At 71.7% G+C, this 55271-nt stretch carries 56 protein-coding genes (1 of these 56 running past the window's edge); 24 read left to right on the forward strand and 32 right to left on the reverse strand.

Going from position 1 to position 55271, the window contains the following annotated elements:
- Window positions 1-124 precede the first annotated feature (124 nt).
- Both nagB and AC07C1_RS25090 read right to left on the reverse strand, forming a co-directional pair.
- The gene (gene nagB, locus AC07C1_RS25085; RefSeq protein ID WP_478942409.1) at window positions 125-910 is read right to left on the reverse strand and encodes a glucosamine-6-phosphate deaminase; all 786 of its coding nucleotides are present in this window, start codon (window positions 908-910) and stop codon (window positions 125-127) included.
- Window positions 911-1082: 172 nt separating this feature from the next.
- Window positions 1083-1835 carry an SDR family oxidoreductase gene (locus AC07C1_RS25090; RefSeq protein WP_478942410.1) on the reverse strand — a complete coding sequence of 251 codons (753 nt, stop codon included), beginning with the start codon at window positions 1833-1835 and terminating at the stop codon, window positions 1083-1085.
- A 92-nt stretch (window positions 1836-1927) separates the two neighbouring features.
- On the opposite strand from AC07C1_RS25090, the gene AC07C1_RS25095 reads away from it, so the two are divergent.
- Both AC07C1_RS25095 and AC07C1_RS25100 read left to right on the forward strand, forming a co-directional pair.
- Window positions 1928-2563 (forward strand): TetR/AcrR family transcriptional regulator, encoded by a 636-nt coding sequence (locus tag AC07C1_RS25095; protein ID WP_478942412.1) that lies wholly within the window; start codon window positions 1928-1930, stop codon window positions 2561-2563.
- 326 nt (window positions 2564-2889) lie between these two features.
- Window positions 2890-4356: a sensor histidine kinase gene (locus AC07C1_RS25100; protein WP_478942700.1), complete on the forward strand. Its 1467-nt coding sequence runs from the start codon at window positions 2890-2892 to the stop codon at window positions 4354-4356.
- A gap of 174 nt (window positions 4357-4530) precedes the next feature.
- On the opposite strand, the gene AC07C1_RS25105 is transcribed toward AC07C1_RS25100, so the two are convergent.
- Window positions 4531-4788 (reverse strand): WhiB family transcriptional regulator, encoded by a 258-nt coding sequence (locus AC07C1_RS25105; RefSeq protein ID WP_003992873.1) that lies wholly within the window; start codon window positions 4786-4788, stop codon window positions 4531-4533.
- Window positions 4789-5108: 320 nt separating this feature from the next.
- Window positions 5109-6077, reverse strand: a complete 969-nt coding sequence (locus AC07C1_RS25110) for a diacylglycerol/lipid kinase family protein (RefSeq protein WP_478942414.1) — start codon at window positions 6075-6077, stop codon at window positions 5109-5111.
- Between the two features lie 136 nt (window positions 6078-6213).
- Here AC07C1_RS25110 and AC07C1_RS25115 point away from each other — a divergent pair, with 136 nt between their 5' ends.
- On the forward strand, window positions 6214-6657 hold the full coding sequence (locus tag AC07C1_RS25115) for a hypothetical protein (RefSeq protein WP_478942415.1): 444 nt from the start codon (window positions 6214-6216) through the stop codon (window positions 6655-6657).
- A gap of 39 nt (window positions 6658-6696) precedes the next feature.
- Here AC07C1_RS25115 and AC07C1_RS25120 read toward each other — a convergent pair whose 3' ends face one another.
- The 3 genes from AC07C1_RS25120 to AC07C1_RS25130 all read right to left on the reverse strand — a co-directional run bounded on the left by AC07C1_RS25120 (window position 6697) and on the right by AC07C1_RS25130 (window position 8847).
- Complete coding sequence (locus AC07C1_RS25120) at window positions 6697-7866, reverse strand: RNA polymerase sigma factor SigF (RefSeq protein ID WP_478942416.1); 1170 nt, start codon at window positions 7864-7866, stop codon at window positions 6697-6699.
- Window positions 7863-8279, reverse strand: coding sequence for an ATP-binding protein (locus tag AC07C1_RS25125; RefSeq protein ID WP_478942417.1), 417 nt, complete (start codon window positions 8277-8279; stop codon window positions 7863-7865). Before AC07C1_RS25125 ends, AC07C1_RS25120 begins: the two co-directional genes overlap by 4 nt.
- Window positions 8280-8586: 307 nt before the next feature.
- A complete protein-coding gene (locus AC07C1_RS25130; protein WP_478942419.1) occupies window positions 8587-8847 on the reverse strand; it encodes a UBP-type zinc finger domain-containing protein in 261 nt (86 codons plus the stop codon).
- A gap of 58 nt (window positions 8848-8905) precedes the next feature.
- Between AC07C1_RS25130 and AC07C1_RS25135 the strand changes: the two genes are divergently transcribed.
- On the forward strand, window positions 8906-10501 hold the full coding sequence (locus tag AC07C1_RS25135; protein ID WP_478942421.1) for a Na+/H+ antiporter: 1596 nt from the start codon (window positions 8906-8908) through the stop codon (window positions 10499-10501).
- 189 nt (window positions 10502-10690) lie between these two features.
- On the opposite strand, the gene AC07C1_RS25140 is transcribed toward AC07C1_RS25135, so the two are convergent.
- A complete protein-coding gene (locus AC07C1_RS25140) occupies window positions 10691-11572 on the reverse strand; it encodes a 1-aminocyclopropane-1-carboxylate deaminase/D-cysteine desulfhydrase (protein WP_478942422.1) in 882 nt (293 codons plus the stop codon).
- A gap of 395 nt (window positions 11573-11967) precedes the next feature.
- Window positions 11968-12561 (reverse strand): N-acetylmuramoyl-L-alanine amidase, encoded by a 594-nt coding sequence (locus tag AC07C1_RS25145; protein WP_478942424.1) that lies wholly within the window; start codon window positions 12559-12561, stop codon window positions 11968-11970.
- Window positions 12562-12850: 289 nt separating this feature from the next.
- Between AC07C1_RS25145 and AC07C1_RS25150 the strand changes: the two genes are divergently transcribed.
- The 6 genes from AC07C1_RS25150 (at window position 12851) to AC07C1_RS25175 (ending at window position 17298) form a co-directional block, all read left to right on the forward strand.
- Complete coding sequence (locus tag AC07C1_RS25150) at window positions 12851-14257, forward strand: family 2B encapsulin nanocompartment shell protein (RefSeq protein WP_478942426.1); 1407 nt, start codon at window positions 12851-12853, stop codon at window positions 14255-14257.
- Between the two features lie 124 nt (window positions 14258-14381).
- On the forward strand, window positions 14382-15518 hold the full coding sequence (locus tag AC07C1_RS25155) for a family 2 encapsulin nanocompartment cargo protein polyprenyl transferase (protein WP_478942428.1): 1137 nt from the start codon (window positions 14382-14384) through the stop codon (window positions 15516-15518).
- Window positions 15519-15758: 240 nt separating this feature from the next.
- Complete coding sequence (locus AC07C1_RS25160; RefSeq protein WP_478942429.1) at window positions 15759-16343, forward strand: dihydrofolate reductase family protein; 585 nt, start codon at window positions 15759-15761, stop codon at window positions 16341-16343.
- A 55-nt stretch (window positions 16344-16398) separates the two neighbouring features.
- Window positions 16399-16602 carry a hypothetical protein gene (locus AC07C1_RS25165; protein WP_478942431.1) on the forward strand — a complete coding sequence of 68 codons (204 nt, stop codon included), beginning with the start codon at window positions 16399-16401 and terminating at the stop codon, window positions 16600-16602.
- Window positions 16603-16681: 79 nt separating this feature from the next.
- Window positions 16682-17014 carry a DUF952 domain-containing protein gene (locus tag AC07C1_RS25170; RefSeq protein ID WP_478942432.1) on the forward strand — a complete coding sequence of 111 codons (333 nt, stop codon included), beginning with the start codon at window positions 16682-16684 and terminating at the stop codon, window positions 17012-17014.
- A gap of 41 nt (window positions 17015-17055) precedes the next feature.
- Window positions 17056-17298 (forward strand): hypothetical protein, encoded by a 243-nt coding sequence (locus AC07C1_RS25175; protein WP_478942434.1) that lies wholly within the window; start codon window positions 17056-17058, stop codon window positions 17296-17298.
- On the opposite strand, the gene AC07C1_RS25180 is transcribed toward AC07C1_RS25175, so the two are convergent.
- The 8 genes from AC07C1_RS25180 to AC07C1_RS25215 all read right to left on the reverse strand — a co-directional run bounded on the left by AC07C1_RS25180 (window position 17277) and on the right by AC07C1_RS25215 (window position 21683).
- Window positions 17277-18041, reverse strand: a complete 765-nt coding sequence (locus tag AC07C1_RS25180) for a VOC family protein (RefSeq protein WP_478942436.1) — start codon at window positions 18039-18041, stop codon at window positions 17277-17279. The two genes, AC07C1_RS25175 and AC07C1_RS25180, sit on opposite strands and share 22 nt — an antisense overlap.
- A 43-nt stretch (window positions 18042-18084) precedes the next feature.
- On the reverse strand, window positions 18085-18501 hold the full coding sequence (locus AC07C1_RS25185) for a VOC family protein (RefSeq protein ID WP_478942437.1): 417 nt from the start codon (window positions 18499-18501) through the stop codon (window positions 18085-18087).
- Window positions 18502-18542: 41 nt separating this feature from the next.
- A complete protein-coding gene (locus AC07C1_RS25190; protein WP_478942439.1) occupies window positions 18543-18944 on the reverse strand; it encodes a helix-turn-helix transcriptional regulator in 402 nt (133 codons plus the stop codon).
- A gap of 214 nt (window positions 18945-19158) precedes the next feature.
- Window positions 19159-19767: an alkaline shock response membrane anchor protein AmaP gene (locus AC07C1_RS25195; protein ID WP_478942441.1), complete on the reverse strand. Its 609-nt coding sequence runs from the start codon at window positions 19765-19767 to the stop codon at window positions 19159-19161.
- Between the two features lie 43 nt (window positions 19768-19810).
- On the reverse strand, window positions 19811-20497 hold the full coding sequence (locus tag AC07C1_RS25200) for a DUF6286 domain-containing protein (RefSeq protein ID WP_478942442.1): 687 nt from the start codon (window positions 20495-20497) through the stop codon (window positions 19811-19813).
- A gap of 52 nt (window positions 20498-20549) precedes the next feature.
- Window positions 20550-20957 (reverse strand): Asp23/Gls24 family envelope stress response protein, encoded by a 408-nt coding sequence (locus tag AC07C1_RS25205; protein WP_478942444.1) that lies wholly within the window; start codon window positions 20955-20957, stop codon window positions 20550-20552.
- Window positions 20954-21121 carry a hypothetical protein gene (locus AC07C1_RS25210; protein ID WP_478942446.1) on the reverse strand — a complete coding sequence of 56 codons (168 nt, stop codon included), beginning with the start codon at window positions 21119-21121 and terminating at the stop codon, window positions 20954-20956. The genes AC07C1_RS25205 and AC07C1_RS25210 overlap by 4 nt, the downstream gene beginning before the upstream one ends.
- A 76-nt stretch (window positions 21122-21197) precedes the next feature.
- A complete protein-coding gene (locus AC07C1_RS25215; protein ID WP_478942702.1) occupies window positions 21198-21683 on the reverse strand; it encodes an Asp23/Gls24 family envelope stress response protein in 486 nt (161 codons plus the stop codon).
- A gap of 157 nt (window positions 21684-21840) precedes the next feature.
- Between AC07C1_RS25215 and AC07C1_RS25220 the strand changes: the two genes are divergently transcribed.
- From AC07C1_RS25220 to AC07C1_RS25230, 3 genes are read left to right on the forward strand one after another with little or no spacing between them, the layout of a single operon-like run.
- Window positions 21841-22425, forward strand: coding sequence for an RNA polymerase sigma factor (locus tag AC07C1_RS25220; RefSeq protein ID WP_478942448.1), 585 nt, complete (start codon window positions 21841-21843; stop codon window positions 22423-22425).
- Entirely contained in the window at window positions 22416-23084 is a 669-nt protein-coding gene (locus AC07C1_RS25225) for a hypothetical protein (protein ID WP_478942450.1), read from the forward strand. The genes AC07C1_RS25220 and AC07C1_RS25225 overlap by 10 nt, the downstream gene beginning before the upstream one ends.
- Entirely contained in the window at window positions 23084-23461 is a 378-nt protein-coding gene (locus AC07C1_RS25230; protein WP_478942452.1) for an Asp23/Gls24 family envelope stress response protein, read from the forward strand. Before AC07C1_RS25225 ends, AC07C1_RS25230 begins: the two co-directional genes overlap by 1 nt.
- Window positions 23462-23637: 176 nt before the next feature.
- Here the strand turns inward: AC07C1_RS25230 and sodN are convergent, their stop codons facing one another.
- Complete coding sequence (gene sodN / locus AC07C1_RS25235) at window positions 23638-24033, reverse strand: superoxide dismutase, Ni (protein WP_004983535.1); 396 nt, start codon at window positions 24031-24033, stop codon at window positions 23638-23640.
- Between the two features lie 144 nt (window positions 24034-24177).
- Between sodN and sodX the strand changes: the two genes are divergently transcribed.
- Window positions 24178-24612, forward strand: coding sequence for a nickel-type superoxide dismutase maturation protease (gene sodX, locus AC07C1_RS25240; protein WP_478942454.1), 435 nt, complete (start codon window positions 24178-24180; stop codon window positions 24610-24612).
- Here the strand turns inward: sodX and AC07C1_RS25245 are convergent.
- Entirely contained in the window at window positions 24516-25145 is a 630-nt protein-coding gene (locus AC07C1_RS25245) for a CGNR zinc finger domain-containing protein (protein WP_478942456.1), read from the reverse strand. The two genes, sodX and AC07C1_RS25245, sit on opposite strands and share 97 nt — an antisense overlap.
- Window positions 25146-25245: 100 nt before the next feature.
- Between AC07C1_RS25245 and AC07C1_RS25250 the strand changes: the two genes are divergently transcribed.
- Complete coding sequence (locus AC07C1_RS25250) at window positions 25246-26004, forward strand: class I SAM-dependent methyltransferase (protein ID WP_478942458.1); 759 nt, start codon at window positions 25246-25248, stop codon at window positions 26002-26004.
- 126 nt (window positions 26005-26130) lie between these two features.
- Here AC07C1_RS25250 and AC07C1_RS25255 read toward each other — a convergent pair whose 3' ends face one another.
- The 3 genes from AC07C1_RS25255 to AC07C1_RS25265 are packed head-to-tail and all read right to left on the reverse strand — an operon-like array spanning window position 26131 to window position 28869.
- Entirely contained in the window at window positions 26131-26937 is an 807-nt protein-coding gene (locus AC07C1_RS25255) for an amino acid ABC transporter ATP-binding protein (RefSeq protein WP_478942460.1), read from the reverse strand.
- On the reverse strand, window positions 26934-27872 hold the full coding sequence (locus tag AC07C1_RS25260; RefSeq protein ID WP_478942462.1) for an amino acid ABC transporter permease: 939 nt from the start codon (window positions 27870-27872) through the stop codon (window positions 26934-26936). The genes AC07C1_RS25255 and AC07C1_RS25260 overlap by 4 nt, the downstream gene beginning before the upstream one ends.
- Before the next feature lie 37 nt (window positions 27873-27909).
- Complete coding sequence (locus AC07C1_RS25265) at window positions 27910-28869, reverse strand: ABC transporter substrate-binding protein (protein ID WP_478942464.1); 960 nt, start codon at window positions 28867-28869, stop codon at window positions 27910-27912.
- Window positions 28870-29473: 604 nt separating this feature from the next.
- Here AC07C1_RS25265 and AC07C1_RS25270 point away from each other — a divergent pair.
- On the forward strand, window positions 29474-30694 hold the full coding sequence (locus tag AC07C1_RS25270) for an NAD(P)-dependent malic enzyme (RefSeq protein ID WP_478942465.1): 1221 nt from the start codon (window positions 29474-29476) through the stop codon (window positions 30692-30694).
- 236 nt (window positions 30695-30930) lie between these two features.
- Window positions 30931-31896: a zinc-binding dehydrogenase gene (locus AC07C1_RS25275; RefSeq protein ID WP_478942467.1), complete on the forward strand. Its 966-nt coding sequence runs from the start codon at window positions 30931-30933 to the stop codon at window positions 31894-31896.
- A gap of 166 nt (window positions 31897-32062) precedes the next feature.
- Here AC07C1_RS25275 and AC07C1_RS25280 read toward each other — a convergent pair whose 3' ends face one another.
- The 7 genes from AC07C1_RS25280 to AC07C1_RS25310 form a co-directional block, all read right to left on the reverse strand.
- The gene (locus AC07C1_RS25280; protein WP_478942469.1) at window positions 32063-33115 is read right to left on the reverse strand and encodes a PadR family transcriptional regulator; all 1053 of its coding nucleotides are present in this window, start codon (window positions 33113-33115) and stop codon (window positions 32063-32065) included.
- 1 nt (window position 33116) lies between these two features.
- Window positions 33117-34025 carry a DUF4097 family beta strand repeat-containing protein gene (locus AC07C1_RS25285; protein WP_478942470.1) on the reverse strand — a complete coding sequence of 303 codons (909 nt, stop codon included), beginning with the start codon at window positions 34023-34025 and terminating at the stop codon, window positions 33117-33119.
- Window positions 34026-34214: 189 nt separating this feature from the next.
- On the reverse strand, window positions 34215-34394 hold the full coding sequence (locus tag AC07C1_RS25290; protein WP_478942472.1) for a DUF6104 family protein: 180 nt from the start codon (window positions 34392-34394) through the stop codon (window positions 34215-34217).
- 125 nt (window positions 34395-34519) lie between these two features.
- Complete coding sequence (locus tag AC07C1_RS25295; RefSeq protein ID WP_478942474.1) at window positions 34520-38350, reverse strand: multifunctional oxoglutarate decarboxylase/oxoglutarate dehydrogenase thiamine pyrophosphate-binding subunit/dihydrolipoyllysine-residue succinyltransferase subunit; 3831 nt, start codon at window positions 38348-38350, stop codon at window positions 34520-34522.
- Between the two features lie 303 nt (window positions 38351-38653).
- Window positions 38654-39769 (reverse strand): HAMP domain-containing sensor histidine kinase, encoded by a 1116-nt coding sequence (locus AC07C1_RS25300; protein ID WP_478942476.1) that lies wholly within the window; start codon window positions 39767-39769, stop codon window positions 38654-38656.
- Window positions 39766-40506 (reverse strand): response regulator transcription factor, encoded by a 741-nt coding sequence (locus AC07C1_RS25305; protein WP_478942478.1) that lies wholly within the window; start codon window positions 40504-40506, stop codon window positions 39766-39768. The genes AC07C1_RS25300 and AC07C1_RS25305 overlap by 4 nt, the downstream gene beginning before the upstream one ends.
- 112 nt (window positions 40507-40618) lie before the next feature.
- The gene (locus AC07C1_RS25310) at window positions 40619-41296 is read right to left on the reverse strand and encodes a spermine/spermidine synthase domain-containing protein (RefSeq protein ID WP_478942480.1); all 678 of its coding nucleotides are present in this window, start codon (window positions 41294-41296) and stop codon (window positions 40619-40621) included.
- A 292-nt stretch (window positions 41297-41588) separates the two neighbouring features.
- Between AC07C1_RS25310 and AC07C1_RS25315 the strand changes: the two genes are divergently transcribed.
- The 3 genes from AC07C1_RS25315 to AC07C1_RS25325 all read left to right on the forward strand — a co-directional run bounded on the left by AC07C1_RS25315 (window position 41589) and on the right by AC07C1_RS25325 (window position 45703).
- Window positions 41589-42410: a rhomboid-like protein gene (locus tag AC07C1_RS25315; RefSeq protein ID WP_478942481.1), complete on the forward strand. Its 822-nt coding sequence runs from the start codon at window positions 41589-41591 to the stop codon at window positions 42408-42410.
- Between the two features lie 193 nt (window positions 42411-42603).
- Window positions 42604-45024 (forward strand): endopeptidase La, encoded by a 2421-nt coding sequence (gene lon / locus AC07C1_RS25320; protein ID WP_478942483.1) that lies wholly within the window; start codon window positions 42604-42606, stop codon window positions 45022-45024.
- 109 nt (window positions 45025-45133) lie between these two features.
- Window positions 45134-45703 (forward strand): hypothetical protein, encoded by a 570-nt coding sequence (locus AC07C1_RS25325; protein ID WP_478942484.1) that lies wholly within the window; start codon window positions 45134-45136, stop codon window positions 45701-45703.
- Window positions 45704-46157: 454 nt separating this feature from the next.
- Here AC07C1_RS25325 and AC07C1_RS25330 read toward each other — a convergent pair whose 3' ends face one another.
- Window positions 46158-48518, reverse strand: a complete 2361-nt coding sequence (locus AC07C1_RS25330; RefSeq protein ID WP_478942486.1) for a SpoIIE family protein phosphatase — start codon at window positions 48516-48518, stop codon at window positions 46158-46160.
- A 245-nt stretch (window positions 48519-48763) separates the two neighbouring features.
- On the reverse strand, window positions 48764-49588 hold the full coding sequence (locus AC07C1_RS25335) for a lysozyme (RefSeq protein ID WP_478942488.1): 825 nt from the start codon (window positions 49586-49588) through the stop codon (window positions 48764-48766).
- Between the two features lie 240 nt (window positions 49589-49828).
- Between AC07C1_RS25335 and AC07C1_RS25340 the strand changes: the two genes are divergently transcribed.
- The gene (locus AC07C1_RS25340; RefSeq protein WP_478942490.1) at window positions 49829-50320 is read left to right on the forward strand and encodes a MarR family winged helix-turn-helix transcriptional regulator; all 492 of its coding nucleotides are present in this window, start codon (window positions 49829-49831) and stop codon (window positions 50318-50320) included.
- 17 nt (window positions 50321-50337) lie between these two features.
- Here the strand turns inward: AC07C1_RS25340 and AC07C1_RS25345 are convergent, their stop codons facing one another.
- Window positions 50338-51126, reverse strand: coding sequence for a protein phosphatase 2C domain-containing protein (locus AC07C1_RS25345; RefSeq protein WP_478942492.1), 789 nt, complete (start codon window positions 51124-51126; stop codon window positions 50338-50340).
- 428 nt (window positions 51127-51554) lie between these two features.
- On the opposite strand from AC07C1_RS25345, the gene AC07C1_RS25350 reads away from it, so the two are divergent.
- The 3 genes in view from AC07C1_RS25350 to AC07C1_RS25360 are tightly spaced (each overlapping or abutting the next) and all read left to right on the forward strand, a layout consistent with a single transcriptional unit that may run on beyond the window.
- A complete protein-coding gene (locus AC07C1_RS25350) occupies window positions 51555-54539 on the forward strand; it encodes a sensor histidine kinase (RefSeq protein WP_478942494.1) in 2985 nt (994 codons plus the stop codon).
- Window positions 54536-55039 (forward strand): roadblock/LC7 domain-containing protein, encoded by a 504-nt coding sequence (locus AC07C1_RS25355; protein WP_478942496.1) that lies wholly within the window; start codon window positions 54536-54538, stop codon window positions 55037-55039. The genes AC07C1_RS25350 and AC07C1_RS25355 overlap by 4 nt, the downstream gene beginning before the upstream one ends.
- On the forward strand, window positions 55036-55271 hold the 5' portion of the coding sequence (locus AC07C1_RS25360; RefSeq protein ID WP_478942498.1) for a DUF742 domain-containing protein. 172 nt of this gene lie beyond the right edge of the window; the window shows 236 of its 408 coding nt (coding positions 1-236); the start codon lies at window positions 55036-55038; the stop codon falls past the right edge of the window. Before AC07C1_RS25355 ends, AC07C1_RS25360 begins: the two co-directional genes overlap by 4 nt.

Consider the following 55271-nt stretch of genomic DNA (forward strand, 5'->3'; position numbering starts at 1 on the left):
AACGCTCGGCTGGGAAACCCCAGCCGAGCGCCTGCATAAACTGCTCGCCGTCTGACACAACCGACCACGTGTTGCGACGATCCCTAGAAACCGCCGAGCGGCGTCCGGGGCCCCAACGCCCGGCCTAGATCCCCTGCCAGTCCGGCTTGTCGGCGTAGGTGTGCCGGAAGTAGTCCGCCAGCTTGAGCTTGGACGCCGCCGCCTCGTCGACGACGACCGTGGCATGCGGGTGGAGCTGGAGCGCGGAGGCCGGGCAGACCGCGGCGACCGGGCCCTCGACAGTCGCGGCGACCGCGTCCGCCTTGCCCTCGCCGGTCGCCAGCAGCACCAGGTGGCGGGCCTCCAGGATGGTGCCGATGCCCTGGGTGATGACGTGATGGGGGACCTGCTCGATGTCTCCGTCGAAGAAGCGGGCGTTGTCGATCCGGGTCTGCTCGGTCAGGGTCTTGATCCGGGTGCGCGAGGCGAGCGAGGAGCACGGCTCGTTGAACCCGATGTGCCCGTCGGTCCCGATGCCGAGCAGCTGCAGGTCGACCCCACCGGCCCCGGCGAGCGCGCGGTCGTACGCCTCGCATGCCGCCGGTACGTCCTCGGCCGTGCCGTCCGGGCCCATGAACGCGTCCATGTCTATGCCGAGCGGCTCCAGCACTTCCCGGCGCAGCACCGAGCGGTAGGACTCGGGGTGGTCGGCGGGCAGCCCCACGTACTCGTCGAGCTGTGCTATCCGCGCTCGCGAGGCGTCCACGGCGCCGGAGCGCACCTTGGTGGTCAGCGCCTGGTAGATGGGCAGCGGGGTGGAGCCGGTGGCCACGCCGAGCAGGGCGTCGGGCTTGCGTCGCAGCAGCTGGGCCATGGCCTCGGCGATCAGCTCGCCGCCTGCGGCGGCGTCCGGAACGATGACAACTTCCACGCTGGGCCTGCCGTTCTGGAGAGGGCTCTGTGCGTCTATGTGGTTTAGACCAATCTAACAGAATCGGCGTTCGCGGGCGCGGAGACAAGGGGTGGGAACAGGGGGGCGACAGGAGCGTGGGACGGGGGTGGGGATGTGCCGTCCGGGCCCCTGCCGGCGGCCGCGCCGGCTGCTAGCCGAGTGAGCCTCCCGTCGCGTCCAGCCAGTGACCGGTCACCCAACGGCCGTCATCCGAGACCAGGAACGCCACCACGTCGGCGATGTCCGCCGGTGTGCCCACCCGGCCCAGCGCCGAGTACGCGGCGGCACCCTGCCAGGCCTCGTCGCTGGCGCGCAGCCACGCGGCGTTGACGTCGGTGTCCACGATGCCGGGCGCCACGGAGTTCACGGTGATCCCGCGGGGGCCCAGCAGCTTGGACAGGTCCCGGGTGAAGACGTCCAGCGCGGCCTTCGTCATGGCGTAGGCGATGGCCTGGGGCATCGCGGCGGTCCGCGCCAGCCCGGACGATATGTTCACCACCCGCCCGCCGTCCCGGAGTCGCTCCGTCCCGAGCCGGGTGAGGAAGAACGGCGCCTTCACGTTCACCGCGAAGAGCCGGTCGTACTCCTCCTCCCCGATCTCGGGGAACGGAGGCGCGCTGCCGATGCCCGCGTTGTGCACGAGGATGTCGAGCCCGTCCGCGTGTCGGTCGAACTCCTTCCACAGGCGTCCGGCGTCCCCCGGTGACCCCAGCTCCACCCCGATCGGGAACGCCGAGCCGCCGGCCGCCTCGATCACCGCCACCGTCTCCTTCGCGGCGGCCTCGTTGCTGCCGTAGTGCACCGCGACCCGTGCCCCGTCCCGCCCCAGCCGCTCGGCGATCGCCCGCCCGATGCCCCGGCTGGCCCCCGTGACCAGCGCCGTCTTCCCCGTGAGCACGCCCATCTCGGCCCCTCCAGACTTGTCTAACGATCGATACAAAAAGACCGTACACCAGCCCGGTGACAATTTTCTAGGGGGCGCTATAAAATGCTCCCATGACGACGGGTCAGGAAGCGCAGACGCAGGTGCGGGGCGGCACGGGCAGGACGCGGGGCCGGCCGCGCTCCTTCGACCGGGCCACCGCGCTGGAGAAGGCGCTGATGGCCTTCTGGGAACGCGGCTTCGAGGCCACCTCGGTCTCCGACCTCACCCACATCATGGGCATCGGAGCCCCCAGCCTGTACGCGGCCTTCGGTGACAAGCGGACCCTGTTCGAGGAGGTCGTCCAGGTCTACGCCGGCACGCACGGCGCCTTCGCCGAGCGCGCCCTCGCCGAGGAGCCCACCGCCCGTGCGGCCGTCGCCCGCACCCTGCGCGAGGCCGCCGCCGAGTACACCGACCCTGCCCACCCGTACGGCTGCCTGGTCGTCCACGCCGCCACCAACTGCACCAGCCCCGAGGTGGAGGAGCTGCTGCGCGACCGCCGCAACGCGAACATCGCCGGGCTCGAATCCCGGATCCGGGCGGACATCGCGGCCGGGTGCCTCCCGGCCGGCACCGACGCCGCCGCCCTCGCCCGACACGCCGGCGCGATGATCCAGGGCATGTCCCAGCAGGCCCGCGACGGAGCGAGCCGGGAGGACCTGGAAGCGCTCGCGGAAATTGCCATGACCATCTGGCCCCACGACTGACCGGGGCGGGCTAGGCTTCGTGGCATCGCGTGCCATTCTTCGGTGCGTGCTCGCGCACCGATGGACACGCCTTCGTGGTCTAGTCCACAATCCAAGTGAACAAGCCTCCGTCTTCCCCGCACAGGAAGGCGGATCGAGGATCCGGAGCTCTCTGCCCTGACTGCCCCGGCTCCTCGACCTTCGGCCGACCGGGACCGCACACCCCGCGGCCGATGATGCTCCGGGCTGCGGTGCCGGGAGGGTTGAGGGTCCCTTCCAGGCGCCGCGGCCCGCGGGTGTTTTCCGGCCACCCGCGAAGCCCCGGTACGCTCGCACACGTGCCCTCCATGAACGAACTCGTACGCCAGCACACGGCCCTCGACGACTCCGATCTCGAGTGGCTCCACCTGCTGGTCTCGGAGTGGCAGCTGCTCTCCGACCTCTCCTTCGCCGACCTGGTCCTGTGGGTCCCCACCCATGACGGCACCCGGTACGTGTCGGTCGCCCAGATGCGCCCCAACACCGGCCCGACCTCGTACCAGGACGACATGGTCGGCCACCTCGTCCCGCGCGGCCGCCGGCCCATGCTGGACGTGGCGCTGGACGAGGGCCGGATCGTGCGCGAGGGCGACCCGGAGTGGCGCGAAGAGGTCCCCGTGCGGGTCGAGTCCATCCCCGTACGGCGTGAGGGCCGCGTCCTCGGTGTGATCGCCCGCAACACCAACCTGCTCACCGTCCGCACACCGAGCCGTCTGGAGCTGACGTACCTCCAGAGCGCCTCGGACCTCGCGCAGATGATCGCGGCCGGTTCCTTCCCCTTCCCCGACCAGCAGGTCGACATGGACGCCTCCCCGCGCGTCGGCGACGGCCTGATCCGGCTGGACGCGGACGGCGTCGTCCAGTACGCCTCCCCGAACGCCCTGTCCGCCTACCACCGCCTCGGCCTCGCCGCGGACCTGGTCGGCCAGCACCTCGGGCAGACCACCGCCGAACTCGCCCCGACCCGGGGCCCGGTGGACGAGGCCCTTGCCAAGGTGGCCAGCGGCTGGGCGCCGCGCGAGTTCGAGATCGAGACCAACGACGGGGTCATCCAGTTCCGGGCGATCCCGCTCAAGCCGAAGGGCACCCGCATCGGTTCGCTGGTGCTGTGCCGGGACGTCACCGAACTCCGGCGCCGTGAACGCGAGTTGATCACCAAGGACGCGACCATCCGGGAGATCCACCACCGGGTGAAGAACAACCTGCAGACGGTCGCCGCCCTGCTGCGCCTCCAGGCCCGGCGCATCGACTCCGAGAGCGGCCGGGAGGCCCTGGAGGAGGCCGTACGGCGGGTCGGCTCCATCGCGATCGTGCATGAGACGCTGTCTCAGAACCTGGACGAGCGTGTGGAGTTCGACGACATCGCCGACCGGGTGCTGACGATGGTCGCCGAGATCTCGCCGGGCAAGGTGACCGGCCGGCGCACCGGACGGTTCGGGATACTCGACGCCGAGGTCGCCACCCCGCTGTCGATGGTCCTCACCGAGGTGCTGCAGAACGCGCTGGAACACGGCTTCCGCCAGGGCGACACCGGCACGGTCGAGGTCTCCGCGGTCCGCGGCGGCACCACCAAGGAGCCCCGCCTCCTGGTCACCGTCCAGGACGACGGCGTCGGGCTGCCCGAGGGCTTCGACCCGCACCGCTCGGGGAACCTCGGCCTGCAGATCGTGCGGACGCTGGTGGAGGGGGAGTTGGGCGGCACCTTCGACATGGTCCCGGCGCCGGAGCGGGGGACGCGGGTGATCCTGGACATCCCGGTGCAGGCGCAGAAATGACCGGCTGAGGCGGGAACGCGGCCCGGACAGCATTGAGCCCCGGACCACTTGGTGATCCGGGGCTTAAGCTCGAAGCTATGCGCATCGGGGGTACTGCGCGCTGCGGCTCGGGGGCGGGAGATGCGTACTCGCTGCACGCGCCGCCGGCTCAGGCTGTCAGCAGGGGTGGGAGTGTCAGGCGGAGGCCTGACGAGCCCGGTTGCGGGCGGCACGGCGCTTCATCGCGCGGCGCTCGTCCTCGCTGAGACCACCCCAGACGCCGGAGTCCTGACCGGACTCGAGCGCCCACTGCAGACACTGCTCGATCACCGGGCAGCGACGGCAGACGGCCTTGGCTTCCTCGATCTGCAGCAGCGCAGGACCGGTGTTGCCGATGGGGAAGAAGAGCTCGGGGTCTTCCTCGCGGCAAACGGCGTTGTGACGCCAGTCCATGGCTGCTACCTCTCCTTGGTATTACATGCAGGGTGCTTGTGAATGTGAACGCTTTCACGAATCCCTCAACAAGTGAAGGGCCGACCGCCGAGTCTTCCCCGGCGTGGTCCTGTGTTTGAAGAGGGGTTCCGGTGATCAGTGGAGGCCGGTGTTGCGGGCCGTCCCGATCGCCACGTAGAGACTCGCAAACCTCAGCGGCGGATACAACCCCTTCCGAAAAGTTTTTTTTGATTCCTCGGTGTCGACTAGGTCACAGCCGTACTTCCATGGGGTGGATCCTGGCCTAAACGTTCGAGTGAAAGGACTTTCGCCCCTTCCGCTCACACAATCACACGCAGTGCACGGCGTACGCCTGTGAACGTCACGCTGGTTCGGAGCCCCAGGTGGTCACCGTCCATCTGAAGGGGCAGGGGCGCCTTCGAATGCAAGGTGAACTGGTCCATGTCGTGCAGTGAGAGGGCGTGCTTGCCATGGGGTCCCCGCTCGGGGGACGAAGTGAGCAACTGGGTGCCATACCGGGCAACCGCGGCCGTAGACAGACGGCTGAGACCGAGCACGTCGATGCCGGTATCGAACGAGGCCTTAGGTGATGTGTACATGGGGCGATTGCCGAGATACGTCCAAGGGGACGTGTTCGAGACTATGGCGACGACAAGATCCTCGACCGGGTCCGCGCCGGGCCGTTCGAGGGTGATCGTGCCGTGCCGGCGGTTCGGCTCACCGAGGAACTGCCGGATCACCTGACGTACATACAGCGCGTGAGTCGACTTCTTGCCGCGCTCGCGCTGCTGCTCGACCCGGCCGACCACGCCCGCGTCGAAGCCGAGCCCGGCGTTGAAGGTGAACCAGCGGTCCGGGACCGCCTCGTCCTCGGTGCCGGGCGTACCGGAGGTCAGCCCGAGGCCGACGACCCGCTCCCGGCCCTCGCGCAGGGCGTCCAGCAGAGCGCCGGTGGCCTCGACGGGATCGTTGGGCAGCCCCAGGGCCCGGGCGAAGACGTTCGTGGAGCCGCCGGGAACGACGGCCAGGCCGGGCAGCCGCTCCGGGGCGGGGCCGCCGTGCAGGAGGCCGTTGACCACCTCGTTGACGGTGCCGTCACCGCCGAGGGCCACCACCATGTCGATGTCGTCGCTCTCCGCCGCCTGCCGGCCGAGATCGCGCGCGTGGCCGCGGTACTCGGTGGTGACCGCCTCCAGCTTCATCTCGCTCGCCAGTGCGTGGATCAGGACGTCACGCCTGCGTGCGCTTGTGGTGGTTGCCGCCGGATTGACCACGAGGAGTGCACGCATGCATGGCAGCGTACCTACTGGGTGGTACCCGGCCCAGCCCGAGGTAGGGATCCGGTAAGAGGAGGGCGCGTGAGCCTGGACACCCGCGGGCGGGACGCGGGCGGGCGCCCCGGAGGGCGAGGGCTACCCTGCTGTGGTGAGCAGCGAGCAGAACCACGCCCAGGACGCCGCGGACACCGCCGGGCCGCGCCCGCGCCGGCTGACGTACGCGGCAACGCTGACCGCGCTCGAGGGGATCGCCCTGGTGGCAGGCGGCCTCTGGGTGCTCGTCCTCGGGCTCACCAGCGACCCGGACGACCGGCAGCAGGCCGTCACTCTGGGGATCACGCTGGTCGTTCTCGCGCTGCTGCCGCTGTTCGCCGCGCGCGGGCTGCTGCTGCGCCGCGGCTGGAGCCGTGGTCCCGCGGTGATCACCCAGGTCATGGCCCTTCCGGTGGCATACAGCCTGCTCCAGGCCGACAGCGTGGCCATCCCGGCCGGTATCGCCCTCGCGGTGGTCGCCGTGGCGACACTGGTGCTCCTGGTCAACGGCGAGACGACCCGGGCCCTCGGCATCAAGGGACCGGGCCGGGCCGAGTAGCCGGAGCAGGCAGCCGCCCTGCCGCTCCACCAGCGGTTTCTACTCCTCCACCAGCAGCTTCTCGCGCAGCTGGGCCAGCGTGCGGGCGAGCAGCCGGGAGACGTGCATCTGGGAGATGCCGACCTCCTGCGCGATCTGCGACTGGGTCATGTTCCCGAAGAAGCGCAGCAGCAGGATCCGCTTCTCGCGCGGCGGCAGGTCCTCCAGCAGCGGTTTGAGGGACTCGCGGTACTCCACGCCCTCCAGCGCCTCGTCCTCGGCGCCCAGGGTGTCGGCGACCGCCGGGGACTCGTCGTCGGTGTCGGGGACGTCCAGGGACAGCGTGGAGTACGCGTTCGCGGACTCCAGGCCCTCCAGGACCTCCTCCTCGGAGATGGCGAGCTTCTCGGCCAACTCGTGGACCGTGGGGGAGCGGCCGTGCAGCTGGGACAGCTCGGCCGTCGCCGTGGTCAGCGCCAGCCGCAGCTCCTGCAGCCGGCGTGGCACGCGGACAGCCCAGCCCTTGTCGCGGAAGTGCCGCTTGATCTCGCCGACGACGGTCGGGGTGGCGTACGTGGAGAACTCCACGCCGCGCTCCGGGTCGAACCGGTCGACCGACTTGATCAGGCCGATCGTGGCGACCTGGGTGAGGTCGTCCAGCGGCTCGCCGCGGTTGCGGAACCGGCGCGCCAGGTGCTCAACGAGCGGCAGATGCATCCGGACCAGCTTGTTGCGCAGTTCCGCGTACCCCGCGCTGCTCGCATCCAGCTTGCGCAGCTCGACGAACATCGCCCGCGCCCCGCTGCGGTCGTGGGGGTCGTGCGGCGCGGCCTGCACGGCCTCCGTGCCCGGCGCGTTCTCCCCGGCGTCTCGCTCGTGCTCGCTCATCGTCCCGCCCGTAGCCCTTCCCCGAGCCCCCGCCTTCGCGCGGCCGGCGGGACCGGCCCCACCGCGTCCCCGCGAAGGCGCGCCCTGCACGGCACCGTCACCGCCGCCCCGCGCGGAGTCGTCCTCCGGATGTGGCCTGGCCTGCTCGGGGATGCCGTCGATGCCGTCCGTCATGCGCCGGGAACCGTCCCGGGGGGCCTCCCCGGACGTCTCGGCTCCTCCCCCGCTCCCGATCTCGCTCGAGCGGGGGGACCCCCATGTGCCGGGGACTCCCCCGTCCCCGGTCGGCAGCTCGCGTGTGCCGCGCTCTTCGTTCCGCACCGGACCGTCCCCGTTCCTCACGCCGGCCCGGGGCCGGCGCCGCGCTGTTTGTAGAGGCTGATCGACACGGTCTTGTCCTCGTCGACGGCGGACGAGACCTTGCCCGCGAGGGCCGACAGCACGGTCCAGGCGAAGGTGTCCCGCGCGGGGGCATGGCCGTCCGTGGTCGGCGCCGAGACCGTGACCTCCAGCGAGTCGTCGACGAGCCGGAAGACGCAGCTGAGCACGGAGCCGGGCACGGCCTGCTGGAGCAGGATGGCGCAGGCTTCGTCCACGGCGATGCGCAGGTCCTCGATCTCGTCCAGGGTGAAGTCCAAGCGGGCCGCCAGACCGGCCGTGGCCGTCCGCAGCACCGACAGGTAGGCACCCGCAGCCGGAAGCCGGACTTCCACGAAGTCCTGGTTCGCCACGGGCTCGCCTGCGATCTGGGACACCCTCACCTCCATGGTGGTACAAGCTCTACGGGGCCGAGGGTCGCCCCCCGGGGTAACGCGTACGTGGTTCCGCGGTGACGCTATCGCGCTCCGAACGGTCCTGTCCCCGGGACCCCGACCCCTTGGCGTCACTCACAGTAAAGCTGTGGATACGCTCCGTGTCTAGAGGGTCGGCGGGCCCAAATGGGAAGAGCGCGCGCCGGGTTGACGTACCCAGACGTCAGACGCTCGAACCGTCGTGCGGCAGCGGCCGCAAGCAGTGTCACACGAAAACGCGGCCGGGCGGGAACGCGGGACGGCGGCGCACTCAGACGAGGACGTGGTCGACGAAGCACCACCGCCAGTCCTCGCCCGGCTCGAAGGTCCGCATCACCGGATGACCGGACTTCTCATGGTGCTCCGTCGCGTGCCGCCCCGGCGAGGAGTCGCAGCAGCCGATGTGGCCACAGGTCAGACAGAGACGCAGCTGCACCGGGTGCGTGCCGTCCCGCAGGCACTCCGGGCAGGTCTCGTTCAGCGCCTTCGGTTCGGGGTGCGGCAGCGCGTCGGCATGCGTGCACTGTTTCATGATTGCCAGATTACGACGGGTGTGCGGGTGACCGCGCGGAAAGAGGGCGGGCGAGGACATGGATGTGTTGCCGCTGCTGTTGCTGGTGGCCGGGAGCGTGGCCGTGGCGGGGGCCGCGCGGTTCACGCCGGTGCCCGCGCCGCTGTTGCTGGTCGCGGCCGGACTCGCGGTCTCGTACGTCCCCGGGGTCCCCCACTACGCGCTGGACCCCGAGATCGTCCTGCCCCTGGTGCTGCCGCCGCTCCTGTACAAGGAGGGCACCGAGAGTTCGTACCTCGACCTGCGGGCCCAGGCGCGGCCCGTGGGACTGCTGTCGATCGGGTACGTGCTCTTCGCGACCTTCGCCGTCGGCTGGGTCGCCTACCTCGTCGTCCCGGGGCTGCCGCTGCCCGCGGCTCTGGTGCTGGGCGCGGTGGTGGCTCCGACGGACGCGGTCGCGGCCGCCGCGATCGCGCGCCGGGTGGGGCTGCCGTCCCGGATCACCACCATCCTGCAGGGCGAGTCCCTGCTCAACGACGCCACCGCCATCACCGCCTACAAGGTGGCCCTCACCGCCGCTGTCGGTGAGGGAGCCACCTGGGCCGGCGGGATCGGCGAGTTCCTGCGGGCCGCGGTCGGCGGTGTCGTCGTCGGACTGGTGCTCATGGTGCCGATCCACTGGCTGCGCACGCGTCTCAAGGAGGCGCTGCTGCAGAACACCCTCTCCCTGCTGATCCCGTTCGTCGCCTACGGTGTGGCCGAGCAGTTCCACGGCTCCGGCGTCCTCGCGGTCGTGGTGGTCGCGGTCTATCTCGGGCACCACGCGTGGGAGGTCGACTTCGCCACCCGGCTCCAGGAGGAGGCGGTGTGGCGCATGGTGACCTTCCTGCTGGAGTCGGCGGTCTTCGCGCTGATCGGCCTCCAGCTGCCGCTGGTGCTCCGGGGCATCCGGGAGTACCAGGGCGTCGACGCCCTCTGGTACGCGGTCGCGGTCTTCGGCGTGGTCGTCGTGGCCCGGTTCGTGTGGGTGTACCCGGCGACCTTCCTTCCGCGCCTGTTCTCCCGCCGCGTCCGCGAGCGCGAGGACAATCCCACCTGGCGGGCACCGATCGTGACCTCGTGGGCCGCGATGCGGGGTGTGGTGTCGCTGGCCATCGCCTTCTCGATCCCGCTCACGGTGAGCGACGGCAGCCCCTTCCCGCAGCGGAACCTGATCCTCTTCCTGACCTTCGCCACGGTCATCGGCACGCTGGTCGCGCAGGGCCTGACGCTCGCGCCGCTGATCCGCCTGCTGAAGTTCCCCGGCCGTGACCGGCAGGCCGAGACGCTCGCCGAGGCCAACGCCCAGGCACAGGCCTCCCGGGTCGCCGAGACCCGCCTCGACGAACTCCTCGCCGACGAGCGCAACGCCCTGCCCCCACCGCTCGCCGACCGGCTGCGCCAGGTCCTGGAGCGACGCCGCAACGCCGTCTGGGAGCGCCTCGGCCAGACCAACCCGGTCACCGGCGAGTCCGTGGACGACACCTACCGCCGGCTGTCCCGCGAGATGATCAGCTCCGAACGCGAGGTCTTCGTCAAGCTCCGCGACCACCGCTACATCGACGACGAGATGCTGCGGGCGCTGCTGCGCCGGCTGGACCTGGAGGAGGCCGCGGCCTACCGCGAGACGGCGTGAGAGGCAATCGTCTCCGGTGGCACCGCTGACGGGGGATCCGGAACAGGCCGGGCTCACGAAGACACGCGTGTCCGTCGCCGCCGGGTGCTCGGCGGCGACGATCCCGCCACTCTCAGGTCGGCATGCAACCTTGCGATCACGATGCACACGCAGCGTGCCCATGCGGGAGCGGCACAACTTCAGCGTCAGTCAGGCGGTCAGCACAGCCGCCACGGTCGTCCCGCCCGCGAACGCCCCTTCCCCCACAAGACTGACCAGCGCATACAGCAATTTGGCGACATACAACCGCTCCACCACCACGCCATGCCGCTGCTCGAAGTCCTCGGCGAAGACCTCGAGTTCGGGGGCCGTGCGCGCGTACCCGCCGAAGTGGAACCGCTCCTCGAGCGACCACTCGCCCCGCCGGCCACCGAAGGCACCCTCCTGCAGCCTCTGTATCCCGGCCTCCAGGAAGCCTCCCTTGAGCACAGGCACCCCCAGTGCCCGCTGCCCGGTCCCCAGCCCAGCCGCCAGCCCGGCCAGCGTGCCCCCCGTGCCGCAGGCGATCGCCACCACGTCGGCCCGCCCCCGCAGCTCCTCGCCGAGGGCACGGCAGCCTCGTACGGCCGCCGTGTTGCTGCCGCCCTCGGGTACGACGTACGCGTCCCCGGCGCCGGCCGCCCGCAGGATGCCGGCCAGCGTCTCCGGCTCGGTCTTGCCCCGGTACGTGGCCCGGTCCACGAAGTGCAACCGCATACCGTCGGCCACGCACCGGGTCAGGGACGGATTGAGGGGGCGGTCGGCCAGCTCCTGGCCGCGGACCACGCCGACCGTGGGAAAGCCGAGCAGGCGGCCGGCGGCGGCTGTGGCCCGCAGGTGGTTGGAGTAGGCCCCGCCGAAGGTGACCAGCGCCCGGCCCTCGGCCGCCTCGATGTTCGGCACCAGTTTGCGCCACTTGTTGCCGATCAGCTCCGGGTGGATCAGATCGTCCCGCTTGAGGAGCAGACGCAGACCACGACGGTCGAAACGGTCGTCGCGTATCTCCTGGAGGGGGGAGGGGAGGCGAGGGAGAAGCGGGGCGGTGCTGGTCACCCCGCCATTGTCGCCCGGTGCCGGCGGGGTGCCACCGCGCGCGCCCGGAAGGGGCGGAGAGCCGTGCGACCAGCCGCGACGGACCGCACGCCGCGACGGACCGCACGCCGCGACGGACCGCACGCCGCGACGGACCGCACGCCGCGACGGACCCGCACGCCGCGACGGACCCGCACGCCGCGACGGACCCGCACGCCGCGACGGACCCGCACGCCGCGACGGACCCGCACGCCGCGACGGACCGCACGCCGCGACGGACCGCACGCCGCGACGGACCGCACGCCGCGACGGACCGCACGCCGCGACGGACCGCACGCCGCGACGGACCCGCACGCCGCGACGGACCGCACGCCGCGACGGACCCGCACCCGGCGAGGGCCCGCAACCCGACGGCGCTACCCCTTCAGGCGCTCGGCGATCCGCTCCCGCAGCCATGCCATCGTGAACCCCCGCGGATCCACCTTCCCCGGTTGCCACTCCAGGTGACCGATGACCGACCGTTCCGTCCAGCCGTGCCGCCGGCACACCGCGGCCGCGGCCCGCTCGATCGCGTCCAGCTGCGCCTCGGGCCAGGGGTCCTCGCCGTCGCCCAGGTTCTCGCACTCGAAGCCGTAGAAGTGCCGGTTGCCGTCGGTGTTGGCCTCGTTGTCCGGCGGCAGCCCCTTCTCGGCGATGACCGCGCGCAGGACCTCGTCGTCGCCGAGGCCCGCGTGGTTGGCGCGGCCGTAGCCGACCAGGTGGACCGTGCCGTCCTTGGTGATCACACCGTGGCACAGAGGGCCGGGCAGCGCCGGGTGGCCGGCGCGGCAGATCTCCACCGTGTGCGCGCTGCCCCGGGTCACCGTGTGGTGGATCATCACGCCGTGTACGGGGCCCCAGGGGCCCTTGTGGTTGCGGTTGTGGTGCCGCCAGTCGCCGACCTCGACAACCGTGACGCCCTCCGCCCGGAGCGCGTCGAGAAATCCGCTCGCGGACATGGGTGGGGCCATGACCGACTCCTTCGTGCCGTGCCCGACGGCCGCCGGTCGCGGCCCTCTCGTACCGCTGCTTCTACCGAAACCGGACGTGTCGGGCCACATCGTTCGCATACTGTGCGAGCCGATCCGGACAGGTCGGGCATCGGGTGCGGTGCTGGGCAAGATCCCTCTTTCTGCCCACTAGTGCGATGATCCATTCCCGCTCTTTCGGGTAATGGCACGTGTGCGCTCCGTGAGGAACGCTTGGTGGTGAGACCGGTGTGCGATGCGGCATCGGGCAAACATGAGAGGGCATTTCCTTATGTCGGTAGGCGAAGAGGTCCGCACGGAACAGGGCAAGCCGCAGCAGTCCCTCGGGACGGCGGCCGCGCGGAACCTGGCCACCACCACCAAGTCCGTTCCGCAGATGCAGGAGATCAGCTCTCGCTGGCTGCTGCGCACGCTTCCCTGGGTGGACGTCCAGGGCGGCACGTACCGGGTGAACAGGCGCCTGACGTACACCGTCGGCGACGGCCGTATCACCTTCGTGAAGACCGGGGACCAGGTGGAGGTGATCCCCGCCGAACTGGGCGAGCTGCCGGCTCTGCGGTCGTACGAGGACGAGGAGGTGCTGACGGAGCTGGCCCGGCGCTGCCGCCAGCGCGAGTTCGCGCCCGGCGAAGTGATCGCCGACTTCGGCAACCAGACCGATGAGGTGTACCTGCTCGCTCACGGAAGGGTCGAGAAGGTCGGCACGGGCCCGTACGGCGACGACGCCGTCCTCGGGGTCTTCGCCGACGGCGCCTACTTCGGCGACCAGGCGCTGCTCGACCCGGACGCCATCTGGGAGTACACCGTCCGCGCGGACACCGCGACCACGGTGCTGACCCTCAGCCGCCAGGACTTCGAGCAGGTGGCGGAGCGCTCCGACTCGCTGCGGGAGCACCTCGAGCAGCTCCGCGCGATCCCCGAGCAGCGGACCAACAAGTACGGCGAGAAGGAGGTCGAGCTGGCGGCCGGTCACTCCGGCGAGCCCGACATCCCGCACACCTTCGTCGACTACGAGTCCCGGCCCCGCGAGTACGAACTGAGCATCGCCCAGACCGTGCTGCGCATCCACTCGCGCGTGGCCGACCTGTACAACCAGCCGATGAACCAGACCGAGCAGCAGCTGCGGCTCACGGTCGAGGCGTTGAAGGAGCGCCAGGAGCACGAGCTGATCAACAACCGGGAGTTCGGTCTCCTCAACAACTGCGAGTACGACCAGCGGATCCAGCCGCACGACGGCGTGCCCAGCCCGGACGACCTGGACGAGCTGCTCAGTCGCCGCCGGGGCACCAAACTGCTCCTGGCCCACCCGCGCGCCATCGCCGCGATCGGGCGCGAGCTGAACAAGCGGGGCCTGGTCCCGGAGACGATCGACATCGCCGGCAACCGCATCCCCACCTGGCGCGGCGTGCCGATCTACCCGTGCAACAAGATCCCGGTCAGCCAGGCCCGTACGACATCCATCATCGCCATGCGTACCGGTGAGGCGGAGCAGGGTGTCATCGGCCTCAGGCAGTCCGGGATCCCGGACGAGATCGAGCCGAGCCTGTCCGTGCGGTTCATGGGCATCAACGAACAGGCCATCATCAAGTACCTGGTGACGGCCTACTACTCGGCCGCCGTCCTGGTGCCCGACGCGCTCGGTGTGCTGGAGAACGTCGAGACCGGCCGGTGGAGGTGACGTTTCCGCACGTCGCGGCGGTGTCCCCGCCCAGCGGGGCGGCACATCCCCGGGGTACGCGTCCGGCCGGACCGGCGACGCCGGCGTCCGCGGATCTGGCGAGGGGGAGGCAGTGGCCGAGTTCATGACGGACACAGAACAACGGGTCCCCGGCGTACCACGCCCCGGCACGCCGGAGGAGCGGCGGGGGGCCACCGGCGACGGCGCCGCCGGTCCGCCCGACGGGCAGGAGGCGGCGGCGCTGCTGGAACGCACCCGTGCCCTGGTCGACCCGGCGCTGCGCTCGGCCGTCGAGTCGCTGCCCGGCTCCATGCGCCGGATCGCGCTCCACCACTTCGGCTGGCAGCGCGCGGACGGCACCCCGGCGGCGGGCGGCGCCGGCAAGGCGATGCGGCCCGCGCTCGTCCTCACCGCGGCCGCCGCGCTCGGTGGCGCCGCGGCCCGGGCGGCGGCCGTCCGCGCGGCAGCGGCGGTCGAACTGGTCCACAACTTCACGCTGTTGCACGACGACGTGATGGACCGCGACACCTCCCGGCGGCACCGGCCCACGGCCTGGACCGTCTTCGGCGACGCCGCCGCGATCCTCGCCGGGAACGCCTTGCAGGCACTCGCCTTCCGGCTGCTCGCCGAAGACCCGCATCCGGCCGCCGTCCCGGCCGCGGCCCGGCTCGCGGCGTGTGTCGTGGAGCTGTGCGCCGGCCAGCACACGGACACCGACCTGGAGCGCCGTGCCCCGGACGAGGTCGCCCTCGATGAAGTGCTCGCCATGGCCGAGGCGAAGACCGGCGCGCTGCTGGGCTGCGCCTGCGCTCTCGGCGCGCTGTACGCGGGTGCCGGGGAGGAGGCGGCGGCCGCGCTGGACGGCTTCGGCCGGCAGGCCGGGCTCGCCTTCCAGCTGATCGACGACGTCATCGGCATATGGGGGGACTCGCGGCACACCGGCAAGCCGGTCGGCGCGGATCTCGCTGCCCGCAAGAAGTCCCTGCCGGTGGTGGCGGCGCTCACCTCCGGCACCCCGGCGGCGGCCGAACTCGCCGCGCTGTACGGGAAGCCCTACGTCAGGGACGAGGCGGAGGCGGCCGGGGCACTCGCTCGCACGGCGAGGTTCGTGGAGCGGGCCGGGGGCAGGGACTGGGCGCAGGCCGAGGCCGCCGACCGGATGGCCCGCGCCATGCAGGAACTGGCCCGCGCGGTCCCCGATCCGGAGGCGGCGGGCGGACTGCTGGCGCTCGCCGAGTTCGTGACCCGGCGCAGCGGCTGAGGGCTGCCGTCCCGGCGGCCGGGAAGGACCCCGGAGTCCCCGGGCCCGCGCGGCTCCTGACCCCGCACGGGCACCGGGGACTTCGGTCAGGCGGGCCCCGCGCACCCCCACGGTGCGCGGGGCCCGCCGTTGCGTTCCCCGAAAACACCTTTGCGCTCACCCAGTCGGAGTACTACAAATGAAGCACTACGAACGGAGTGGTCAATCGATCGCGCCGACCTTCTGCGCATAGGGATCAGCTTGCGAAAGCTCACGTACTTCATCGCCTGCTCGCTCGACGGTTTCATCGGCGACGAGAACGGCGACGCCTCGGCGATGCTCCGCTTCCTGGACGAGGAGTACCTCGACTTCCTCAAGGCGGAGTTCCCCGAGACCCTCCCCACCCACGGCCGCGCACAGTTCGGCGTCGACGGCCTGGAGAACAAGCGGTTCGACACGATCGTCCAGGGCCGGGCCAGCTATGAGACAGCCCTCAAGGAGGGCATCACCAGCCCCTACGGCCACCTGCGCGAATACGTCGCCTCCCGCGGCCTCGGCGCGTCGCCCGACCCGAACGTCGAGATCATCGCCGACGACCTGTCCGGCCGGGTCAGGGCGCTCAAGGCCGAGGAAGGCGGGCTGGGCATCTACCTGTGCGGCGGCTCGCGCGTCGCCGGAGAACTGCTCGACGAGATCGACGAACTCGTCATCAAGTCCTACCCGATCGTCTACGGCACGGGCATGCCGATGTTCGGCACCGGACTCGACATCAAGGAGTTCACCCTCGACGGGGTGCGCACCTTCGCGAACGGCGTCGTCGTGCGGACGTACGCGAGGAAGCGCTGAGCATGCCGCCGTACGCCGGGGAGCGCTGAGTCCCCGGCCGCTCTACCCTGAGGGCATGGACAGGGAGGAATCCGTCTGTCCGGTCTGCGGACAGCCCGTCGAAACCGTGGTCAAGCGGCACAAGACGCTCGGCGCGTGGGTGCCGGTCTGGGGCCCCGGCCCGTGCCGCAATCCCGACTGCCCGGCCCATGCCGAGCCCGCCGCCCCACCCGTCGCGCCGACCGCGCGGCCACAGCCCGAGGAACCCGCCGGGAAGTGACACCGGGCCCATGTCGGGAAAGCGCCGTCCGCTCCGGGCAAGGCGGGACCTGGTCCGGCCGACGCCGTAGCGTGGGCGCATGCCGAAACTGCCCCGCATCTTCCATGTCACCGAGCGTGCCGTGTGGGAGGCGGCGCGCGAGCGCGGCGCCTACGAGGTGTCGACGCGTGGCCGCACCCTTCAGCAGGAGGGCTTCATCCACTTCTCCACCCGTGAGCAGCTCCCGCGCATCGCCGCATTCCTCTACGGCGACTACGACGGCCCCGACGAGCTGGTCGTCCTGGTCGTCGACCCGGCCCGGGTGGGAGTCCCGGTGAGGTACGAGGCCGTGCAGCCGGGTGGGGAGGAGTTCCCGCACGTGTACGGGCCGGTGCCGGCCGACGCCGTGGTGGATGTGGAGCCCTGGGGGTGACCCGGCGGGGGGATGCGCGCCGCAGGTGGTGGCGGTGGGCGGTGACGGCGTGGGCGGTGGCCGTGGCCGTCGGGGGAGTACTCACGCTCACGCTCCAGGAGGAGGCCCGGCCCAAGGGCCCGTACGGCTGGGAGAGCGGGGACGGCTCGTCGCCCCCGCCGGACGGGCTCGGCGGGCGGCTGCGGCCGTACGACGGTGGCTGCCCGCCGAGCCCCCCGGCCGGCCCCCGGGAGGATCCCGCCGGCGCCCCGGTGCAGTGCGTCTATGTGTCGACGGTTCGCTGACCGCCGTCCGGCAGGCCGCCCGTCCCCGGATCGCGGCCGGTCAGGCAGTACGTGCCGCCGGCCGGATCGCGCAGCACCGTCCAGTGGGCGCCCCGGCGCACGAGGACGGCCCCCAGCTCTTCGTGCCGCGAGCGGACCGCGGCGATGTCGGCGCAGGCCAGGTCCAGGTGGGCGGAGGCCGGGCGCTCGTCGTCGAGCCGCTGCAGCAGCAGCCGCACGGGCAGGCCCGCCGGCGGTTTCAGCACCGTGAACTCCGGCCGGGATCCCGCCTGCCGCTCCCAGCCGGTGAGCCGGTCCCAGAAGGCTGTCTCGGTGTCGTACGCGGACGGCGGGATGTCGAGGCACACCTGGTCCAGGCGGCTGCCCGCCACCACCGGCGGGCGTACCGTCTCCCCGTGCCAGGGCACGGCACAGAACAACTGGCCCGCGGGCGATCGCAGTACGGCCCGGTCGCCGTGGTCCGCCACGAGGGCGGCGCCGAGTTCGCGAGCGGCCTTGGTGAACTTCCGGACGTCCTCGGTGCAGAGGTCGATATGGGCGCCGCCGTCTCCCTCGGCGACGCCCTGGAGCTTCACACAAGCGTCCGCCCCGCCGGCCCCGCCGGGCAGCAGCGTCACGAACTCGCCCCGCTCGCCGCGGGATTCGGACAGCCGGGTGCCGGTGACGGCTGTCCAGAAGGCGCGGGCCAGGTCCAGGCGGGCGGCGGGCCGGTCCACGAAGGCGTACGTCCAGCGGATGATCATGGCCGGGAGTGTACGTGTGAAGTGCCCCGCGCCACGCGGGAATTCACCGCGGGGGCCGCTGGAGGAAGCGCAGCTGGTTGCCGGCCGGGTCCCGGAAGGCGCAGTCGCGCACCCCGTACGGCTGGTCCGTCGGCTCCTGCAGCACATCCGCTCCGGACTCGCGGACCCGCTCGAACAGCGCGTCGCAGTCCTCGGTGGTGAAGATGACGCCGCGCAGCATGCCCTTGGCGAGCAGCTCGGCCATCGCCTGGCGGTCGGCGGGGGAGGCGTCCGGGTTCGCGCCGGGCGGCTCCAGAACGATCTCCACGTCCGGCTGGAGCGGCGAGCCCAGGGTCACCCAGCGCATGTTCTCGAAGCCCACGTCGTTGCGGACCTCCAGGCCGAGCACGTCACGGTAGAAGGCCAGGGCCTTGTCGTGGTCGTCCACCGCGATGAAACACTGCTTGAGTTTCACGTCCATGAGGTCACGCTAGGCCTCCTCGGGCCGCGGCGCGCGGGACCTCACCAGGGCCGGCGGCGCGGGCGGGTGAACGTACGGGCCACGCAGGACGGGATCACCGCGCTCGCCTCGTGGTCGCGGGCCCGGTAGGCGCTCGGCGTCTCGCCGACCAGCTCGGTGAAGCGGGAGCTGAAGGAACCGAGCGAGGTACAGCCGACGGCGAGGCACACCTCGGTCACGGTGAGATCGCCCCCGCGCAGCAGCGCCTTGGCCCGCTCGATCCGGCGGGTCATCAGATAGCTGTACGGCGTCTCCCCGAAGGCCTTGCGGAAGCTGCGCTGGAAGTGACCGGCGGACATCAGGGCATCGCGGGCCAGCTCGGTCATGTCGAGCGGCTCGGCGTACTCGCGGTCCATGCGGTCGCGCACCCGGCGCAGCCGCCGGAGGTCCTCCAGGGCGGTCATTTCCTCAGCTTCGCACAGGACCACACGACAGCGTCCCGGCCGTCGGACCGGACTCCCGTGCCGAGGAGGGGATGGGGTTTGTTCGCCGGGGGAGAGGGGGTGCGGGCCGGGAGCCGCAGCCCCTCCCTCCCCGGTGCCGGAGCCGACGGGGAGCGTCGCCGGGCCGGGCAGCCGCCGTACGAGGGCGTGGACCCGGGAGCGGACGGTCTGCTCCTCATTCCGCGCGGTGTGGTTTGTGGTGGGCGACCTCCAGGCGGACCTCGGTGGGCATGTCAGGGCGGCCGGTGGACCGACGAGCGGTTCGCAGCGGGCCTTGGCACAGGGCGCCGAGGGCGGCGCCGGGGGCGCCGTGCGGGGTGAGGGTGAGCCCGACGCGGGTGCGGGGGTGGGCGGGCCGGCCGGTGATGCGTACGGCCGCGTGCTCGACCTCCGGCAGGGCACCGGTTTCGGCCGCGATCGCGTCGCTGAGCGCGCGGTCGCGCAGTTCGACCCCCTCCTGCGGGGGTGTGCCGCCGACGGCCAGCGCTCCGGGGCGGCGCCGGCTCAGCTGGGCGAGCAGCCACCACAGGGCGAGCAGGGCGGCGAGGGCGAGGGCGGCGATGACGGCAGGCCACCACCACCAGCCCTGGCTGCTCCAGCGGGCCCGGTCGGCGGAGCCGAGCAGGACGTCGTCCGGGGTGGTCAGGGGCCAGCCGGCGGGCGGGACCAGACGGGGTCGCCGGTAGAGGTCGAGCCCGGCGAAGAGGATCAGCAGTCCGCCGCCGAGCAGGACCAGTCCGGCGAGGGCCAGCAGACTGCGGTTGAGCACGGTTCGCGGTGTCATGGTGCGGGCTCCGGTGCTGCGGGGTTTCGGTGCTGGGTTTCGGTCAGTCGGTGCGCCGCCGCACCCGTACGACGATGCGGGGAGGACGAGCGAGGGCCAGCCGGTCGCGTTCCTCGTCGAGGACGGCGGTGAGGTCGTCCTTCACCTGCCGGGGGTCGCGGAAGCGGACGTCCGCGCGGGCTCTGATACGGCGGCGGCGCACCCGGACGCGCGCCGCGCCGACTCCCGGGACCCGCATCGCGGCGTCGCGCAGCAGGCCGGCGGCGCCGTCGCGCTCCAGGGAGGCCCGCAGCCGCGGGCAGTCGGCGGGGGAGCGCATGGGCAGCCAGTGGCGCAGACCCGGGGTGAGGGCCAGGACGATCAGCCAGACGCCGACGGCGGCGGCCACGGCGGCTCCCGTGATCATCCACACGTCGTCCACGGAGCGGGTGGCCAGTGCGTCGGCCAGGTGCCGTCGCCAGGCTGCCGCCGGGCGTCCCGCCCGTACGGCGATGACGTCGACCAGCGCCGCGGCCGCCGCCACGAGGATCACCGAGGCGACCACCGCCGCCGGGATGCGGCGCGTGGACCACGGGCGGTGGGCCCTGTGCCCTCTGCCCCGCTCCCCGTCCGTGAGGTCCGGGGTGGCCACCTCGCGTTCGGGTGGCGCGGGCTCCTTCGTCAGCGGCACTGTGGCACGGTGCGCGGACGGCGTGGAGCCGCGGCCGGGAGGACCGGGATCGGGTGTCATCGCGGGCCCCCTTCCCGCACGGCGTGCCGGGCGTCCCGGACCGCGTGGCCGCTCACCGGACCCGCCCCCGGCTCGCGTCGGCGGCGGTCACCAGCCGGCGGACGGTGAGGACGACCTCTCCCACCCGCAAGCCGGTCAGCTGAGCCACCCGTTGGGCGACGTCCTGCTGGATCCGCTCGCAGACATGGGGGATGTCGGTGGGGTACGGCAGGTCCATGGCCAGATGCAGGCGTACCGATCCGGTACGGACCGAGGCGGAGGCGCTCGGCGCCACCGGCGCGCTCCGGTCGGGCGGTACGGCGGCGCACCGCGACTGCGCCGTGCGTGCGGCCCGGGCGGCGATACGGGCGACCACCCTGTCCGGGATGACGGTGGCGCCCCGCTCGGCCGGGGGCGGCAGGCCGGCGGCCGGCGCCGGTGGGCCCGACCCCTGGCCGGGGGAGCCGGACCGGGTCTTCACCGCTGCCTCCGTGTCCGGAGGTCGAGGTCGCCCTGCACGGCGAGGCCGACGATCAGCCCCGCCGTACCCAGGACCAGCACCAGCAGGAATGCCCAGAAGCCGCCGAAGTAACCGGCGAAGCCCAGGGCCATGCCGGCCGCGAGACCTGTCGTTGCTGCGTTCATCTTGCACTCACCCGTCTCGCGAACGTACGTCACCGTTCGCGCGATCACCCGCGCCCGCCCAGGGTGCGGCGGCGGATCACCTCACGCGGCCCTCGTCCGGTGCGGCTTCTTCCTCCTCGTCGGGCAGGTGGACGTCGTCGACGGCGATGTTCACCTCGACGACCTCCAGGCCCGTCATCCGCTCCACGGCGCTGATGACGTTGGTGCGTACGTCGCCGGCGACGTCGACGATGGAGACGCCGTACTCGACGACGACGTCCAGGTCCACGGCGGCCTGCCGCTCGCCGACCTCGACCTTCACTCCCCGCGTTACGGCTCCGCCGCCTCCGCCGGGGACGCGTTCCCGCACGGCGCCGAAGGCGCGGGCCATGCCCGCCCCGAGGTTGTGGATGCCCGGTACCTCGCGGGCGGCCATGCCCGCGATCTTGGCCACCACGCCGTCCGCGATGGTGGTCCGCCCCCGTGTCTCGGCCGGAGTCCCGGCCCCGGTACGGCCCTTCAGCGCGCTCACGCCCGCCTCGGGCCGGTTGCCCCCGCCGACGCTGGTGATGTTGTCCGTCATGGCGGTCGCCTCGATCGGTCGGTCGGACACCGGTGTGGTGCCCTTCGCAAGGTTGGACATATGGGGCGGCGCATTCCTCACACCTCATCTGATGTGACGTGCATCACAGGTGGTGCTCTCGGGTACCCGGGCGGTCCGAGCCTCGCGCGGGAGCGCCATGATCGAACGCACTGCTTCCCCACCGTTGGGACGCGACCTGTCGGATGTGCCGGACGGACTCCTGGCCGTACGCGCGGCCGAGGGGGACGAGGACTCCTTCGCCGTTCTCGTCCAGCGGCACGGCCGGCCCCTTCTTGCCCTGGCCCGCGGCATGCTCGGCAACCTCCAGGACGCCGAGGAGGCCGTTCAGGACGCCTTCGTCAGCGCCTGGCGGCGACTGCCGGAATACCGCCACAGCGCGGAGTTCCGCACCTGGATGTACCGGATCACCGTCAACCGCTGCCTGACCATGCGCCTGCGCCGGCCGCCGCCCCTCGTGCTCGACACCGTCGCCGAGCCCGCGGCGCCGGACGCCTGGAGCCAGCCCGCCCGGTCCGCCGAGCAGGCCGCGGCCACCGCCGCCCTGTCCCGCGCCCTCGGCGATCTGAATGCCGGGCAGCGGCTCTGCTGGATCCTGCGGGAGGTGCAGGGCCTGTCCTACAAGGAGATCGCCCACGTGACGCGGACCAGCGAACAGACAGTACGCGGCAGACTGTTCAGGGCACGCCGATCCCTGCAGGAGGCGATGGGCCCATGGCGCTAGACGACCCGCACCCGCGACCTTCCGAACCCCCCGAAGCCAACGGGCCCCCGACCGGCCCGGCCACCGACGCGCCACCGTTCGCAGGTGATGAGGTACTGCCCTGCGGCCGCCTGCTCAGCCGGGTCTGGGAGCAGGCGCGGGACGCGGCGCCGACCGCCGACCCGCACACCGCCACCTGTCCGCACTGCCGCGAGGCCGTCGAGGGACTGGCCACGGTGAACGCGGCCACCCGGGCGCTGCGCGCCGAGGACACTCCCGGTCTCCACGCGCTCGCCGACCGCGTCATGGACATCGTCAGGGCAGAGGTACGGCTCGGGCGGCTGCTGCCTCTGGCCGACCCGGACCGGGACCTGCGGATCGCCGAGAACGCCGCGGCGAAGGTCCTGCGGCAGGCGGCGGACGCGGTCCCCGGTGCGAGGGCGGCGACCTGCCGGCTCGCACCCGAGGGCGAAGGCACCGACGTGCGGGTGACCATGACCCTCGCCGCGGCTCTGGACCGCCCGCTGCCCGACCGGGTCCAGCAGGTGCGCCGGTCGGTCCTTCTCTCGGCCGGACAGGACCTGGGTCTCGCCCTGACGGCCGTCGACATCACCGTGGTCGACGTCCTGGAGCCGGAACCGCCCCTCCGACCCGGCCTCCCGGCCGGCGGCGGTGTGTGATGACCGCCGGTCGCACCACCACGCTCCTCGGCATCGCGGCCGAGGCAGCCCTCGCGGTACCCGGAGTGGCGGGCCTGCAACCCCGCCTCTCCCACCGCTTCGCGGCAGCCGCCGCGCCGAGCCGGACGGAAGCCACGCCGTACCGCACATCACCCGAGGCAGGCATCCGCGCCGACCGGGCACCGGACGGTTCGGGATGGCACATCGAGGTGCGCTGTGTCCTGACCGAGGGGCGGCGGGTCCTGGACACCGCCCGGAACGTCCACGACCGGGTGGGGGCCACCGTCATCGCCCACCTCACAGCCCTCGGCGCCGTGGAGCCGGTCACCGTCCAGGTCACCGTGACCCGCATCGCCACCCGGTACGACGCGGTATGAGGCCAGTGCTGCGACCTGACGCCCGTTCGACAGGGAACACACGCATCCGCCGTGGCCGGGGGAAAATGACCGCACCCGGACCGCCGTGGGCGCCGTTGTCGGCAGCCTGCGGGCCGGGTGCGGGCAGGGCGACACTGCAATCAAGGAAACCGCAGGTCAGAAGGCATAAGGGGAGATCAGGCCTTCTTGGTCTCCCAGAAGATCTTGTCGATCTGGGCGATGTAGTCCAGCGCCTTCTGGCCCGTCGCAGGGTCGGTCGACGCCTTGGCGGCCGACAGGGCCTTCAGGGTGTCGTTGACCAGCTGGTGCAGCTCCGGGTACTTCTCGAAGTGCGGGGGCTTGAAGTAGTCGCTCCACAGCACGGAGACGTGGTGCTTCGCGAGCTCCGCGCGCTGCTCCTTGATGACGGTGGCACGCGCCTGGAAGTGGGGGTCGTCATTGCCGGCCATCTTTTCCTGGACGGCCTTCACCGACTCCGCCTCGATGCGGGCCTGGGCCGGGTCGTACACGCCGCAGGGCAGGTCGCAGTGGGCGCTGACCTTGACCTTGGGGGCAAACAGGCGGGAAAGCATGGAGCATTCCTTCCTCGTGATCGTCTTCTCAGGTGCGACATTACTCCCTGGGGAAGGCGATTTCTCGGGTGCCCCCTAGGGCTTAGGACAAAAGTCCAGGGTGAGACTGAGACTGGTGGAGGAACGGACCGGGGAGGTGCCGGGATGCCGGAGCTGTCGCAGGAGACCGAGCGGGGCAGGGCCGTGGCGCCCTTCGGGCTGGCCGAGGTGACGGGCCCGTCCATGGTGCCCACGCTCCGGCACGGTGACCGGCTGCTGCTGCAGTACGGGGCCGTGATCCGGCCGGGGGACATCGTGGTCCTGCGTCATCCGTTCCAGCAGGACCTGCTGGTCGTCAAGCGTGCCGTGGAGCGGCGCGAGGGCGGCTGGTGGGTGCTCGGGGACAATCCGTACGCGGGTGGGGACAGTACCGACTACGGGGTCGTGCCGGACGAGCTGGTGCTGGGCAAGGCGTGGTTCAGGTACCGGCCGCGGCCGACCGGTCAGCGTTCGCCGCTGACGCTGGTGCGCTGGGTGCTCTCGGCCGCGAGGCCGCTCTTCTCCGACCGGTCGGCCTCCAGGCGCTTGCGGGCCCGGTAGGCGGCCACGTTGGCGCGGGTCGCGCAGCGGTCGGAGCAGTAGCGCCGGGAGCGGTTGGTGGAGGTGTCGAGGTAGACGTTGCGGCACGGGGCCGCCTCGCACAGGCCGAGGCGGTCCACGCCGTACTCGGTCAGGTGGAAGGCCAGGCCCATCGCCGCGATCGCCGCGTAGCCGGCGGTGGCGTTGGACGGGTGGTCGGCCAGGTGCATGTGCCACAGCGGGCGGTCGTCCTCGTCGCGGTGGTCGTGCCCGGAGATCTGGGGGCTCACCGGGAACTCCAGCAGCAGCGAGTTCAGCAGGTCCACGGCGAGGGTCTCGTCGCCCTTGTCGGCCGCTTCGAAGACCGCGCGCAGCCGGGCCCGGACCGAGCGGAAGCGCGTGACGTCGGCGTCGGCGGCGCGGCGGGCCGCCGACGAGTTGGCGCCGAAGAGGTCGCGGACGGCCTCGACCGAGGTCAGGCTGTCCTTGCCCCGGACCGGTTCCTCACTGTTGACGAGACGTACGGCGTAATCCGAGTAATAGGCCAGTTCCACTTGTAGTCCTTACGGTGGCGCTCTATCGTCGTGGCTGCGGTCGGGTAACAGCTGGTCGCGTATCCAGGGTATTACGCGGGACGAGGGGAGATGGGTTTCCATGACGACGAGCACCGGAACCGACTGGGCGGCCTGGCAGGAGAGCTGGGACCGGCAGCAGGAGTGGTACATGCCGGATCGCGAGGAACGCTTCCGGATCATGCTCGACATGGTCGAGGCGCTCGTCGGCAGCACCCCGCGCGTGCTCGATCTGGCGTGCGGCACCGGCAGCATCACCGCCCGGCTGCTCGCCCGCTTCCCCGGGGCCACCAGCACCGGTGTCGACCTCGACCCTGCCCTGCTCGCCATCGCGCGCGGCACGTTCGACGGCGACGAGCGGGTCTCCTTCGTCACCGCCGACCTCAAGGACCCCGACTGGCCGGCGCGACTGCCGTACGACTCCTACGACGCCGTCCTGACCGCCACGGCCCTGCACTGGCTGCACAGCGAACCCCTCGCGACCCTCTACGGCCAGGTCGCGGAACTCGTCCGCGACGGTGGTGTCTTCATGAACGCGGACCACATGATCGACGAGACGACGCCCCGGATCAACGCGGCAGAGCGCGCCCAGCGCCACGCACACATGGATCGGGCCAGGCGGGACGGTGCCCTGGACTGGACCGAGTGGTGGCAGGTCGCGGCCAAGGACCCCGTCCTCGCCGAGCCGACCGCCCGCCGCTTCGAGATCTACGGCGAGCACGCCGACGGGGACATGCCCTCGGCGGCCTGGCACGCGCGCGTGCTGCGCGAGAAGGGCTTCGGCGAGGCCCGTCCGGTGTGGTGCTCACCGTCGGACACCCTGCTGCTGGCGCTGAAGTAGGCCCGAGTCACGCGCTGGGGAGGCGGTACGGGAAATCGCCGGAGAACTCGCGCGGGGGCCGCGGCTGTTGCCGTAGGCATGGGAGAGGGGCGGTACGGGCTCCCCGTACCGCCCCTCCTCACCGGGTCACAGAACCTTGGACAGGAACGACTGCGTCCGCTCGTGCTGCGGGTTGGTCAGGACGTCCCGGGGATGGCCGGTCTCCACCACCACACCGTCGTCCATGAACACCAGGCTGTCGCCCACCTCACGGGCGAAGCCCATCTCGTGGGTGACCACGACCATGGTCATACCCGACTCGGCGAGGTCGCGCATGACGTCCAGGACGTCACCGACCAGCTCCGGGTCCAGGGCCGAGGTCGGCTCGTCGAACAGCATCAGCTTCGGTTCCATCGCGAGGGCCCGGGCGATCGCCACCCGCTGCTGCTGGCCGCCGGAGAGCTGCGAGGGATAGTGCCCGGCCCGGTCGGCCAGGCCCACGCGCTCCAGCAGCTGCATGGCCCGCTCCCGGGCCTGCGTCCGGCTCGCGCCCTTCACCTGTACCGGCGCCTCCATGACGTTCTCCACCGCCGTCAGGTGCGGGAACAGGTTGAAGCGCTGGAAGACCATGCCGATGTCCCGGCGCTTCATCGCGACCTCGCGGTCACGCAGCTCGTACAGCTTGTCGCCCTGCTGGCGGTAGCCGACCAGCTCGCCGTCGACGTACAGCCGCCCGGCGTTGATCTTCTCCAGGTGGTTGATGCACCGCAGGAAGGTCGACTTGCCGGAGCCGGAGGGGCCGATGAGGCAGAAGACCTCGCCCGGCTTCACCTCCAGGTCGATGCCCTTGAGCACCTCGACGTGGCCGAAGGACTTGTGGACGCCCTGCGCCCTGACCATCGGGACGGTGTCCTGGGGCGGGGTGTCCTGTGTCTTGCTCAGCTTGTCGGTCATGCGCCCACCGCTCCCTTCGGGCGACCCAGCGACAGCATGTTGGCCTTCACCTTCTGCCAGGGGGTGGGCGGCAGCTGGCGGCTGGAGCCGCGGGCGTAGTAGCGCTCGATGTAGTACTGGCCCACGCTCAGCACCGAGGTCATGATCAGGTACCAGGCCGCCGCGAGGAAGTACATCTCCACCGGGGCACCGGAGTTCTGGCCGATGTCCTGGGCGTAGCGGAACAGCTCGGGGTACTGGACGGCCGCCACGAGCGAGGTCGTCTTCAGCATGTTGATCACTTCGTTGCCCGTCGGCGGCACGATCACGCGCATCGCCTGCGGGATGATCACCCGGCGCAGGGTCTTGCTGTGGCTCATGCCGAGGGCGTGGGCCGCCTCGGTCTGGCCCTCGTCCACCGCGAGCAGACCGGCCCGGCAGATCTCGGCCATGTAGGCCGCTTCGTTCAGGCCCAGGCCGAGCAGCGCCGTCAGCAACGGCGTCATGAAGTTCGACCACTCGTCCTTGTAGAGCGGCATCAGGTTGATGTACTCGAAGACCAGGCCCAGGTTGAACCAGAGGAACAGCTGGACCAGGACCGGGGTGCCGCGGAAGAACCAGATGTAGAACCAGGCGATCGACGAGGTCACCGGGTTCTTCGACAGCCGCATCACCGAGAGGATGATGCCGCCGACGATGCCGATCACCATCGACAGGACCGTCAGCAGGAGGGTCTTGCCGACACCGGTCATGATCCGGTCGTCGAAGAAGTAGTCCGGTACCGCGTGCCAGTTGATCTTGCCCTGGCCGAACGCGTAGATGATCGCGACGAGGATCGCGATGGCGACGACGGCGGAAACGTATCGTCCGTAGTGCCGGACCGGGATGGCCTTGATGGCCTCCGGGCCGGCCGGGGGGGTGCCCTGCTCCCCGTCCGTCTTCTTGATGTCAGTCACGGGTGTTGCCTCTCAGCGGCCGCTACGGTTCCGCGGGTCACTTGCCGCCGTTGATCACGGACTGCTTGACGGCGCCGTCCTGGGCGCCCCACTTCGTGAGGATCTTTTCGTACTCGCCGCTCTTGATGATCGCGTCCATCGCGGCCTTGAGGGCGTCGCGCAGCTGGGTGTCGTTCTTGGCCACGGCGATGCCGTACGGCGCCGCCTCGACCTGGTCGCCGACGAGCTGGAAGTCCTTGCCGCCGCCGGAGGTCTTCACCGCGTACGCGGCGACCGGGAAGTCGGAGGAGGCCGCGTCCACACCGCCCGAGCGCAGACGGGTCTGGGACTGCTGGTCGTCGTCGAACGGCTCGATGGTGAGCTTCTTGCCGCTCGGACACTTCTTGGCCTCCTGCTTGGCCAGGTCCTCCGAGACGGTGCCGCGCTCGACGGCGATCTTCTTGCCGCACAGGTCCGACCAGTTCGTGATGCCCTGGGTGTCGCCCTTGCGGGTGTAGATGGAGACACCGGCGGTCAGGTAGTCGACGAAGTCGACACCCTCGCCGACCTTCTTGCCCGTGTCGGGGTCGACGCCCTCCTGACGGTTCTTGTTGTCCGTCATCGCCGACATCGCGATGTCGTACCGGCCCGAGCGCAGGCCGGTGAGCAGGCCGTCGAACGTGCCGTTGTCGAACTCGAACGTCACACCGAGCTGCTTGCCCATGGCTGCCGCGAGGTCCGGGTCCAGGCCCACCGCCTTGCCGGAGGAGTCCTTGAACTCCACCGGAGCGTAGGCGATGTCCGAACCGACCTTGATCTTGCCCTTGTTCCGGAGGTCCTGAGGGAGCTTGTCGGCCAGCGGGGCGCTGCCGGCGGACGCGCTGCCGGAGTCGTTGTTCTTGTCCTTGGTCTGGTCACCGCAGCCGGTGAGCAGCAGGGCGCCTGCGACCGCGATCGCACCGACCGCGGCCAGACGGGAGTGCGCGGCGGTGGTACGACGGGTGGAGCTTGCGGTCATCGTGGTTCCTCCGGCGGATGGGAAGAGTTGCCGATGGGTCGACGGAAACACACACCTTCGGGTGTCGCGACCTCGTGGGTTTACGGCATCTTGCCATTCGGACTACGCCAATCAGACGCGTCACTATGTCAAAATCGGATAACGGGTGCCGCCCGAACCGCATCAGGTCGGTACAACCCTGGTCTATCAGTACCGAACCATCTGCGGGAATCCGGCCCTCCGGCCGGAAAATCTTCGGCGCATCTCAGGATGTGGTCAGTCGGCTTGTGCCCCTTTCGCAGTCTTCGGGCCCCCTCGTCGCCGTTCCACGCGGCCTCCCGCGGGCCCGGGGCCGCAGGCCCCGCCGAGCTGTCGGCCGCGCGTCACCTCGGCGTGGCTTTCCGGTTCCGCGATGTGACCTTGCACCTAATGGACTCGTCGTGAGTACCGTCGGTCCGGTAAGAAGGTTCTTTACACCCCTCATCCGGGGCTCAGGGCGCGTGTGCGGCGCGCCCGTCGCGTATGTGCTCGTACGTATCCGCAATCGAGCCGTACGCGGTGCCCGCCCACCCCTCACCAGGAGTGGTCGACCCTCAAACCATGCATACCTAAGGGGTAAGACAAAGTGGCAGCGGAGATCGTCAATCCTCGCAGCGACAACAGTACGGATCAGGAAGGGGCAGAGCCCCTCGATTCCTTCGATCCGGTGTTCGCGCTGCACCGCGGCGGCAAGATGGCCGTGCAGGCCACCGTGCCGGTCCGTGACAAGGACGACCTTTCCCTCGCGTACACGCCCGGCGTCGCGCGCGTGTGCACCGCGATCGCGGAGCAGCCGGAGCTGGTCAACGACTACACATGGAAGTCCTCGGTGGTCGCCGTCGTGACCGACGGCACCGCCGTGCTCGGACTCGGGGACATCGGTCCCGAGGCCTCCCTCCCCGTGATGGAGGGCAAGGCGATCCTGTTCAAGCAGTTCGGCGGCGTCGACGCGGTGCCGATCGCGCTCGACTGCACGGACGTCGACGACATCGTCGAGACCGTGGTCCGGCTCGCTCCCTCCTTCGGCGGAGTGAACCTGGAGGACATCTCGGCGCCCCGGTGCTTCGAGATCGAGCGCCGGCTGCAGGAGCGCCTGGACATCCCGGTCTTCCACGACGACCAGCACGGCACGGCCGTCGTGACCCTCGCGGCGCTGCGGAACGCGGCGCGGCTGAGCGGACGCGAGATCGGGCAGCTGCGGGCCGTCATCTCGGGCGCCGGCGCGGCCGGTGTCGCCATCGCCAAGATGCTGGTCGAGGCCGGCATCGGGGACGTGGCCGTGGCGGACCGCAAGGGCGTCGTGTCGGCGGACCGGGAGGACCTCACGCCGGTCAAGCGGCAGCTGGCCTCCTTCACCAACAAGGCCGGCCTCGCCGGCTCGCTGGAGGACGCCCTCGCGGGCGCGGACGTCTTCATCGGCGTCTCCGGCGGTACGGTCGCCGAGGCGGCCGTCGCCTCCATGGCGGAGGGTGCCTTCGTCTTCGCGATGGCCAACCCGAACCCGGAGGTCCACCCGGAGGTGGCGCACAAGTACGCGGCGGTCGTCGCGACCGGGCGCTCGGACTTCCCGAACCAGATCAACAACGTGCTGGCCTTCCCCGGGATCTTCGCGGGCGCGCTGCAGGTGCGGGCCACGCGGATCACGGAGGGCATGAAGATCGCCGCTGCGGAGGCGCTGGCCGCGGTGGTCGGTGACGACCTCGCCGCCGACTACGTCATCCCGTCGCCGTTCGACGAGCGGGTCGCTCCGGCCGTCACCGCGGCGGTTGCGGCCGCGGCCCGTGCCGAGGGCGTCGCTCGTCGCTGACGTTGCGCTGAATGGCCCCGCCCGTCCGGGCGGGGCCATTTTTGTCTACCCACCCGCTTTTTTACCCACCCGCCCGCCTGATCGGGTGATGACGAGGGCGCCTTGGCCGGTGCCTTCGAGGGTGCCTTCCCGGCTTGCCGGGCCGGGGTGGGCCGAGCGGGTGCTGTCGCGCAAGAGGGCATGTGTCACAGCACCCCGCGGTTCCGTCGGCCGGACGGCGCACCTATCGTCGAGCCATGTTCGCTGTCTACGCCGCCCGAATCGACCGCGACCAGCCGCTCACCGGCCTCGAGTTGGGAGAGCGTCCGGCTCCCGAGGCCCGTCCCGGCTGGAGCACCATCACGGTGCGGGCCGCTTCCCTCAACCATCACGACCTCTGGTCCCTGCGCGGCGTCGGTCTCCCGGAGGACCGGCTCCCGATGATCCTCGGCTGTGACGCCGCCGGCGTCGACGAGGACGGCAACGAGGTCGTCCTGCACTCCGTCATCGGCCAGACCGGGCACGGTGTCGGCCCGAACGAGCCGCGCTCCATCCTCACCGAGCGCTACCCGGGCACCTTCGCCGAACAGGTCGCCGTACCGACCTGGAACGTCCTGCCCAAGCCGAAGGAACTCTCCTTCGCCGAGGCCGCCTGCCTGCCGACCGCGTGGCTGACGGCCTACCGGATGCTGTTCACCAACGCCGGGGTACGACCCGGCGACTCGGTCCTCGTGCAGGGCGCGGGCGGCGGTGTCGCCACGGCCGCGATCGTGCTCGGCAAGGCGGCGGGACTGCGGGTCTTCGCCACCAGCCGGGACGAGGCGAAGCGGAAGCGGGCCCTGGAACTCGGGGCGGTGGAGGCGGTGGAGCCGGGAGCGCGGCTGCCGCAGCGGATGGACGCCGTCATCGAGACCGTGGGCGCCGCCACCTGGTCCCACTCGGTGAAGTCCCTGCGGCCCGGCGGCACGATCGTCATCTCCGGCGCCACCAGCGGGGACCGGCCCTCGCATGCCGAACTGACCCGGATCTTCTTCCTGGAGCTGAAGGTGGTCGGTTCCACCATGGGCACCAAGGAGGAGCTGGAGGACCTGCTCTCCTTCTGTGCCGCGACCGGTGTACGACCCGTCATCGACGAGGAGCTGCCGCTGGACCGGGCCCGTGAGGGCTTCGAACGGCTCGCCTCCGGGGAGCAGTTCGGAAAGATCGTGCTCACCAACTCCTGAACCCCTGGGATTACTCAGGCTGGAAGGGCTGCCAGGCGGGTCCGGGGCACCGGGCCCGCCTTTTTGCCGGTTCGGACGCCGGGACGCCCCGTCTGCCCGGATGGGGCGGGTGGGGACCAGGCTCGGTCGGACGGGTGGGGGTCAGGCTCGGTCGGACGGGTGGGGGTCAGGGGGTCGGGGGGCGGAGCAGGGAGGTGATGTGGGCTGCTGCCGTCGCGAGGTGGTGGCGGGTGTCGCGGAGTTGGTCGGGGGTGATGCCGTGGTCGCGGGCCGTGTCGCGGATGCCGTCGCGGAAGCGGTCCAGGAGGCGGTCCAGGTCGCGGGCCGGCTCGCCGGTGAGGTCCTCGTGAGCCCAGGAGGGCTCGTACGCGGCCGGGAAGTCCTCCGGGGTGGAGGAGTAGTGCGGTTCGGCGGCGGGCGTGGACCCGGCCCCGCCCTCGGAGGTGCGGCCGAACGACCAGTCCTTGCCGAACTCCTTGCCGAAGCCCTTCCCGAACTCGCCGAACTCCCTCGCCAGTTCGGTCAGACCCTCGCGGACGCCGGTCGGCCAGTCGCCGCGGGTGAAGCGGTCCTGGACCCGCCGGGCCATCCGCTGCATCTCCTCCTGCGCCTGCGCCCGCGCCCGCGCCTGGGCCTCCTGGGCCTGGCGGCGGGCCTGCTGAGCCTCCTCGCGGGCCCGGCGGCTCTCGTCCTTGGCACGGCGGGCCTGCTCCTTCCACTCCTGCTTGACCCGGCGCATCTCCTCCTTGGCGGCGTGCCAGGCCTCCTTGTCGCCGAGGTCGCCGTACTCCCCGAAGGAGTCCGCCGCGCCGCCGGCCGTCCTGGTGCCCCTGCGGGCCTCGGAGGCCGCCGCCCGCATCTCACGGCGCAGGTCGCCCGCCGCGCCGCGGACATCGGCCTTCATCTCGGCGGCCAGTTCCGCGACCGACTCGCGGATCTCCAGTTCGAGGTCGGCCAGCTCACCGCCGCGGTCGGCCAGTTCGGCGCGGCCGGCGTCCGTTATGGAGTACACCTTGCGGCCGCCCTCGGTGGTGTGCCGGACCAGACCCTCGGCCTCCAGCTTGGCCAGGCGGGGGTAGACCGTGCCCGCCGAGGGGGCGTACAGCCCCTGGAAGCGCTCCTCCAGGAGCCGGATCACCTCGTAGCCATGGCGCGGCGCCTCGTCGAGAAGCTTCAGCAGGTACAGGCGGAGGCGGCCGTGGGCGAAGACGGGGGGCATGTCAGAGCACCTTCTTGTCGGTCGTGCCGTCGGCCGGGGCGTCGGCGGCGTCAACGCCCTGGCCGGAGACGGAAGTGTCCCCCGCGGTGGCCGGCGCGTCGTCGTCACGGGACGGGCGGCGCAGCAACGCGATCGAACCGGAGACCGTGGTCGCCCGGAGCCTGCCGGTGCCCGCGCCGAGCCGGCCGGTGATCTTCTTCGCGCCCCACTGGCCGTGCACCCGCAGACCGTCGAAGGCGTTGGATATCGTGCCGCTCGCCGTGTTCGCCTCCACCTCGGCGTCCGCCGGGTGCGGCAGGCGGATGGCGATCTCGCCGGAGACGCTGGTGAGGCCGACCTCCGTGGGGCCGTCCGGGTCCAGGTCGATGATCATGGAGCCGCTGACGGAGTCGGCGCGGACGGAGGAGCCGGAGCCCTCGACCACGGTCAGGTCTCCCGAGACCGAGTTGAACCGCAGGTCACCGGTGACCGCCTGGGCCTCCAGGTTCCCCGAGACGGTGTCCGCGCGGACCGGGCCGGCGACGCGGACCAGAGTGGTGTCGCCGGTCACTCCCTTGATCAGCACCGGGCCGCGGATGCCGGAGACGACCGCGCCGGCACCGACCACACCCACCTCCACACGCGTGTCGGCGGGGACCGCCAGGGAGACGACGGCGCTGCGCCGCCAGCCCCTGCGGTCGAGCCATTTCAGGAAGCCCTTCCAGGGCAGGTCGTCGTAGGCCACCGTGAGGGTGCCGTGCTTCTGGGTGACCACCAGGGGTGGGCCCTCGAGGTCCGAGACCTCCAGGCGGGCGGAACCTTCGTCCGTGGCCACCACGTTCACCGTTCCGTTGACGATGCGGACCTGCAGCTCGCTCACGGCGGTGTCGAAACCGAGCTTCTGGGGCTCGGCGACGGACCACTCGGACATGGGGCCTCCTCGGCGGGACCTCGACTGGATCGGGCCGCGACACGCCATATCGCGTCCCTGGAAACACGATATATCGTGGCCGAGTGAAGTCAAGACACTCTTTCGGGGTATGCGAAGCGGGGCGCCCCACAGGCGCCCCGCAGACAGACCGCGCTCGGCGCGTCCCGCTCCCGCTCGTCCTGCCTCGTCCTACTCGTGGTCCTCGTCGTCCAACCGGGCAAGCCAGGTCGCCAGACGTTCCACCGGGACCTCGAAGTCCGGGTTCAGGTCGACGAACGTCCGCAGTTGCTCGGCGAGCCACTCGAAGGTGATCTCCTCCTCACCGCGCCGCTTCTCCAGTTCTTCAATGCCTCGGTCGGTGAAGTACACGGATGCTCTCCTGTGAGTCGGCCATGGGCCAAGGGTTCTACGGCTCCAGGGTATGCGGAGGAAGGGCCCGGCCCCGAGTCCGTGGGGACTCGGGGCCGGGCCCTTCAACGCGCGTGCCGGAGGCCTTACGCCTCGAACACCTCACGCACCAGCTGCTCCTGCTCGGCCTGGTGGCGCTTGGCGGAGCCCACCGCCGGCGACGAGCCGTGCGGGCGCGAGATGCGCCGCAGGCGCTCGCCCGCCGGGATGTCCGCGCCGACCGCCAGGTCCAGGTGGTCGATCAGGTTGAGCGCGATGAACGGCCAGGCACCCTGGTTCGCCGGCTCCTCCTGCGCCCACAGGTACTTCTCGGCGTTCGGGTACTTGTTGACCTCCGCCTGGAGCTCGGCACCCGGCAGCGGGTACAGGCGCTCGATGCGGATGATCGCCGTGTCCGTGGCGCCGCGCTTGACCCGCTCGGCCTCCAGGTCGTAGTAGACCTTGCCGGCGCAGAAGACGACCTTGCGGACGGCGGCCGGGTCGACCGAGTCGTCGCCGATGACCGGGCGGAACTGGCCCGTGGTGAACTCCTCCGCCTTCGAGGCCGCGGCCTTCAGGCGCAGCATCGACTTCGGGGTGAAGACGACCAGCGGCTTGTGGTGCGGGTTGTGCACCTGCCACCGCAGGAGGTGGAAGTAGTTCGACGGGGACGTGGGCATCGCGACCGTCATGTTGTTCTGGGCGCAGAGCTGGAGGAACCGCTCGGGGCGCGCGGACGAGTGGTCCGGGCCCTGGCCCTCGTAGCCGTGCGGCAGCAGCAGGGTGACGCCCGAGGTCTGGCCCCACTTCTGCTCGGCCGAGGAGATGAACTCGTCGACGACCGTCTGGGCGCCGTTGACGAAGTCGCCGAACTGGGCCTCCCACATCACGAGCGCGTCGGGTCGGGCCAGCGAGTAGCCGTACTCGAAGCCCATCGCCGCGTACTCGGAGAGCAGGGAGTTGTAGACGTTCAGGCGGGCCTGGTCCTCGGAGAGGTACTGCAGCGGGGTGTACTCCTCGCCGGTCGACCGGTCGATCAGCACCGCGTGGCGCTGGCCGAAGGTGCCCCGCTGGGAGTCCTGGCCCGCCAGGCGGACCGGGGTGCCCTCCAGCAGCAGGGAGCCGACGGCGAGGGTCTCGCCCATGCCCCAGTCGATCGTGCCGTCCTCGACCATCGCCGCACGGCGCTGCAGCTGCGGCTGCAGACGCGGGTGGACGGTGATGTGGTCGGGGACGTTGACCTGGGACTCGGCGATCCGCTTCACGACCTCCGCGGAGACCGCGGTCGGGACCGCGACCGGGAAGCCGTCCTGCGGGGCCTGGGTGTCCCCGGGGACCGGCTGCGAGGTGGCCTCGCGGACCTCCGTGAAGACCTTCTCCAGCTGGCCCTGGTAGTCCTGCAGGGCCTGCTCGGCCTCTTCCAGGGTGATGTCGCCGCGACCGATCAGGGACTCGGTGTAGAGCTTGCGCACCGAGCGCTTCTTGTCGATCAGGTCGTACATCAGCGGCTGGGTGAAGGCCGGGTTGTCCGACTCGTTGTGACCGCGGCGGCGGTAGCAGATGAGGTCGATCACCACGTCCTTGTTGAACGCCTGGCGGAACTCGAAGGCCAGCCGCGCGACGCGCACCACGGCCTCGGGGTCGTCGCCGTTCACGTGGAAGATCGGAGCCTCGATCATGCGGGCCACGTCCGTCGCGTACATGGAGGAACGCGAGGACTCGGGGGCCGCGGTGAAGCCGACCTGGTTGTTGATGACGATGTGGACCGTGCCGCCGGTGCGGTAGCCGCGCAGCTGCGACATGTTCAGGGTCTCGGCCACCACGCCCTGGCCCGCGAAGGCCGCGTCGCCGTGGATCGCCACCGGCAGGACCGTGAAGTCCGTGCCGCCCTTGTTGATGATGTCCTGCTTGGCGCGGGCGACACCCTCGAGGACCGGGTCGACCGCCTCCAGGTGGGACGGGTTCGCGACCAGGCTGACCTTGATCTGCTCACCGTCCAGGCCGGTGAAGGTGCCCTCGGCGCCCAGGTGGTACTTCACGTCGCCGGAGCCGTGCATCGACTTCGGGTCGAGGTTGCCCTCGAACTCGCGGAAGATCTGCGCGTACGACTTGCCGACGATGTTCGCCAGGACGTTCAGGCGGCCGCGGTGGGCCATGCCGATGACGACCTCGTCCAGCCGGGACTCGGCCGCCGAGTCGATCACCGCGTCCAGCAGCGGGATGACGGACTCGCCGCCCTCCAGCGAGAAGCGCTTCTGGCCGACGTACTTGGTCTGCAGGAAGGTCTCGAAGGCCTCCGCCGCGTTCAGGCGGCGCAGGATGCGCAGCTGCTCCTCGCGCTCCGGCTTGGTGTGGCCGCGCTCCACGCGGTCCTGGATCCACTTGCGCTGCTTGGGGTCCTGGATGTGCATGAACTCGATGCCGGTGGTGCGGCAGTACGAGTCGCGCAGCACGCCGAGGATGTCGCGGAGCTTCATCATCGACTTGCCGGCGAAGCCGCCGACGGCGAACTCGCGCTCCAGGTCCCACAGGGTGAGGCCGTGCTCGACGATGTCCAGGTCGGGGTGCTTGCGCTGGCGGTACTCCAGCGGGTCGGTGTCGGCCATGACGTGGCCGCGGACCCGGTAGGAGTGGATCAGCTCGAAGACACGGGCGGCCTTGGTGACGTCGTCGTCGTGGCTGGCGTCGATGTCCTTGAGCCAGCGGACCGGCTCGTAGGGGATGCGCAGCGCCTCGAAGATGTCGTCGTAGAAGCCGTTCTCGCCGAGCAGCAGGTTGGCGACCTGGCGGAGGAACTCGCCGGAGGCGGCGCCCTGGATCACCCGGTGGTCGTAGGTCGACGTCAGCGTCATGACCTTCGAGATGCCGAGCTTGTTCAGGGTGTCCTGGCTGGTGCCCTGGAACTCCGCGGGGTAGTCCATGGAGCCGACGCCCATGATCACGGACTGGCCGGGCATCAGGCGCGGCACGGAGTGGACGGTGCCGAGACCGCCGGGGTTGGTCAGGGAGACCGTGACGCCGGTGAAGTCGTCCATCGTCAGCTTGTTGTCGCGGGCGCGACGGACGATGTCCTCGTAGGCCTGCCAGAACTCGAAGAAGTTCAGCGTCTCGGCCTTCTTGATGGCGGCCACGACGAGCTGGCGGTCGCCGTTCGGCTTCACCAGGTCGATGGCCAGGCCGAGGTTGACGTGCGGCGGCTTGACGAGGGTCGGCTTGCCGTCCTTCTCGCCGAACGACCAGTTCATCGACGGCATGGCCTTGATGGCCTGCACCATCGCGTACCCGATGACGTGCGTGAAGGAGATCTTCCCGCCGCGGGCGCGCTTGAGGTGGTTGTTGATGACGATGCGGTTGTCGAAGAGCAGCTTCACCGGGACCGCGCGGACCGAGGTGGCGGTCGGCAGCTCCAGCGAGGCGTTCATGTTCTTCGCGACGGCGGCGGCCGGGCCGCGCAGCGTGATCAGCTCCGGGCCCCCGGGGGCCTCGGCGGCGGGAGCGGCCTTCGCCGTCGGCTGAGCGGGCGCCTGTGCGGGCTGCGCCGGCTTGGCCGGGGCGGGGGCGGCCTGCGCCGCGGGAGCCGGAGCCGCTGCGGGCTTCGGGGCCGCGGGGGCCGGGGCGGCGGCCTGGGGGGCCGGAGCCGCGGGCGGGGCCTGCGGGGCCGACGGGGTTCCCCCCGCGGGAGCGGCGTCGAGCGTGGGGGAGGTGGTCTCTGCGGCCCCCGCGGCCGCAGTACCCGCCGGAGCCGGGGTGGCAGGAGCCCCCGGCTTGTAATCGGCGAAGAAGTCCCACCAGGCGCGGTCTACCGAATTCGGGTCCTGGAGGTACTGCTGATAGATCTCGTCGACGAGCCACTCGTTCGGACCGAACGCGGCAGCGGGGTTCTTCCCGGCTTGGTCGTCGGTTGAGATGCTCGAGTTACTGGGGGACTGTGGCGACACGGCGGCAACCGCCCTCTTCCGCTTCACAAGGTGATGGACAGCGGGAATAAAGGCTACGCCTCCAAGACCGCGAAGGTCAGGTCGGGCCCGTTCATCGTCGTGTAAGTCACATCAGAAATCTTGTTTCAGGGCTTGATATGGCGGGAAACAAGCGTGGTTCCGCAGCTGAGAGTGTGCACCGGCCCGGGCCCGGCGTGCCTTCGTTCGACGGGTGGCGCGGGCCTGCCCCTGATCACACGTGTCCAGCTGCACGAAAGACGGCAGCGACCTCGTGGATCTTGTGCTTCCGGTGGGAACCCTACGTCAACCCGAGACGGAAGACAGTCCCGGAAGGGTGACGATGATCCGGCAGCCCCGCTCGGATTCGGCCACACCGATCCGGCCGCCGTGGAGATCCACCGCCCACCGGGCGATCGCGAGCCCGAGTCCCGTACCGCCGTCGCTGCCCGGCCCGTGCGGCCGGGTCACCGCCCCGCGGTTGAACCGCTCGAACACCCGGTGCCACTCCGACCTGGGGATCCCGGGGCCCTCGTCCAGGATCTCCAGCTGCAGCGACTCCGGCTGCGGCCCGCGCCGCGCCTTCACCGTCACACGGCCGTGCGGCGGGCTGTGCTTGACCGCGTTGTCGATCAGGTTGGCGACGACCTGGTGGATGCGCTCGGGGTCGGCGTGCGCGGTCAGCTCCGGCGGTGAGACGTCGAGGTGCAGATGGACGTCCGTACGCGTGTGGCTCCCGGAACCGGAGGCCATGCCCGCGCGCACCGAGGCGACCATGTTGGCCTCCTTCAGCACGCCCGACAGGTACGGCCACACCTCGAACCGCCGCATCTTCAGCGGTACGACGCCGTTGTCGAGGCGGGAGAGGTCCAGCAGCGTCTCCACGAGCCGGCCGAGCCGCTCGGTCTGCTTCAGAGCCGTGCGCATGGTCTCCGGGTCGGCCTCGGTGACCCCGTCGACGATGTTCTCCAGCACCGCGCGCAGCCCCGCGATCGGGGTGCGCAGCTCGTGCGAGACGTTCGCCACCAGCTCCTTGCGCTGCCGGTCCTGGGCCTCCAGCTCGTCGGCCATGACGTTGATCGTCCCGGCGAGGTCGCCGAGTTCGTCCCGGCGGTTGTCCTTCACGCGGCGCGTGTAGTCGCCCTGGGAGATCGAGCGGGCGACCGTGTTCATCTCGTCCAGCGGCATGGTGAGCGAGTGCGCCACGAACTGCGTGATCAGCAGCGTGGCGATCATCGAGAAGACCGTGATGAAGCGCAGTTCCGTCTTGGTGTGCACCGCGATCATCGACAGACCGGTGGTGATCAGCACCGAGATGACGACCAGCGCGCCCAGCTTGGTCTTGATCGAGAACGGGCGTACGCCGCCCCAGGGTCCCGCCCCGGGGCTCCTCCGTGCGGCCTGGCGCCCGTCACCGCTCATGCTGTCGGCGTCTCCAGCGCGTAGCCCACGCCGTGCACCGTGCGGATCCGCTCGGCGCCGATCTTCCGCCGCAGCGCCTTGATGTGGCTGTCGACGGTGCGGGTGCCGGAGGCGTCCGCCCAGTCCCACACCTCGGCCAGCAGCTGTTCACGCGAGAGCACCGCGCGCGGGGTGTTCGCCAGGCACACCAGCAGGTCGAACTCGGTGGGTGTCAGATGGACGTCCTCGGACTTCACCCGCACCCGGCGCTGCGCGTGGTCGATCTCCAGCTCGCCGAGCCGCAGGATGCCGGAGCGGGGGGTGGAGGCGGCGATGGTCGCCCGCTCCACGCGCCGCAGCAGCACATGCACGCGTGCCGCCAGCTCCCGCATCGAGAACGGCTTGGTCATGTAGTCGTCGGCGCCGACCCCGAGCCCGACCAGCATGTCGGTCTCGTCGTCCCGCGCGGTGAGCATCAGCACCGGCACCGGCCGCTGCGCCTGCACCCGCCGGCAGACCTCGAGCCCGTCGAACCCGGGCAGCATGATGTCGAGGATCAGCAGGTCGGGCTGCCAGGCCTCGGCCGTGTCGACGGCGGCCGGACCGTCGGCCGCCGTTTGCACGAGAAATCCCTCTGCGCGGAGCCGGGCCGCGATGGCGTCGACGATCGTGGGATCGTCCTCGACGACCAGCACCCGGCGCTGTGCGCCCGGGGTGGTCGTCGCCGCGCCGCTCTGGGAGGTGTGTGTCTGCTCCATCGCCCGCCCCTGTTGTTGCTTTCCGGAATCCGTGGGGTGATCCCATGTCTGCGATCGACGCTTTAATAATCCGCGTCAGGGCAGCACATTACGGGGACTCACCGCGCTGTCGCTATCCAGGTAGGACGCCGAGGTGCACGGCGTCCGGAACGCCCCGGGCAACGGGCACCTCATCGGTACGCACCTGCTGGAACCCGGCATTCCGCAAGGTTCCTTCAAATTCCGGAGAGGGCTTCGCCGACCACACCGCGAGCACCCCGCCGGGCCTCAACACCCTTGCGCAGGCGGCGAGTCCGGCCGTCGCGTAGAGGCTGTCGTTGTCCTCCGTGACGGTCCAGCCCGGACCGTTGTCGATGTCGAGGCACAGTGCGTCGAACGTGTCCGATGTCTCATTGACGTACGCCACGAGATCCGCTTCCACGATCTCGGTGCGGGGATCGGCGAGCGCGGCGGCGGACACTTCGGACAGGGGCCCGTGGCGATGCCAGTCGACGACGGCGGGCTCCCGCTCCACGACGACGATCCTCCCCCAGCGCGGATCGGCGGCCGCGTGCGCGAGTGAGAACCCCACGCCCAGCCCTCCGATCAGCACGTCCGGCGCCGGGCGCCCGTCCAGGGCGGCGTACGCGGCGTCGACCAGCAGCCGCTCCGAGCGGCCGTCGGAGGTGTCCATCAGGAAACAGCCGTTGGCGATGATCTGCAGCAGCGCACCGTGCCTGCGCAGCACCACTTCGCCGTACGGGCCGTCGCGCCGGTCCAGGACCACGGGTGAGTCGTACGCGGCAGTCATGCGCCCATCCTGCTGGAACGAGGCTTTGCGTTCACGGGAATTACGGATGACGGTCCGGTCGGGCCGGCGGATCCCAGGTTGACCGCACAGGGGTGCGAGCCGAGTGCGATGTCCCCGCTCACAGGATGCCAGACCCCGTTCGGCGAGCGGGGCCGCGCCGAACCGGGCCGGTGGGACGCGGACGCGGCCGGGGCCTGAGAGGTTGCTGTGAATCCGCTCTCGCGTGGCGTCGGTCATAGACAGCGGCCCGGTGAACACGAAGGGTGGGGCGCGACGGAAGGAGCGCCTCACCGTGGAACGGATCGCGACAGGCCCTGCGGAGGCCGCGTCATCGCCCCTGCCGGGCACGCCCCTTCCGGACGGCGCCGCCGCCCTCCCGGCCCCCGGGGTCACCGGGCTGCTGGACGGCATGCCGCGCCAGCGGGGTGCGACGGCACCCGCCCCGGCACCGGTCGAGACACGTCCGGCCGCCCCGGCCGCGCGCTGGTGGCGCCTGTTGCCCACTCCGGCCGGTACTCCGTTCACCTTCGCCTACGCGGCCCTCCTGGCCGTCACCTCCGTGGTCGCGGCGCTGGCCGACCCCGCACTCGTGCACACCCTGTACGAGAACTCCAGCACGGACGTGGCCCATCTGCTGCGCACCCCCGTACTGGTGCTGCTGGCGAGCGCGGTGTGGATCGCGGGCGGGATCCTCTCGCCGTACGCGCTGGCCTTCGTGCTCGTGCTCACCGCGCTGGAGCGGCGGATAGGCGGGACACGCGCGGCCTGCGTGTTCCTGGCCGGGCACGTCCTGGCCACGCTCGCCACCGAGGTCCCGGTGGGTTTTGCGGTGCTGTTCGGGCACCTTCCGGAGACCTCGCTGCACCGCCTCGACTACGGCATCAGCTTCGGCGTCGCCGGCAGCATCGGCGCCCTGGCCGGCCTGCTCCGACCGTGGCTGCGCTGGCCCCTGCTCGTCGTGGTGGGCGGCACACTCCTGAACGACCTGGTCGCCTTCGCCGACCCGATGACCAACTGGGGCCATCTCATCGCCCTTTCGCTCGGTGTCGCCGGCTGGCCGCTGGTCCGGCGTTGGCAGCGGACCGTCACGGCGGTTCCCCCGACTCCCCGATGAACCTCCGCTTCCTGCCGTAGAGACGCCTCCGGCCGCGACACACCTGACACAGAGCAGCCAACAACCCCCCGATGACCTGCGGAAACAGACGCGCCACCGGCTGATCGCCCACAGCGAACACCCACCCGGGAACATTGGCGGAGCCCCATGCATTGAGTCGGCATAGCTCAAGTTGACTGCCTAAGGGGAGATCATGGCTACTGAGTCCACGGCGTTCACGCTCGTACTGCCCGTGCTGCCGCTCGACGACGAGGTCGTGCTGCCCGGGATGGTGGTTCCGCTGGACCTGAGCGACGCCGAGGTGCGGGCCGCGGTGGAGGCCGCCCAGGCCGCCGCCCGGTCGGAGCCCGGGAAGCCCAGGGTGCTGCTGGTGCCGCGCATCGACGGGACGTACGCGAAGACCGGTGTGCTGGGCACGGTCGAGCAGGTCGGCCGGCTGGCCGACGGTGACCCCGGGGCTCTGATCCGCGGCCGGAGCCGCGTGCGCATCGGCGCCGGCACGACCGGCCCCGGTGCCGCGCTCTGGATCGAGGGCGCCCGTATCGACGAGAGCGTGCCCGACCCGCTGCCGGGTCAGGCCGCGGAACTCGTCAAGGAGTACAAGGCGCTCGCCACCACCTGGCTGAAGAAGCGCGGCGCCTGGCAGGTCGTGGACCGCGTCCAGGCCATCGACGACGTCTCCGCGCTCGCCGACAACTCCGGCTACTCACCGTTCCTCACCATCGAGCAGAAGGTCGAACTGCTCGAGACCGCCGACCCGGTGGCCCGCCTCAAGCGCGCCACGCAGCAGCTCCGCGACCACCTCGCCGAGCAGGACGTGGCCGAGACCATCGCCAAGGACGTCCAGGAGGGCGTCGACAAGCAGCAGCGCGAGTTCCTGCTGCGCCGTCAGCTCGAGGCCGTCCGCAAGGAGCTGCGCGAGCTGAACGGCGAGCAGGCGGGTGAGGAGTCCGACGACTACCGTGCCCGCGTGGAGGCCGCCGACCTGCCGGAGAAGGTCCGCGAGGCCGCCCTGAAGGAGGTCGACAAGCTGGAGCGGGCCTCCGACCAGTCGCCCGAGGGCTCGTGGATCCGCACCTGGCTGGACACCGTCCTGGAGATGCCCTGGAACGAGCGCACCGAGGACGCGTACGACATCCAGGGCGCCAAGGCCGTCCTCGACGCCGAGCACGCGGGCCTCGAGGACGTGAAGGAGCGCATCACCGAGTACCTCGCGGTGCGCAAGCGGCGCGGCGACCGGGGTCTGGGCGTCATCGGCGGGCGGCGCGGTGGTGCCGTACTCGCCCTGGTGGGCCCGCCCGGTGTGGGAAAGACCAGTTTGGGGGAGAGTGTCGCGCACGCGATGGGGCGCAAGTTCGTCCGGGTCGCCCTCGGCGGCGTCCGGGACGAGGCCGAGATCCGCGGCCACCGGCGCACGTACGTCGGCGCGCTGCCCGGCCGGATCGTGCGCGCCGTCAAGGAGGCCGGGTCCATGAACCCGGTGGTCCTGCTCGACGAGATCGACAAGGTGGGCTCGGACTTCCGCGGAGACCCGGCCGCGGCCCTGCTGGAGGTGCTGGACCCGGCGCAGAACCACACCTTCCGGGACCACTATCTGGAGGTCGAACTCGACCTGTCGGACGTGGTCTTCCTGGCCACCGCCAATGTCCTGGAGGCCATCCCGGAGGCGCTCGCCGACCGTATGGAGATCGTCCGCCTGGACGGCTACACCGAGGACGAGAAGGTCGTCATCGCCCGGGACCACCTGCTTCCGCGCCAGTTGGAGCGGGCCGGCCTGGGCGAGGACGAGGTCACTCTCGACGAGAGCGCGCTGCGCAAACTCGCCGGCGAGTACACGCGCGAGGCGGGCGTGCGCACCCTGGAGCGGTCCATCGCGCGGCTGCTGCGCAAGGTCGCCGCGCAGCACGAACTCGGCGATCGGGAGCTGCCGTTCACCGTCCGGGACGCGGATCTGCGCGGCCTGATCGGACGCCCGCACCACGTGCCCGAGTCCGCCCAGGACCCGGCCGAGCGCCGTACGGCCGTTCCCGGTGTGGCGACCGGCCTCGCGGTCACCGGCGCCGGTGGTGACGTGCTCTTCGTCGAGGCGTCCCTCGCCGACCCGGAGACCGGCGCGGCCGGCCTGACCCTGACCGGTCAGCTGGGCGACGTGATGAAGGAGTCGGCGCAGATCGCGCTGAGCTTCCTGCGCAGTCACGGCGCCGAACTGGAGCTGCCCGTGGCCGACCTGAAGGACCGGGGCGTCCACATCCACTTCCCGGCGGGCGCGGTCCCGAAGGACGGCCCGAGCGCCGGCATCACGATGACGACGGCCCTCGCCTCCCTCCTCTCCGGCCGGCTGGTCCGCACGGACGTGGCCATGACCGGCGAGGTCTCGCTGACCGGCCGGGTGCTGCCCATCGGCGGCGTGAAGCAGAAGCTGCTCGCCGCCCACCGCGCCGGAGTGACCACCGTGATCATCCCCAAGCGCAACGAGCCGGACCTGGACGACGTCCCGGCCGAGGTCCTGGACAAGCTCGACGTCCACGCCGTGACCGACGTGCGTCAGGTCCTGGAGCTGGCGCTCGCGCCCGCCACGTCCGACGCCACACCGGAGGTTCCGGTCGCGGCGTGACGACCCGGTCCATCAGCGGGCTCCGCCCGCGGTGACCGGAGAGGCAAGGCCCGGGTTCCTCAGGGAGCCCGGGCCTTCGCCATGTCGTGCCCCAGGCAGCGCCCCCGGTGTGTACGGCTCCGGGCCGGAGCGGCACCGGCGGCACCGGCGGCACGGCTGCACCGGCGGCACGGCTGCACCGGCGGCACGGCTGCACCGGCGGCACGGCTGCACCGGCGGCGCCTGGGGCACCTGCGGCACCCTTGATCTTGGTCCGCTGCGCCCGCGCCTGCCGCAGCCGCTGAGGACGCGCAGCGGCAAGGTCGAGCTGCCGCCGGAGCCCATCGCCGGCGACCTGCCCCGGCTCCGGCAGGCCCTGCACGAGCGCCCCGAGGGCGGCACCGGCGGCACGCACCCGCCGCACCCGGCGCACCTGCGGCACCTGGGCCACCGGCGGCACCGGTGGCACCTGCGGCACCGGCGGCACCGGCACGCACCGGCGGCACCGGCACGCACCGGCGGCACCTGCCGCACCTGCGGCACCGGCGGCACCGGCGGCACCGGCACGCACCGGCGGCACCTGCCGCACCTGCGGCACCGGCGGCACGGGCGGACGCGGCGGCCCGGGGCGGCTGCGGCGGCCGGACGGCGGAGGGCGCAACGACAGTGGGGGTGGCGGCGGGCCTCTGCCCGAAGCTGACCCCGAAGCCGCGGCCCCGAACCCGGCCCCCGACCCGACCCCGACCCGACCCCGAAGCCGACCCAGGACCCGGCCTCCGACCCGACCCCGACCCCCGACCCGACCCCGACCCCCGACCCGACCCCGAAGCCGACCCCGACCCGACCCCGAAGCCGACCCAGGACCCGGCCTCCGACCCGACCCCGCCCCCCGACCCGACCCCGAAGCCGACCCCGACCCGACCCCGAAGCCGACCCAGGACCCGGCCTCCGACCCGAACCCGGCCCCCGACCCGACCCCGACCCGACCCCGAAGCCGACCCAGGACCCGGCCTCCGACCCGACCCCGACCCCCGACCCGACCCCGAAGCCGACCCCGACCCGACCCCGAAGCCGACCCAGGACCCGGCCCCCGGACCCGCCCGGCACGGACAGCGGCCCCATGGGCAGGCAGTGGCGGTACGCGGGTCAGGGCCTTACAGCGCCGTGAGTGACTGCTCCGTCCACACCGTCTTGCCGACCCGGTCGTGCCGGGTGCCCCAGCGCTCGGCGAGCTGGGCGACCAGCAGCAGACCCCGGCCGCCCTCGTCGAAGATCCGGGCCCGTCGCATGTGCGGGGTGGCGCCGCTGGAGTCGTACACCTCGCTGATCAGTGTGGTGCCGTGGTGGATCAGCCGGAGCTGGATGGGCGGCCGGCCGTACCGGATGGCGTTGGTGACCAGCTCGCTGACCATCAGCTCCGTGGTGAACGCGATCTCGTCCAGCCCCCACGCGGACAGCTGGCGGCAGGCGTACCGGCGGGCGACGGAGACGACGGTGGGCTCGTTGTCCAGTTCCCAGGAGGCGACCCGGTCCTTGTGCAGGGCGCGGGTACGCGCCACCAGCAGGGCGATGTCGTCGTCGGGGCGATGGGTCAGCAGCTCGGTGAGCACCCGGTCGCAGACGGAGTCCAGCGATGTCGCGGGGTGGCCCAGCGCGGTGCACATCCTGTCGAGCGCCTCGTCGATGTCGTGGTCGCGGGCCTCGAACAGCCCGTCGGTGTAGAGGGCGAGCAGACTGCCCTCCGGCAGTTCGGTCTCCACGGCCTCGAAGGGCAGCCCGCCGAGCCCGAGCGGCGGTCCGGCGGGTACGTCGAGGAAGCGGACGGTGCCGTCCGGGGTGACCACGGCCGGTGGCGGATGCCCGGCCCGGGCCATGGTGCAGTGGCGCGAGACCGGGTCGTAGACCGCGTACAGGCAGGTGGTGCCGATGCCGCCGCCGGTCTCGGCGGCCGGGTCAGCGCTGCCCTCGTCGGCGGCGAGCCGCAGGACCAGGTCGTCGAGGTGGGTGAGGAGTTCGTCGGCCGGCAGGTCGACTTCGGCGAGGGTGCGCACGGCCGTACGCAGCCGGCCCATGGTGGCGGAGGCGCGCATGCCGTGGCCCACCACGTCGCCCACGACGAGCGCCACCCGTGCCCCGGACAGCGGGATCACGTCGAACCAGTCGCCGCCCACGCCGGCCCGGCTCGCGGCGGGCAGATAGCGGGTGGCGATCTCCAGGGCCCCCTGCTCGGGCAGCGTGTGCGGCAGCAGACCGCGTTGCAGGGCCATGGTGGTGGTGTGGGCCCGCGAGGAGCTGCGAACCTGCTGGATACCGGTGGCCGCCTTGGCCGTGAACTCCTCGGTGAGCCGCAGATCCTCCGGGCCGAACGGCTCCCGGTCCCGGTGGCGGCCGAAGAGGGCCACGCCGAGGGTGAGGCCCTGGGCGTGCAGCGGCACCGCGAGCAGCGACCGGGCGCCGGACGCGCGCAGCCACGCGGCGCCCGGGTCCAGCGCCGCCCACTCGGCGACGGCCGGGTCCGTCGTGTCGTACAGCAGCGGACGGCCCGTTGTCAGGCAGTGCGCCGGCGGTGAGTCCACCGGGCAGACGATCGCCTCGCCCACGCCGGTGCCGTACGTGGGCCCGTCACCGTCCGGGACCGCGCGCAGGGCGGCGCGGCGCAGCACGACCGGGCCCGGTCGCGGGGCGGGGGCCTCGGTGCCGGTTCGGGGGGCATCGAGCAGGTCGACCGCCATCACGTCGGCCAGCCGGGGAACCGTGACCTCGCCGAGTTCCTGCGCGGCACGGGCCTGGTCCGCCGCCGTACCGACGCGTGAGCCGGTCTCGCCCGTGGGGCGCTGCGGGGCGGCGGAGTCCTGGGCGGGCTGCTGCGGGGACAGGCAGACGGCCCGTACCCGGCCGCCGGCGTCCTTGAGCGGGGTGAGGACGGTGGCCCGGCCCAGCTCCGGGCCGAGGCGGACGCGCACCTCCTGCGGCCGTCCGGACTCCAGCGCCAGCCGCATCGAGCGGTCGGTCTCCTCGCTCGCCGCACCGGGCAGGATGTGCGCGAGGCGCAGCCCGCGCATCGCCGCCTCGGGCAGGGCGAGGGCGTGTTCCATACGGCGGTTGGCGCGGACCAGGCGCAGCTCCGCGTCGAAGACGGCCAGCGGGAAGGGTGACTGCAGGAACGTCCACTCCTCCAGCGGCTCGCCCCGGGGCGGCTGCGCGCGGGCCGTCACGGCGCTCACCACCAGCCAGTCGGTGACCCCGGCGCCCGAGGTCCGCCGGTGGGCGAGCACACCCAGTTCCAGCGACCGGCCGTCCCGGTGCCTGAGTGGAACGGTGCCGTTCCAGCGTTCCCGGCCGGCCAGCACCCGGCGGGCCGCCGCGGCGTCGGCGGCGAGCAGCGCGGTGGCGGGCCGTCCGACGACCGCCGAGGAGTCGTAGCCGAGCAACCGCCGGGCGCCCTCGCTCCAGCTCGTGAGGATGCCGTGCTCATCGATGACGGCCGTGGCCGTGTACGTCGACTGTCGCTCCATCGCCGCTCATCTCGCCCTTGCTCGGCAGGCTCTCCCTGACCAGCATGATCCCGGCCGGCGCGGAGCACCAACGCAGGGACGGGCGGAGAAGAACCGGTTCGGGCGCGACCGGATCCCGGGCCCTCGGCGTGAACGGCCACGCGAGCACGGCCGGGCCGGCACGGCCGGCGATCTCCCTGGGCCTGTGACCCCCGCCGTACACGACAGGGGTCACGGAACGGGCGGCAGGGGTCACGGAACGGGGGCTAACCGAGGGCCAGGGCCTGCACCCGGTCCAATGCCCCGTTGAACTTGTCGTGGTCGCCGACGGTCGGCCCGGAGGAGGTGTACTGCCACATCGTGTAGTACGACCAGCCGGCCGGCAGCGTCCCCGGGTCCGTGGCGTACCGGGCGATCCACAGCGGGTTGCTCACGGCGAAGCCGCCGTAGTTGCCGGTGCACTGGGTCCACCAGCTGGTGGCCGTGTAGATCACGGCGTCCCGGCCGGTCCGCGCCTTGTACGTGTTCAGGAAGTCGGCGATCCAGCCGGCCAGCTGGCTCGCGCTCTTGCCGTAGCAGGCGGCGCCGTACGGGTTCCACTCGATGTCGAGGGCGCCCGGCAGGGTCCTGCCGTCCCGGGACCAGCCGCCGCCGTGGTCGACGAAGTAGTTGGCCTGGGTGGCGCCGCTGGTGGTGTCCGGGGTGGCGAAGTGGTAGGCGCCGCGGATCATGCCCACGTTGTAGGAGCCGTTGTACTGCTGGGCGAAGTACGGGTTCGTGTAGTACGTGCCTTCCGTGGCCTTGGTGTAGGCCCAGCGCACACCGCTGTTCCACAGCGTGGACCAGGCGACGTTGCCCTGGTAGCCGGCGACGTCGACGCCCTCGGTCTGGGTGGCGTCACCCGTGCTGGGCGTGCCGTCCCGGCCGTCGTGCGCGAGGACGCCCATGCCCATGTGGGCGGAGCCGCGGCTGGGCGTGGTCGCGGCCTGGGCGGAGGCGAGGGGAACCGTGAGGGCGAGCGCCGCGAGCAGGGCCGTGACGAGGGCGGCGAGGGGGCGCGGGCGGATGGGGCCGGGTCTGTGCACGGGCATGACGTGCCTCCGGGGAGTGGGGTGGGGGGACCGTGGCAGTGGCCGTGGGGTGGGGGGCCGCACCAGTGGCGTGGGCATGCCATTGATTGCCTGATAAAGAAGCTACGCACGTAGATGTCGGCGTGGGAAGGGGTCCGGACGTCGCCGTTGGTCTACGCCTGCGAAATACTTACGGAGCTGCGGCAATGACGACAATTGACGGAAACTTTCAGGACCGCGAAACCGATCAGGGGTGTTGACGTGCACGAGGACGGAAACGGTGACGCGCAACGCGTCACCGGCCAGGCGACGCCCAGTGGTGCAGACCAGGAATTCCTGGCGCTGGAGCGGGAGTTGACCGTGCTGCTCCGGCGGGCCCGGTCCAACCAGGGGGAGATGGCCCGCGAGGTCCACCCCGACCTGGAGTCCGCCGCGTACGGCCTGCTCGTCCGGCTGGACGAACTGGGCGGTCAGCGGGCCACCGAACTCGCCGCCTACATCGGCGTCGGCAAGGCCACCATGTCCCGCCAGCTGCGCGCCCTGGAGGACCTCGGCCTGATCGCCCGCCAGCCCGACCCCGCCGACGGCCGTGCCTGGCTCGTCACCCTCACCGACGAGGGCCGGGGCCGGGTCGGCAAGGTCCGCGAGGCCCGCCGCGCCCGCTACGTCAGCCAGCTCGCCCACTGGGACCGCCATGAGGTCGCGGAACTGGCCCGGCTACTGCAGCAGTTGAACGGCGTCATGGAGAAGTAGCCCCCGTCCGCGAGGCCTCACAGCTCCACGTACACCACCGTCGCGTCGTCGTGCGTCTTGCTCCGCCCCAGGAACGCCCGCTCCTCCCGGTCCGCCGTCTCCAGCTCCCGTACCCGCTCCACCAGCGACCGGGCGCCCTCCTTCGCGACGACGTCGAACAGCGCCGTCCAGTCGCCCTCGTGGAATCTCTCCGTCCAGCGGGTGGCGCCGTCCGTCAGCGCCGCCAGGGCGCTGACCTCGCGCCGGGGCAGTGCCCCGGTGACCGCGCGGGCCGCCACCGAGGGGTCGGCGGCGGCCGTGAAGAAGCCGCCCTCCTTGTTGCGCAGGGTGGCGTCCACCAGGGCATCGGTGACGAGCGCGGACCGGGGGAGCCGGTCCAGCCGGTCGTCCAGCACCGGGGTGACCGCACCGTCGGTGCCCCGCAGCAGCAACGCCGAATCGGACAGCACCAGGTACTCGACCGTGTCGGCGGACCAGCGGGTCAGGGCGACGGTTGCCTGCGGAGTCCGCGGGTGAGAAAGCTCACAGGTATCCGCATGGGCCTCGGCGGTACGCCCGATCGCCCGCTCGAGGACCCCCGAGAGTGTCAGATCTCGGCAGGAAAGGGTCAGTTCGGTCAGCGCGCCGCCGAGCCGCGCGGTGAACCAGGGGACGGAATGCAGACAGCCCGTTCCGCCGCTGGGCGGAGTCACCCCGTCCAGGACGATCACGCAACCGCCCTGCCCGGAGGCGGGTAGTCCGACACCGGCGAAGTCCTCGTTGGGGTGGGCGGCAAGGCCGGGTTCCGAGACGAGATCAGTTCGCATCCGGCCAGTCTGCACCAGGCCTTCACAGGCTTCGCCAAAGGCTGGCAAGCGCCGTCGAACGAGCACGACCTCGCAGGTCAAGCGCCTGGTTTGGGAGGGAATGATCCACTCCGGGAAGGCGTGGTGGCGAATACTGCCAAAGCCTGCCGCGCGCGTCCAACCGGCCCGCCGCGCAAGGGCACCGCACGCGCCAGCGGAACTTGCCCGCCAACTCCCCTCCGATGTTCACTCCTTCGGGTGGCGGGTCAGGTGATGCGCGACCACTGCCCACCGGCGCTGGGAGGGTCGGGAACCGTACGAACCGGGTGTACGCACCACTTGGCACCGACCTGACGGGGCGCCACCCGGGCCCTGGGTAGACGAGTTCAGGAATGCGAGCACCGGTGCAGAAGAAGCGGCCTCGGCGCACAGGCAGGCAGACGGCCCCCATGGGGACCGACCCGCAGAACCCCGTGGGCACCGGCCGCCCCACCCATGTGCGCACCCGGCTGATCGTCGCCGTCGCCGTGGTGGCCGCCGCCGTCGCGGGGGCCGGCGCGCCCTCCCTGCTCAGCGCGTCCCAGGACGTCGGCGATTCCCAGGAACTGGTGACACTGGCCGTCCGCACCCAGGACGCCCTCGCCCTCGCCCACTCGCTCGCCGACGAGCGCGACGAGGTCACCTCCTACATCGCGGCCGGACGCCCCAAGTCCAAGGCGCCCTCCGAGGACCGCGGTGCCCGCGTGGACCGGCAGGTCGAGGACCTGCGCGCCGACACCGACACCCCGGCGAGCCTGCGCACCGACCTGGACGCCATCGCCGCCGTCCGCCGGTCCGCGCTCACCGGCAAGAGCACCGCCCTCCAGGCCCACCAGGCCTACTCGGCGACGATCACCGAGCTGCACCGGATCGCCGAGCAACTGGCCGAGCGGATGCCCCCCAGGGCCGGCTCCGGCAGTTACGCGCTCGCCGAGCTGGACTCCGCCGTCCAGCAGTCCGCCGCCGCCCGCGGCCTGCTGCTGGCCGCGCTGAACGTCCCGTCGAGCACCCAGACGGTGATCAGCCCCACCACCGGCCTGCCCACCACGACCGCCACCACGACGCAGGCGGACAAGAAGCAGCGCGACGCCCTCACGGCCGCCGCCCAGCAGGCCCGGCTGCGCGCCGACTCGGCCCTCGCCGACTTCCGCGGGACCGCCCCGAAGGAGGCCGTGGACTCCTACGCCTCCACGGTCACCGGCCCGGAGGTCAACTCCGCCGAGAAATACCTCGCCACGCTCACCGACCAGCCGACGCTGGCCGACAGTGAGCTGACCACCGGCACCAAGAAGCTGGACGCGGCCCTGTCCGCCCGCGTCGACCTGATGCGCGGCGCCGAGTCCGCGCTCTACGACCACCGCACCAAGGATCTCGAGAAGCTCCGGGACGACGACGTCACCGCCCTGGAGATCCGCGTCGCCGTCCTCGGCGCCCTGCTGCTGGTGGCGATCGGCATCGCCACCGCAATGGCCCGCACCCTCACCCGCCCGCTGTCGGTCCTGCGCCGCGGCTCGGCCCGCCTCGCCGACTCCGAGGACCCGGCGGCCCAGGAGCCGATCAGCTTCACCGGCCGCAACGACGAGTTCGCCCAGGTGGTCCGCTCGGTCAACGCCCTGCACGCGCACGCGGCCGCCCTGCACGAGCGCGTGGCCACGCTGGAGACCGACCGCAAGCACCTGGTCGGCCAGCGGCAGAAGATGGCCGACGCCCGCGAGGAACTCCGCGCCGAACTCGCCGAGTCCGCCGCCCAGCTGGACCGACTGCGCACCAGCATCGGCTCCACGTTCGTCAACCTCGCCCTGCGCACCCTCGGCCTGGTCGAACGCCAACTGGCCGTCATCGAGAACCTGGAGGAGCGGGAGCAGGACCCCGAGCGCCTGGCCACCCTCTTCAAGCTCGACCACTTCGCCACGGTGATGCGGCGACACAGCGAGAACCTCCTGGTACTGGCCGGCACCGAGCACGTCCAGCAGCACCACGGTCCGGTCCCGCTGGTCGACGTGGTCCGCGCGGCGGTCAGCGAGATCGAACGCTACGAACGCGTCCGCATCGCCGCCCTCCCCCCGCACGCCCATGTCGCGGGCTTCGCCGCCGACGACCTCTCGCACCTCCTGGCCGAACTCATGGAGAACGCCACCTCGTTCTCCCCGCCGGATCTGCCCGTCGAGGTCTCCGGCTGGCTCCTGGAGTCCGGCGAGGTCATGCTGTCCGTCCAGGACGAGGGCATCGGCATGGCGGGGCAGCGCCTCGACCGCCTCAACGCCCGCCTCACCGACTTCGACCCCGAGTCGCCCTACGACCAGGAGGGCGAGGACGGCCTCGGGCTCGGCCTCTACGTCGTCGCCCGCCTCGCCCACCGCCACGGCGCCCGCGTCCAGCTGCGTGAGCAGAAGCAGGGCGGCATCGCCGCGGTCGTGGTCCTGCCCGCCCCGCTGCTCGCCGAGGCCCCATCGGCCGCCCTCCCGCCCCGGACCACCGTCCCGGGCGGCACGGGGACCTTCTCCCTCCCCGGCGCCGACGCCGAGGCCAACTCCAACGTCCTGTACGGCCGCGCCAAGGAGGGTGACCCCTTGGTCGCCCTCGCGGAAAAGGCGGTACGGGCCGCCTCCGGCGACTCGGCGCAGCACCGGGACGCGGACGCCCCCGGCACCTCGACCGCCCACCCGGTCCAGGACACCCCGGACGGCTCGGACGAGCCCACGGCACGGAACGCCTCCGACGGCCCGGCCGGGCACCCGGTGCGGGGCACGGATGCCGACGGGGCCGGGCAGGCGGTACGGGACGCCTTCGACCGCTCGGCCGAGCCGGGGGAGCGGGACCCGGCCGGCAGGCCGGCGGACCACGCCGTGCACCAGCAGGCCGAGCCGGGCGCCGAGCAGGCCGAGACCCGGCCGAAGGCCCCGCCGGAGACCCACGCCGAGACGACGATGGAGCTGCTGCTCCCGGACCCGCCGGCGGAGCCCGCGCAGGGCGTGCCGCACGAGCCGGTGGCCGCCGACCGCGGGGACGCCGCACAGGGGCCACTCGCAACCCGCGACGACGCCCGCACGGGTGGTGCCGGTGCGAGCGGGGACCGCGCCGACGGCGAAGCGGAGGCGGAGGCCGCACGCGCCGACGCGCCGCAGGAAACGGAGGAGGACCGGGTCACCAGCAAGGGCCTCCCCAAGCGCACACCCAAGATCACCGCACCAGCCGCACCGCCCCGCCAGCGCAGCGGAAGCATCGACGCCGACGCCCTGCGCCGCAGGCTCGGTGGCTTCCGGCGGGGCGCGGTGGCCGGTTACCGCGACGTAGAGGCGGAGATCGCCGAACAGACGGCCGGCCACCAGCTGCCGGCCGGCTACGCACACGCCGAAGAAGCCACGGGGGGCACAGCCGAGGAGGCAAGCAGTTGACCGCGCCCAGTACCTACGGACTGAGCAGTGAAGCCCGCAACCTGCACTGGCTGCTGACCAACCTGGTCGAGGAAGTACCCGGCATCCAGTCCGTCGCCGTGGTCTCCTCCGACGGGTTGCTCCTGCTGTCGTCCGACCCGGGCCGCACGGAGGAGGCCCGCCAGGTCCGCGGAGCCAGGAGTGGCGGCCCCCGTGGCTCGTCCGCGGACCTCGCCACCATCGTCTCCGGCATCGGCAGCCTCACCGTCGGCGCCGCGAAGCTGATGGAGTTCGGCGGGGTCAAGCACACGATGGTCGCGATGGAGGAGGGCAGCCTGTTCGTGATGTCGATCAGTGACGGCTCGCTGCTCGGCGTGCACGGTTCCGCCGAGTGCGACATGAGCGTGGTGTCGTACCACATGGCCCTGTTCGTGGGCCGCGCCGGTCACGTCCTCACTCCGGAACTCCGCTCGGAGCTGCGGCAGTCACTGGAGGCCCAGCCGACCGGGAGCGCCCGATGAGCGGCACAGCGAAACTCCCCATGCGCGGCGGCGACCGCAAGCCCGCCCGCGTCCGCCCCTACTCGCTCACCGGCGGCCGCACCCGTTTCGGCCACGTCCTCCTCGTGGAGACGTTCGTGGCCGCGCTGGAGGCCCCGGAGGAGCGCAAGGAGCTGACGAATGGCTCCCTCGCCACCCGGGTCATGCCGGAGATGCGGGCCATCGTCGAACTGTGCCGCCGTATGCGCACGGT

The sequence above is a fragment of the Streptomyces sp. NPDC045022 genome (genome assembly GCF_056432605.1).

What these genes read in the sequence shown, in the direction of transcription:
- AC07C1_RS25090 (WP_478942410.1), bottom strand. Translation starts at nt 1,835, where the DNA reads ATGGGCGTGCTCACGGGGAAGACGGCGCTGGTCACGGGGGCCAGCCGG.
- AC07C1_RS25095 (WP_478942412.1), top strand. Translation starts at nt 1,928, where the DNA reads ATGACGACGGGTCAGGAAGCGCAGACGCAGGTGCGGGGCGGCACGGGC.
- AC07C1_RS25100 (WP_478942700.1), top strand. Translation starts at nt 2,890, where the DNA reads ATGAACGAACTCGTACGCCAGCACACGGCCCTCGACGACTCCGATCTC.
- AC07C1_RS25105 (WP_003992873.1), bottom strand. Translation starts at nt 4,788, where the DNA reads ATGGACTGGCGTCACAACGCCGTTTGCCGCGAGGAAGACCCCGAGCTC.
- AC07C1_RS25110 (WP_478942414.1), bottom strand. Translation starts at nt 6,077, where the DNA reads ATGCGTGCACTCCTCGTGGTCAATCCGGCGGCAACCACCACAAGCGCA.
- AC07C1_RS25130 (WP_478942419.1), bottom strand. Translation starts at nt 8,847, where the DNA reads ATGAAACAGTGCACGCATGCCGACGCGCTGCCGCACCCCGAACCGAAG.
- AC07C1_RS25135 (WP_478942421.1), top strand. Translation starts at nt 8,906, where the DNA reads ATGGATGTGTTGCCGCTGCTGTTGCTGGTGGCCGGGAGCGTGGCCGTG.
- AC07C1_RS25145 (WP_478942424.1), bottom strand. Translation starts at nt 12,561, where the DNA reads ATGGCCCCACCCATGTCCGCGAGCGGATTTCTCGACGCGCTCCGGGCG.
- AC07C1_RS25150 (WP_478942426.1), top strand. Translation starts at nt 12,851, where the DNA reads ATGTCGGTAGGCGAAGAGGTCCGCACGGAACAGGGCAAGCCGCAGCAG.
- AC07C1_RS25155 (WP_478942428.1), top strand. Translation starts at nt 14,382, where the DNA reads ATGACGGACACAGAACAACGGGTCCCCGGCGTACCACGCCCCGGCACG.
- AC07C1_RS25165 (WP_478942431.1), top strand. Translation starts at nt 16,399, where the DNA reads ATGGACAGGGAGGAATCCGTCTGTCCGGTCTGCGGACAGCCCGTCGAA.
- AC07C1_RS25170 (WP_478942432.1), top strand. Translation starts at nt 16,682, where the DNA reads ATGCCGAAACTGCCCCGCATCTTCCATGTCACCGAGCGTGCCGTGTGG.
- AC07C1_RS25180 (WP_478942436.1), bottom strand. Translation starts at nt 18,041, where the DNA reads ATGATCATCCGCTGGACGTACGCCTTCGTGGACCGGCCCGCCGCCCGC.
- AC07C1_RS25185 (WP_478942437.1), bottom strand. Translation starts at nt 18,501, where the DNA reads ATGGACGTGAAACTCAAGCAGTGTTTCATCGCGGTGGACGACCACGAC.
- AC07C1_RS25190 (WP_478942439.1), bottom strand. Translation starts at nt 18,944, where the DNA reads ATGACCGCCCTGGAGGACCTCCGGCGGCTGCGCCGGGTGCGCGACCGC.
- AC07C1_RS25195 (WP_478942441.1), bottom strand. Translation starts at nt 19,767, where the DNA reads ATGACACCGCGAACCGTGCTCAACCGCAGTCTGCTGGCCCTCGCCGGA.
- AC07C1_RS25200 (WP_478942442.1), bottom strand. Translation starts at nt 20,497, where the DNA reads ATGACACCCGATCCCGGTCCTCCCGGCCGCGGCTCCACGCCGTCCGCG.
- AC07C1_RS25210 (WP_478942446.1), bottom strand. Translation starts at nt 21,121, where the DNA reads ATGAACGCAGCAACGACAGGTCTCGCGGCCGGCATGGCCCTGGGCTTC.
- AC07C1_RS25215 (WP_478942702.1), bottom strand. Translation starts at nt 21,683, where the DNA reads ATGACGGACAACATCACCAGCGTCGGCGGGGGCAACCGGCCCGAGGCG.
- AC07C1_RS25220 (WP_478942448.1), top strand. Translation starts at nt 21,841, where the DNA reads ATGATCGAACGCACTGCTTCCCCACCGTTGGGACGCGACCTGTCGGAT.
- AC07C1_RS25225 (WP_478942450.1), top strand. Translation starts at nt 22,416, where the DNA reads ATGGCGCTAGACGACCCGCACCCGCGACCTTCCGAACCCCCCGAAGCC.
- AC07C1_RS25230 (WP_478942452.1), top strand. Translation starts at nt 23,084, where the DNA reads ATGACCGCCGGTCGCACCACCACGCTCCTCGGCATCGCGGCCGAGGCA.
- sodN (WP_004983535.1), bottom strand. Translation starts at nt 24,033, where the DNA reads ATGCTTTCCCGCCTGTTTGCCCCCAAGGTCAAGGTCAGCGCCCACTGC.
- sodX (WP_478942454.1), top strand. Translation starts at nt 24,178, where the DNA reads ATGCCGGAGCTGTCGCAGGAGACCGAGCGGGGCAGGGCCGTGGCGCCC.
- AC07C1_RS25250 (WP_478942458.1), top strand. Translation starts at nt 25,246, where the DNA reads ATGACGACGAGCACCGGAACCGACTGGGCGGCCTGGCAGGAGAGCTGG.
- AC07C1_RS25255 (WP_478942460.1), bottom strand. Translation starts at nt 26,937, where the DNA reads ATGACCGACAAGCTGAGCAAGACACAGGACACCCCGCCCCAGGACACC.
- AC07C1_RS25265 (WP_478942464.1), bottom strand. Translation starts at nt 28,869, where the DNA reads ATGACCGCAAGCTCCACCCGTCGTACCACCGCCGCGCACTCCCGTCTG.
- AC07C1_RS25275 (WP_478942467.1), top strand. Translation starts at nt 30,931, where the DNA reads ATGTTCGCTGTCTACGCCGCCCGAATCGACCGCGACCAGCCGCTCACC.
- AC07C1_RS25280 (WP_478942469.1), bottom strand. Translation starts at nt 33,115, where the DNA reads ATGCCCCCCGTCTTCGCCCACGGCCGCCTCCGCCTGTACCTGCTGAAG.
- AC07C1_RS25285 (WP_478942470.1), bottom strand. Translation starts at nt 34,025, where the DNA reads ATGTCCGAGTGGTCCGTCGCCGAGCCCCAGAAGCTCGGTTTCGACACC.
- AC07C1_RS25300 (WP_478942476.1), bottom strand. Translation starts at nt 39,769, where the DNA reads ATGAGCGGTGACGGGCGCCAGGCCGCACGGAGGAGCCCCGGGGCGGGA.
- AC07C1_RS25305 (WP_478942478.1), bottom strand. Translation starts at nt 40,506, where the DNA reads ATGGAGCAGACACACACCTCCCAGAGCGGCGCGGCGACGACCACCCCG.
- AC07C1_RS25310 (WP_478942480.1), bottom strand. Translation starts at nt 41,296, where the DNA reads ATGACTGCCGCGTACGACTCACCCGTGGTCCTGGACCGGCGCGACGGC.
- lon (WP_478942483.1), top strand. Translation starts at nt 42,604, where the DNA reads ATGGCTACTGAGTCCACGGCGTTCACGCTCGTACTGCCCGTGCTGCCG.
- AC07C1_RS25330 (WP_478942486.1), bottom strand. Translation starts at nt 48,518, where the DNA reads ATGGAGCGACAGTCGACGTACACGGCCACGGCCGTCATCGATGAGCAC.
- AC07C1_RS25335 (WP_478942488.1), bottom strand. Translation starts at nt 49,588, where the DNA reads ATGCCCGTGCACAGACCCGGCCCCATCCGCCCGCGCCCCCTCGCCGCC.
- AC07C1_RS25345 (WP_478942492.1), bottom strand. Translation starts at nt 51,126, where the DNA reads ATGCGAACTGATCTCGTCTCGGAACCCGGCCTTGCCGCCCACCCCAAC.
- AC07C1_RS25350 (WP_478942494.1), top strand. Translation starts at nt 51,555, where the DNA reads ATGGGGACCGACCCGCAGAACCCCGTGGGCACCGGCCGCCCCACCCAT.